At 73.9% G+C, this 57671-nt stretch carries 33 protein-coding genes; 13 read left to right on the forward strand and 20 right to left on the reverse strand.

Annotation, left to right across the window (positions count from 1 at the left end; all coding sequences use genetic code 11):
• Window positions 1-25: 25 nt before the first annotated feature.
• From AC4IJH_RS29520 to AC4IJH_RS29555, 8 genes are all read right to left on the reverse strand, one after another.
• The gene (locus AC4IJH_RS29520) at window positions 26-1348 is read right to left on the reverse strand and encodes an MFS transporter (protein ID WP_490854959.1); all 1323 of its coding nucleotides are present in this window, start codon (window positions 1346-1348) and stop codon (window positions 26-28) included.
• On the reverse strand, window positions 1349-13837 hold the full coding sequence (locus AC4IJH_RS29525; RefSeq protein WP_490854960.1) for an amino acid adenylation domain-containing protein: 12489 nt from the start codon (window positions 13835-13837) through the stop codon (window positions 1349-1351).
• A 77-nt stretch (window positions 13838-13914) separates the two neighbouring features.
• Complete coding sequence (locus AC4IJH_RS29530; protein ID WP_490854961.1) at window positions 13915-23553, reverse strand: amino acid adenylation domain-containing protein; 9639 nt, start codon at window positions 23551-23553, stop codon at window positions 13915-13917.
• A 184-nt stretch (window positions 23554-23737) separates the two neighbouring features.
• Entirely contained in the window at window positions 23738-25102 is a 1365-nt protein-coding gene (locus tag AC4IJH_RS29535; RefSeq protein WP_490854962.1) for a serine hydrolase domain-containing protein, read from the reverse strand.
• A 142-nt stretch (window positions 25103-25244) separates the two neighbouring features.
• Window positions 25245-25925 (reverse strand): response regulator, encoded by a 681-nt coding sequence (locus AC4IJH_RS29540; protein ID WP_490854963.1) that lies wholly within the window; start codon window positions 25923-25925, stop codon window positions 25245-25247.
• A complete protein-coding gene (locus AC4IJH_RS29545; protein ID WP_490854964.1) occupies window positions 25895-27187 on the reverse strand; it encodes a sensor histidine kinase in 1293 nt (430 codons plus the stop codon). The genes AC4IJH_RS29540 and AC4IJH_RS29545 overlap by 31 nt, the downstream gene beginning before the upstream one ends.
• Window positions 27188-27432: 245 nt before the next feature.
• The gene (locus tag AC4IJH_RS29550; protein ID WP_490854965.1) at window positions 27433-30075 is read right to left on the reverse strand and encodes an ABC transporter permease; all 2643 of its coding nucleotides are present in this window, start codon (window positions 30073-30075) and stop codon (window positions 27433-27435) included.
• Between the two features lie 3 nt (window positions 30076-30078).
• A complete protein-coding gene (locus AC4IJH_RS29555) occupies window positions 30079-30852 on the reverse strand; it encodes an ABC transporter ATP-binding protein (RefSeq protein ID WP_490854991.1) in 774 nt (257 codons plus the stop codon).
• Window positions 30853-31198: 346 nt separating this feature from the next.
• Here AC4IJH_RS29555 and AC4IJH_RS29560 point away from each other — a divergent pair, with 346 nt between their 5' ends.
• The 4 genes from AC4IJH_RS29560 (at window position 31199) to AC4IJH_RS29575 (ending at window position 34524) form a co-directional block, all read left to right on the forward strand.
• Entirely contained in the window at window positions 31199-32203 is a 1005-nt protein-coding gene (locus AC4IJH_RS29560; RefSeq protein WP_490854966.1) for an SAM-dependent methyltransferase, read from the forward strand.
• Window positions 32200-33231 (forward strand): histidinol-phosphate transaminase, encoded by a 1032-nt coding sequence (locus AC4IJH_RS29565; RefSeq protein ID WP_490854967.1) that lies wholly within the window; start codon window positions 32200-32202, stop codon window positions 33229-33231. Before AC4IJH_RS29560 ends, AC4IJH_RS29565 begins: the two co-directional genes overlap by 4 nt.
• Window positions 33232-33320: 89 nt before the next feature.
• Window positions 33321-33530, forward strand: a complete 210-nt coding sequence (locus AC4IJH_RS29570; protein ID WP_490854968.1) for an MbtH family protein — start codon at window positions 33321-33323, stop codon at window positions 33528-33530.
• Between the two features lie 52 nt (window positions 33531-33582).
• Window positions 33583-34524, forward strand: a complete 942-nt coding sequence (locus AC4IJH_RS29575) for a TauD/TfdA family dioxygenase (RefSeq protein ID WP_490854969.1) — start codon at window positions 33583-33585, stop codon at window positions 34522-34524.
• A gap of 113 nt (window positions 34525-34637) precedes the next feature.
• On the opposite strand, the gene AC4IJH_RS29580 is transcribed toward AC4IJH_RS29575, so the two are convergent.
• From AC4IJH_RS29580 to AC4IJH_RS29605, 6 genes are all read right to left on the reverse strand, one after another.
• The gene (locus tag AC4IJH_RS29580; protein ID WP_490854970.1) at window positions 34638-35615 is read right to left on the reverse strand and encodes an ArsR/SmtB family transcription factor; all 978 of its coding nucleotides are present in this window, start codon (window positions 35613-35615) and stop codon (window positions 34638-34640) included.
• Between the two features lie 374 nt (window positions 35616-35989).
• Entirely contained in the window at window positions 35990-37300 is a 1311-nt protein-coding gene (gene cseC / locus AC4IJH_RS29585) for a two-component system sensor histidine kinase CseC (RefSeq protein ID WP_490854971.1), read from the reverse strand.
• Window positions 37301-37308: 8 nt separating this feature from the next.
• Window positions 37309-38022, reverse strand: coding sequence for a two-component system response regulator CseB (cseB, locus tag AC4IJH_RS29590; RefSeq protein WP_490854972.1), 714 nt, complete (start codon window positions 38020-38022; stop codon window positions 37309-37311).
• A gap of 9 nt (window positions 38023-38031) precedes the next feature.
• Window positions 38032-38664 carry a hypothetical protein gene (locus AC4IJH_RS29595; RefSeq protein ID WP_490854992.1) on the reverse strand — a complete coding sequence of 211 codons (633 nt, stop codon included), beginning with the start codon at window positions 38662-38664 and terminating at the stop codon, window positions 38032-38034.
• A gap of 134 nt (window positions 38665-38798) precedes the next feature.
• The gene (locus tag AC4IJH_RS29600) at window positions 38799-39350 is read right to left on the reverse strand and encodes a SigE family RNA polymerase sigma factor (RefSeq protein ID WP_136743912.1); all 552 of its coding nucleotides are present in this window, start codon (window positions 39348-39350) and stop codon (window positions 38799-38801) included.
• Window positions 39351-39636: 286 nt separating this feature from the next.
• Window positions 39637-40608 carry an HhH-GPD family protein gene (locus AC4IJH_RS29605; protein WP_490854973.1) on the reverse strand — a complete coding sequence of 324 codons (972 nt, stop codon included), beginning with the start codon at window positions 40606-40608 and terminating at the stop codon, window positions 39637-39639.
• Window positions 40609-40831: 223 nt separating this feature from the next.
• On the opposite strand from AC4IJH_RS29605, the gene AC4IJH_RS29610 reads away from it, so the two are divergent.
• Window positions 40832-41311: a pyridoxamine 5'-phosphate oxidase gene (locus AC4IJH_RS29610; RefSeq protein WP_490854974.1), complete on the forward strand. Its 480-nt coding sequence runs from the start codon at window positions 40832-40834 to the stop codon at window positions 41309-41311.
• 86 nt (window positions 41312-41397) lie between these two features.
• Here the strand turns inward: AC4IJH_RS29610 and AC4IJH_RS29615 are convergent, their stop codons facing one another.
• Window positions 41398-42060: a phosphatase PAP2 family protein gene (locus tag AC4IJH_RS29615; RefSeq protein ID WP_490854975.1), complete on the reverse strand. Its 663-nt coding sequence runs from the start codon at window positions 42058-42060 to the stop codon at window positions 41398-41400.
• A 217-nt stretch (window positions 42061-42277) separates the two neighbouring features.
• Between AC4IJH_RS29615 and AC4IJH_RS29620 the strand changes: the two genes are divergently transcribed.
• Window positions 42278-43111: a hypothetical protein gene (locus AC4IJH_RS29620; protein ID WP_490854976.1), complete on the forward strand. Its 834-nt coding sequence runs from the start codon at window positions 42278-42280 to the stop codon at window positions 43109-43111.
• A 46-nt stretch (window positions 43112-43157) separates the two neighbouring features.
• Here the strand turns inward: AC4IJH_RS29620 and disA are convergent, their stop codons facing one another.
• Both disA and radA read right to left on the reverse strand, forming a co-directional pair.
• Complete coding sequence (gene disA / locus AC4IJH_RS29625; RefSeq protein ID WP_490854977.1) at window positions 43158-44282, reverse strand: DNA integrity scanning diadenylate cyclase DisA; 1125 nt, start codon at window positions 44280-44282, stop codon at window positions 43158-43160.
• Window positions 44283-44416: 134 nt separating this feature from the next.
• On the reverse strand, window positions 44417-45874 hold the full coding sequence (radA, locus tag AC4IJH_RS29630; RefSeq protein ID WP_490854978.1) for a DNA repair protein RadA: 1458 nt from the start codon (window positions 45872-45874) through the stop codon (window positions 44417-44419).
• A gap of 223 nt (window positions 45875-46097) precedes the next feature.
• Between radA and AC4IJH_RS29635 the strand changes: the two genes are divergently transcribed.
• A complete protein-coding gene (locus AC4IJH_RS29635; RefSeq protein WP_490854979.1) occupies window positions 46098-48026 on the forward strand; it encodes a sigma-70 family RNA polymerase sigma factor in 1929 nt (642 codons plus the stop codon).
• A gap of 179 nt (window positions 48027-48205) precedes the next feature.
• On the opposite strand, the gene AC4IJH_RS29640 is transcribed toward AC4IJH_RS29635, so the two are convergent.
• A complete protein-coding gene (locus AC4IJH_RS29640; protein ID WP_490854980.1) occupies window positions 48206-49033 on the reverse strand; it encodes a DUF3109 family protein in 828 nt (275 codons plus the stop codon).
• 103 nt (window positions 49034-49136) lie between these two features.
• On the opposite strand from AC4IJH_RS29640, the gene AC4IJH_RS29645 reads away from it, so the two are divergent.
• From AC4IJH_RS29645 to ilvD, 3 genes are all read left to right on the forward strand, one after another.
• Window positions 49137-50069: a Ppx/GppA family phosphatase gene (locus tag AC4IJH_RS29645; RefSeq protein WP_490854981.1), complete on the forward strand. Its 933-nt coding sequence runs from the start codon at window positions 49137-49139 to the stop codon at window positions 50067-50069.
• Window positions 50070-50268: 199 nt separating this feature from the next.
• A complete protein-coding gene (locus AC4IJH_RS29650; RefSeq protein ID WP_490854982.1) occupies window positions 50269-51093 on the forward strand; it encodes a sugar phosphate isomerase/epimerase family protein in 825 nt (274 codons plus the stop codon).
• A gap of 128 nt (window positions 51094-51221) precedes the next feature.
• A complete protein-coding gene (gene ilvD, locus AC4IJH_RS29655) occupies window positions 51222-53072 on the forward strand; it encodes a dihydroxy-acid dehydratase (RefSeq protein ID WP_490854983.1) in 1851 nt (616 codons plus the stop codon).
• A 19-nt stretch (window positions 53073-53091) separates the two neighbouring features.
• On the opposite strand, the gene AC4IJH_RS29660 is transcribed toward ilvD, so the two are convergent.
• Window positions 53092-55470 carry a protein kinase domain-containing protein gene (locus AC4IJH_RS29660; RefSeq protein ID WP_490854984.1) on the reverse strand — a complete coding sequence of 793 codons (2379 nt, stop codon included), beginning with the start codon at window positions 55468-55470 and terminating at the stop codon, window positions 53092-53094.
• A 149-nt stretch (window positions 55471-55619) separates the two neighbouring features.
• Between AC4IJH_RS29660 and AC4IJH_RS29665 the strand changes: the two genes are divergently transcribed.
• Together AC4IJH_RS29665 and AC4IJH_RS29670 are read left to right on the forward strand one after the other, a co-directional pair.
• Window positions 55620-55922: a peptidase gene (locus tag AC4IJH_RS29665; RefSeq protein WP_490854985.1), complete on the forward strand. Its 303-nt coding sequence runs from the start codon at window positions 55620-55622 to the stop codon at window positions 55920-55922.
• 109 nt (window positions 55923-56031) lie between these two features.
• Window positions 56032-56550, forward strand: a complete 519-nt coding sequence (locus AC4IJH_RS29670) for a hypothetical protein (protein WP_490854986.1) — start codon at window positions 56032-56034, stop codon at window positions 56548-56550.
• A gap of 10 nt (window positions 56551-56560) precedes the next feature.
• On the opposite strand, the gene AC4IJH_RS29675 is transcribed toward AC4IJH_RS29670, so the two are convergent.
• Window positions 56561-56779: a hypothetical protein gene (locus tag AC4IJH_RS29675; RefSeq protein ID WP_490854987.1), complete on the reverse strand. Its 219-nt coding sequence runs from the start codon at window positions 56777-56779 to the stop codon at window positions 56561-56563.
• An 18-nt stretch (window positions 56780-56797) separates the two neighbouring features.
• On the opposite strand from AC4IJH_RS29675, the gene AC4IJH_RS29680 reads away from it, so the two are divergent.
• Window positions 56798-57577, forward strand: a complete 780-nt coding sequence (locus tag AC4IJH_RS29680) for a class I SAM-dependent methyltransferase (protein WP_490854988.1) — start codon at window positions 56798-56800, stop codon at window positions 57575-57577.
• The last annotated feature ends 94 nt before the right edge of the window (window positions 57578-57671 follow it).

The following is a 57671-nucleotide window of genomic DNA, read 5'->3' on the forward strand; positions in this document are numbered from 1 at the left end:
GCCCGCGGGGGGCCACGGACCGGGCTCACTCCTCGCCCCGCCGGGCCGGCGGGCCGTCCGCGACGGCCGGCGGCGGGAAGGTGCGCAGCGTCGGGCTGAGCGTCACCGCCACCGTCAGCAGCGCGATGCCCACCACGCAGACCAGGACGGCCCGCTGGGTGTCGGCGAACTCCGTCAGCAGACCGCCCGCCATCGGGCCGAGCGCGGCCGAGACGCCGCCGGCCAGGCCGACGGCCCCGCTCAGCCGGCCGCGCAGCCGGTCGGGGGTGTCCAGCAACTGGTAGGTGCCGATGGCGGTGTTGGCGGTCGGCGCGAGGAAGGCCACCCCGGCCAGCACCGCGCCCATCGCCAGGGCGTTCCCGGCGGCCACGAAGGTCAGCGGGGTCAGCACCGCCATCGCCCAGAACGGCAGCAGCACCGAGCCGCGCGCCCCGAAGCGCCGGTACAGGGCCGGGGCGAGCAGCGCCCCGATCAGCGCCCCGGCGCCGTACATGGCCGCCATCAGGCCGACCTGGGCGTCCGGTACGCCATGGGCCTTGGCCACCACGATGATCACCAGGTACAGCACCTGGAAGAGGAAGTTGAGGGCCACCGCGCACAGCGCGGTCACCCGGATCAGCCGGTGGTTCCACACATAGCGCAGCCCCTCCAGCATCTCGTTCCTGAAGCCGCCCGCGGCCGGCGCCGCGCTCTGCGCACCGTCCTTCGCGGCCCGCTCGCGCTCGGTGCGGGGCAGCTTCAGGAACAGCAGCAGGAAGAACGAGGCGACGTGGCTGAGCGCCTCGGCGAGGAAGGGCAGCACCCGCTTGACGCCGAACAGGGCGCCGCCCAGGGCGTTGCCGGCCAGATTGCCGACCGCGCTGCGGGCGTGGTTGAGCGAGAGCGCCGTGGACAGCTGCTCGGCCGGCACCACGTGCGGCAGCGACGCCTCCTCCGCCGGGTCGAACAACGCGTTGCACACGCCGAGCACGGCGGAGACGGCGACCATGTGCCAGATCGCCACCGACTCCGTCCAGATGAGGGCGATCAGCACCGCCAGGGCCAGGACGCGGGCGACCTCGCACGCCAGCATGACCGCCTTGCGGTTCCAGCGGTCCACCAGCGTGCCCGCGGGCAGCCCCGCCACCAGCTGCGCCGCGGCGTTGGCGCCGACCACCAGGCCCGCCGCCGCGGGGGAACCGGTGACGGCGATCACCAGCAGCGGCAGCGCGATCAGGGTGGCGTTGCCGCCGGCGTCGGTCATCGACCGGCTCAGCCACAGCAGGTGGTAATTGCGGTTGCGTATCAGGGGTTTGGGGGCGGGGCCCGCCCCGGCCGGAGCCGGGGCGGGTGCAGTGGTGGGCGACATTCAGCGGCTCTCCCGCTTCGGGTGGGCGGCCAGCGTGCGCTCGCAGTGCCGGGCGATCTCGCGCAGGGTGTCCGCGAAGGACTCGGCGAGCTTGTCCACCGTCGCCGCGTCGAAGACGTTGGTGGAGTAGTACCAGGTGAAGCTCAGCTCCCCGTCGACCGCGCTGCCCACCACCTCCAGCAGGTGGGTGGCCAGCTCCGCCGGGCTCTGGTCCTCGCCGAGGCCGCCGTGCTGGGTGTGGATCACCCCGCCCGCCGGGCCGGTGTCCTGGCGCGCACTGTCGTACTGGCCCAGGTAGTTGAAGACGACCTCGGGCTCCTTGAAGCCTGCCAGGGCGGCGCCCGGCGACCCCTCGGGGCTCAGGTGGCGCAGCGCGCCGTAACCCAGCCCGTTGTCCTGTACGCCGCGCAGACCGCGCCGTACCGACTTCATCAGCCGCGGCCAGTCCGGGCGCTGGCCGTCCGCCGCCGGGACGTCCAGGGCCACCGGGTGGACGCTGGTGAACCAGCCCACGGTGCGCGAGAGGTCGATCCCGTCGAAGATCTCCTCGCGGCCGTGGCTCTCCACGTCCACCAGCACCCGCTCCCGGCCGGTCCACTGCGCCAGCGTCTGCGCCAGCGCGCCCAGCAGCACATCGCCGATGCGGGTGCGGAAGACGGTGGGCGCGGAGCGCAGCAGGGCCGCGGTCCCCTCCGCGTCGACCGTGGTGGTGGCGGTGGCCGTGGTGTCGGCGGAGTTGGGGCCCACCCCGTCGGCCGGCAGCGGCGCCGCGCCACCGAGCACCTCCGCCCAGTGGCCGGCCTCGTGGTCCAGGCCGCCCTCGGCGGTGTGCCGGGACAACAGCTGCGACCACTCCTGGAAGGAGGTGGTGCGGGCGCCCAGGTCGACGGGCTCGCCCGCGGCCGCCTGCCGGTAGCCGCGCTCCAGGTCGTCCAGGAGGATGCGCCAGGACACCGAGTCGACGACCAGGTGGTGGACGGTGACGAACAGCCGGCTCCGGGTGCCCGGCGCGCCGGTGAACAAGATGGCCTTCAGCAGCGGGCCGCCGGCCAGGTCGAAGCCGCGCTGGGCCTGGACGGCGGCGCGTTCGACGGCCGCCGCGTGCTCCTGGGCCGGGAGCCGGGACAGGTCCTGGCGGTCCAGCGACAGCAGCGGCAGCGCGCTGCCGTCCGCCGCCCGGGCGCCGAGCTCGGCGACCTCCTGGTGCCAGCGCCCGTCCCGGTGGGTGAAGCGGGTGCGCAGCGCGTCGTGGTGCGCGGGCAGCGCCGCCAGCGCCGTGGCCAGCGCCTCCTCGTCCACGTCCGCGACCAGCTCCAGCAGCGTGGACTGGTTGAAGTGGTCAGGGTGGCGGCGGGTGGTGAAGAACCAGTGCTGGGACGGAGTCAGCGGCACCGGGCCGGCGACCGGGCCGCGCTCGCGCGCCCCCGCCTCCTCGTCGGTGACGAGTTCGGCGACCGTGGCCAGCTCGGCGATGGTCTGGTGCAGGAACAGGTCCTTGGCGACCACCTTGACGCCCGCCTCCCGGGCCCGGGACACCGCCTGGATGCTCAGGATGGAGTCGCCGCCGATCTCGAAGAAGCCCTCGGTGATACCGACCCGCTCCAGGCCGAGCACATCCGCCCACACCTTCGCCAGCGCCTTCTGTACGGGCGTGGTGGGCGCCACGTAGGACGCCGCGCCCTCGGCCTGCGGGTCGGGGGCGGGCAGCGCCTTGCGGTCCACCTTGCCGTTGGGGCTCAGCGGCAGCTCGTCCAGGACCACGAACGCCGAGGGGACCATGTAGCCGGGCAGCGCCTGGCTGAGGAAGGCCCGCAGGTCACCGGCGGTCGGCTCGGCGTCCTGGCCCTCGCCCGTGCGCGGCACCGCGTACCCGACCAGGCGCTTGTGGCCGCTGCCGCCCGCGGCGGGCGCGGCGGCGATGACCGCGGCCTCGGCGACGCCGGGGTGCGCCAGCAGCGCGGCCTCCACCTCGGCCAGCTCGATCCGGAAGCCACGGATCTTGACCTGGTTGTCGTCGCGGCCGACGAACTCCATCTGGCCGTCGGCCCGCCAGCGCACCACGTCGCCGGTCCGGTACAGCCGCTCGCCCGGCGCGCCGAACGGTGAGGCCACGAAGCGCTCCGCGGTCAGGTCGGGGCGGCCCGCGTAGCCGCGGCCCAGCCCGCATCCGCCGATGTAGAGCTCGCCGGGGCGGCCGGCGGGCACCGGGCGCAGCCAGCGGTCCAGGACGTACAGCCGTACGTTGGCCATCGGGCGGCCGATCGGCAGGCTCTGTGCACCGCCCCGGTCGGCGCCCTGGAAGAGCGTGGCGACCAGGGTGGTCTCGCTGGGCCCGTAGATGTTGAAGAAGTCGCCGTGCGCCGACCAGCGTTCGGCCAGCTCGACCGGGCAGGCGTCGCCCGCCGCGCCGACCGCGCGCAGGGTGGGCAGCGCCGCCGGGTCGAGGGCGGCCAGCAGCGCGGGCGGGGTCATCAGGACGGTGGCGCGCTGCTCGCGGATCTCCTCGGCGAGGTCGCTGCCGGCCGGGGCCCGGCCGAAGCAGATGGTGGCACCGGACAGCAGGGTGCAGAAGATGTCCGAGACGCCGCCGTCGAAGCTGAACGACAGGTGCTGCAAAAGCCGGTCGCCGGGGACCAGGCCGAACTTCGCTTGGAAGTCCGCGACCAGGTTGCACAGCGAACGGTGGGTGATCATCACGCCCTTGGGACGGCCGGTGGAGCCCGAGGTGTAGACGACGTACGCCAGGGACCGGGGCCGGACCGCGGTGTCCGGGGCGGTGCCCGGGTGGCGCGCGATGCGCTCCAGCTCGGCTGCCCGGTCCAGGCAGATCAGCTCGGCGCCGGTGGCCGGCAGCCGGTCCAGCACCGCCTCCTGGGTGAGCAGCACCGGCGCGCGGGTCTCCTCGAACATCGTCGCCAGCCGCTCGGCCGGGTAGTCCGGGTCCAGCGGTACGTAGGCGCCGCCCGCCTTGAGCGCGGCCAGGGCGCCGACGACGACGTCCGGGCCGCGCCGGGCACAGACGCCCACCAGGACGTCCGGGCCCACCCCGCGCTCGATCAGGTGGTGCGCCAACTGGTTGGCGCGGGCGTCGAGTTCGGCGTAGCTGACGATCTGCTCGCCGTTGACCAGGGCCGGGGCGTCGGGGGTGCGGCGGGCCCGGTCGGCGAACTGCTCGTGGGCGAGCAGCAGCCGCGGCAGCTCACGGGAGGTGTCGTTCCACCCGTCCATCAGCTGGGTACGCTCGGCGGCCGGGAGGTGGCCGATGGCGGTCAGCGGGCGCGCCGGCGCGGCGGCGAGCTCGGTGAGCAGGGCCCGCAGGTGGGCCGTCATCCGCTGGGCGGTGCCTGCGTCGAACAGGTCGGTGTTGTACTGCAGTCCGCCGACGAGGGCGCCGTCCACCTCCTCGAACTGCACCGTGACATCGAAGTTCGCGGTGGCCGAGGGCAGCGCGAACTCCTCGATGCGCAGCCCGGACAGGGCCGGCGGCGCGGCCGGGGTGTTCTGCAGCACGACCATCGCCTGGAACAGCGGGGAGCGGCTGGGATCCCGCTCGGGGGCCAGCTCCTCCACCAGCCGCTCGAAGGGCACGTCCTGGTGGGCGAAGCCGTCCACCACCGTGCCGCGCACCTGGCGCAGCAGCTCGGCGAAGCTCACCCGCTCGTCGATCTTCGAGCGCACCACCAGGGTGTTGACGAAGAAGCCGACCAGCGGCTCCAGTTCGGTGCGGTCGCGGCCCGAGGTGACGGTGCCCACCGCGATGTCGTCCTGGTCGCTGTAGCGGGCGAACAGCAGCTGGCAGGCGGCGATCAGCGCCATGAACAGCGTGGCGTCCTGGCCCTTGGCCAGCTCCTTGAGGCGCGCGGTGACCTCGGCGGGGACGCGGAAGTCACAGATCGCGCCGTTGCGGGTGGCCACCGCCGGGCGGCGCCGGTCGGTGGGCAGCTCCAGCGGCGCCACCCCGTCCAGCTGACGGCGCCAGTAGGCCATCTGCGCCTCGCCCGCCGGGCCGGACAGCCGCTCGCGCTGCCAGAGCGCGAAGTCGGCGTACTGAATGGCCAGTTCGGGCAGGCCGGCGGGCTCGCCGTGCAGCCGCGCCCGGTACATCGCCGACAGGTCGGCGCCGATGACCGAGGACGACCAGCCGTCGGTGACGATGTGGTGCAGGCACAGCGACAGGACGTGGTCCTCTTCGGCCAGCCGCACCAGGCGGGCCCGCAGCAGCGGTCCGGTGCGCAGGTCGAAGGGGGTGCCGGTCTCCTCGGCCAGCAGCCGGGAGAGTTCGGCGTCGCGCACCGCGGCGTGCTCGGGGCCGCTCAGATCGGTCAGCGGCAGCGGCACCGGGCCCGCCGGGTGGACGATCTGCACGCCCCGGCCGTCGACGGTGTCGAAGGTGGTGCGCAGCGACTCGTGCCGGGCCACCAGGTCCGCGAGGGCGGCCTGGAGGGCGGCCACGTCCAGCGGGCCGCGCATCCGCAGCCCGGTCGGCGAGAGGTACTCGGTGCCGCCCGGCTCGTACGCGTCCATGAACCACAGGCGCTGCTGGGCGAAGGACAGCGGCAGCGCCGAGCCGTCCCGCGCCAGTGCGGGGATGCGGTCCGCGGCGCCGGGCGCGCCCGCGCCGGGCAGCGCCGCGGCCAGCCCGGCCACGGTCGGGGTGGTGAACATCGCGCGCGGCGACAGCTCCACGCCGAAGGCGGTCCGCATCCGGGAGGTGATCTGGATGCTGAGGATCGAATCGCCGCCCAGCTCGAAGAAGTTGTCGAGCACGCCGACCCGTTCCACATCCAGGGCGCGCGCCCAGATCCCGGCGATCTCGGCCTCGGTGTCGTTGCGCGGCGCGACGTACTCCGTGCCCAGCTCGGGGCCGCCCTCGGGCACCGGCAGCGCCTTGCGGTCCACCTTGCCGCTGGGGGTGTACGGCAGGGCCTTGAGCGTGGCGAAGCGGGCCGGGACCATGTAGTCCGGCAGCTCGGCCAGGAGGGCGGCGCGCAGCTCGGCACCGGTGGGGGCCACCGTGCCGGCGGCGGGGACCACATGGCCGACCAGGAAGGCGCGGCCGCTCTGGCGGTGCGCGGTCACGGCCGCCTCGCGCACGGCGGGCAGCGCCGCCAGCGCGGCCTCCACCTCGCCGAGCTCCACCCGGAAGCCGCGGATCTTGATCTGGTCGTCGGCGCGGCCCAGGAACTCCAGGGTGCCGTCCGCCCGGTAGCGGGCCCGGTCACCGGTGCGGTACAGCCGGGCGCCGGGCGTGAACGGGTCGGCCACGAAGCGCTCCGCGGTCAGGCCGGGCCGCCCCCAGTAGCCGCGGCTCACGCCGTCGCCGCCGATGAACAGCTCGCCGCCGACGCCCACCGGAACCGGGTTGAGGTCGGCGTCCAGGACGTACACCCGGGTGTTGGGCAGCGGGTGGCCCACCGGTACGAACGCGCCGTCCCCCAGGGTCTGCCGGGAGGGCACGAGCAGCGTCGAGTCGATGGCGACCTCGGTGGCGCCGTAGGCGTTGACCACCAGGGTGTCCGGGTGCAGGTGGTCCAGCAGCCGCAGGCAGTCGTCCGAGCGCCAGCCCTCGGAGCCGACCGACAGCAGCTTGAGCGCGGGCAGCCGGGCGCCGCGCAGCGCGACCTCGGAGACCAGCGCGCCGGCCAGCGTCGGCACCAGCTCCAGGCCGGTGCCGCCGACCGACTCGATGAGCTCCAGCAGCCGCGGCGGGTCGGTGACCAGGTCGGCCGGGCAGATCGTCAAGGAGCCGCCGAAGGGCAGCGAGCGCAGCAGGTCCGCGAAGAACAGGTCGACGGAGAGGCTGGTGACCGAGACGAAGTTCAGCCGCAGTTCGGACAGGCGGTAGCGCTCCTCCCAGGCGGCCAGGATGTAGCAGAGCTGGCGGTGCTCGACCATGACGCCCTTGGGGCGGCCGGTGGAGCCGGAGGTGTAGATGACGTACGCCAGGTCGGCCGGGCCGGTGCCCGGCTCGGGGGCGGTGTCCGGCTGCCCCGCGACCGTCTCCCACTCGGTGTCCAGGCAGAGGGTCAGCGCGCCGGAGTCCCGCCAGGTCCCGGCGTGCCGGGACTGGGTCACCAGCACCGGGACCCGCGAGTCGGCGACCATGAACGCGAGCCGGTCGGCGGGGTACTCCGGGTCCAGCGGTACGTACGCGCCGCCCGCCTTGAGGATGCCCAGCACGCCCACGGCCATCTCCAGGCCCCGGTCGACGTTGAGGCCGACCAGAGTGCCCCGGGATACGCCCAACGACCGCAGGTGATGGGCGAGTTGGTTGGCGCGCCGCTCCAGCTCGGCGAAGGTCAGCTGCTCGGGCGCGCCGCCGTACGGGGCCGCCGCGCCGAAGCGCACGGCCACCGCGTCGGGGGTGCGCAGCGCCTGCTCGGAGATCAGCTCGTGCACCGGCCGGTCGGCCGGGCGCTCCAGCGCGGTGTCGTTCCACCGCTCCAGCTGGGCGTGTTCACCGGCGGTCAGCCACGGCAGCCGCGACAGCGGGCGGTGCGGGTCGGCGGCGACCTGCGTCAGCAGCTCCCGCAGGTGACCGGCCATCCGCTCGATGGTGGCGGCGTCGAAGAGCTGCGGGTCGTAGGCCAGCTCGAAGCGCAGGCGGTCGTCCCGGTGGGCGCTCAGGCTGAGCGGGAAGGTGTTGGTGTCCAGCGCCCGTACCCCGCGGATGTGCAGGCCGTGGACGTCGGCGCCGCCGTCCTGGAGCGGGTAGTTCTCGAAGACGACGATGCTGTCGAACAGGGCGCTGCCGGCCGGGATGCCGCTGTAGCCCTGGATGCGGTCCAGGCCGGCGAAGTCGAAGCTCTCGCCCGCCATCCGCTCGTGCTGCAGCTGCCCCAGCCACTCCAGCAGCGGCCGGTCTGGCTCGATGCGGGCCCGTACCGGAACGGTGTTGATGAAGAGCCCGACCATGGACTCCACGCCGGGCAGCTCGGCCGGCCGGCCCGAGACCGTGGCGCCGAAGACGACGTCCCGGGTTCCGCTGTAGCGGGCGAGCATCAGCGCCCACAGGCCCTGGACCAGGGTGCTCGGCGTCAGCCGGTGGCGCCTGGCCAGCTCGGTGAGCTCGTCGCTGAGGGCGGTGGGCAGGGCGAAGGCGAGCGGGACGGAGGACTGGGCGCGGTGCGCCTCGACGGGCTGCCGGTCGTAGGGCAGCGCGGTGGCCGCGTCGAAGCCGCCGAGCACCTCGCGCCAGTGGGCCTCGGCGGCGGCCGGGTCCTGCTCGGCGAGCCAGGCCACATAGTCGCGAAACGCCCAGGCCGGGGCGGCGGGGCGGGAGGTGCCCGCCATGGCCGCCGCGTACTCCTGGCCGACCTCGGAGAAGACCGCCGCGGTGCTCCAGCCGTCCAGCAGCAGATGGCTGGAGGTCCACACCAGCTGCACGGTGTCCTTGTCCAGCCGCGCGATCTCCAGGCGCAGCAGCGGGGCCGCGCCCAGGTCGATGCCGCGCGCCCGGTCCTTCGCCAACAGGCGTTCCAGGGCGGCCTGTTGTCCGTCGGCGGCCAGGCCGCGCCAGTCGTGCAGCCCGACGGGCACCCGCACCGCGCGGTGCACGACCTGCACCGGCTCGGCGAGCCCCTCCCACGCCACGCGGGTGCGCAGCGCGGGCGTACGGTCCACGACCCGCTGCCAGGCCGCGGCCAGCGCCGCCGGGTCACTGACGCCGGACAGCTCCATGGACAGCTGGTTGAAGTACGACTGCGAGTCGGGGTCCATGAGCCGGTGGAAGAGCATGCCGCGCTGCATCGGGGTCAGCGGGTAGACGTCCTCCACGTCGCGGCCGTCGCCCACGACCCGGTCCACCTCGTCCTGGTCCAGGCGGGCCAGCGGGAAGTCGCAGGGCGTGCAGCCGCCGGAGGCGGGCAGCAGGCAGTGCTCGACGAGCTCGCGCAGGGCCTGGACCAGCTCCTGCGCCAGGCGCCGCACGGTGTCCTCGGAGTGCACCTGGTGCGAGTAGAACCAGGTGAAGCCGAGCCGGCCGTCCTCGACCACGCCCACCACGTCCAGCAGGTGCGGGCGCAGTTCGGCGGCGCCGGGCGCGTCGGCCGGGCCGTCCAGCCGCGCCCGGAACAGCCCGCCGTCGGCGGAGCCGGCCTCGAACCGGCCGTGGTAGTTGAAGGAGATCTGCGGCAGCGCGGCGTCCAGCAGTTCGGCCGCCGGGGTGCCGGGGGCGCTCAGCCGGCGCAGCGCGTCGAAGCCCAGGCCGTTGCCGGGCACCGCGGCGCGCCGCTCCTTGGCCGCCTTGATGATCCCGGCCCACCCGGCGTCCCGCGGCGCCCCGACGGACACCGGGTACAGCGTGGTGAACCAGCCGACCGTACGGGAGAGGTCCACGCCCTCGACGATGTCCTCGCGGCCGTGGCCCTCCATGGCCACCGCCACCCGCTCCGCGCCCGTCCACCGGGTCAGGACCGTGCCCGCCGCGCTCAGCAGCAGGTCGGTGACGCGGGTGCGGTAGACGGCCGGGACCCGGCGCAGCAGCGCCTCGGTGGTCTCCGCGTCCAGCTCGGCGGCGACGCTGCGGACCGAGCCCGCGGTGTTGGGGCCGTGCGCGTCGACGGGGAGGGACGGGGCGGCGGCGTTACGGGCCACCTCGCCGCGCCAGTACTCCAGTTCACCGTCGAGCCCGCCCGCGCGCACGTGGTCGCTCAGCAGGTGGGCCCAGTGGGTGAAGGCGGTGCCGCGGGGGCCGAGGTCGACCGGGGCGCCGGCGAGGGCCTGGGCGTAACCGCGCTCCAGGTCTTCCAGGAGGATGCGCCAGGAGACGCCGTCCACCGCCATGTGGTGGGCGGTCAGGAACAGCGAGTCGGGGCGGCCCTGCCCCTCCTCGAAGAGCACCGCCGCGAACAGCGGCCCCTGCTCCAGGCTGAGCCCGGCGCGCACGCTCTTCGCCGCGGCCGTGCGCAGCGCGGCCCGCTCGCCGGCCGGGTGCCCGGAGAGGTCGTGGCGGTGGAAGAGTTCGGCGGGCTCGGCCGGGGCCACCTCCTGCACCCATGCCTCGCCCTGCCGGGAGAAGCGCAGCCGCAGCGCGTCGTGGTGGGCGACCAGCGCGGTGACGGCGCTGCGCAGCGCCTGCGGGTCGGCGTCCGGGGCGAGTTCGACGTGCACCGACATGGTGACGCGGTCCGGCTCGGCCCGGTAGGTGTCGTACAGCCAGCGCTGGACCGGGGTCAGCGGCGCGGGTCCGGCGACGGCGGCGACGGCGGCGCCGACCGTGGCATCGGCCGTGTCCTCGACGGTCACGGCCTGGGCGAGCCGGGCCACGGTCTGGTGCAGGAACACGTCCTTGGAGGTCAGCCGGAATCCGGCGCGGCGGGCGCGGCTGACGGTCTGGATGCTGAGGATCGAATCCCCGCCCAGATCGAAGAAGTTGTCGTGCACGCCGACCCGTTCGACGCCCAGCACCTCGGCCCAGATGCCGGCCAGCGTCTCCTCCACGGCCGTGCCCGGCGCGGTGTAGTCCGCGGCCTCCGTGGCGCTGTCGAGGCGGGGGAGGGCGTTGCGGTCGAGTTTGCCGTTGGGGGTCAGGGGGAGGGCGTCGAGGAGGAGGACGCCGGAGGGGACCATGTATTCGGGGACGGCGGTGGCGGTGTGGGCGCGCAGCGCCGCCGGGTCCACTACGGCGCCCTCCTCGGGCACGGCGTAGCCGACCAGGCGCTTGCGGCCGTCGGACTCTTCCTGGACGGTGACGGTGGCCTGGTCGACCGCGGGGTGGGAGAGCAGGGCGGATTCGATGTCGCCGAGTTCGATGCGGTAGCCGCGGATTTTGACTTGGTCGTCGGTGCGGCCGAGGAATTCCAGGCCGCCGTGGGTGCGCCAGCGGGCGAGGTCGCCGGTGCGGTACATGCGTTCGCCGGGGGCGCCGTAGGGGTCGGCGGTGAAGCGTTCGGCGGTCAGGGCGGGGCGGTTGACGTAGCCGCGGGCCAGTCCGGTGCCGGCGACGTAGAGTTCGCCGGCGACGCCGGTGGGGACGGGTCGTAGGGCTTCGTCGAGGACGTAGACGCGGTGGTTGTCGCGGGCCCAGCCGACGGAGACGGGTCCGTCGGCGATGGTGTCGCCGGGTTCGACGCGGAATTCCATGCAGCCGACGGTGGCTTCGGTGGGTCCGTATTCGTTGATGACGGTCACGTCGGGGTGTGCGGTGCGCCACTGCTCAAGGACTTCGCCGAGCAACTGCTCGCCACCGACGACCAGTTGGCCGGTGGGCAGCAGATCCTGACGGGTTGCCCCCAGCAGCGCCAGATGCGAGGGGGTCACCTTCAGCAGCGAGCACTGCTCACCGGTCGGCGCCTGGGGATCGTCCAGCCCGCTGATGCGGACCTGGCCGCCGCTGATGAGGGGGACGTACAGGGCGGTGACGGTGAGGTCGAAGGTGACCGGCGAGTGCAGCACGGCGGCGCCCGTGCCGCCGGGGTAGGCGTCGGCCGCCCATGCCACGTAGTCCACGAAGGAACGGTGTTCGATGACCACGCCCTTGGGGCGGCCGGTGGAGCCGGAGGTGTAGATCACGTACGCGGGGTGTGCGGGCGAGAGCGGGGCGACCCGCTCGGTGTCGGCCACCTGTCCGTCGGGCAGCTCGGCGCCCAGCCCCGTCGCGCCCGCCCCGTCGATCTGTACGAGGGCAGGGCCGTCGGCGGGCAGCTTCTGCCGTGCCGTGGCGTCCACCAGCACCAGGTCGGGGGCGGCGTCCTGGAGGACGTAGGCGATGCGCTCGGCGGGGTGCTCGGGGTCGACCGGTACGTAGGCGGCGCCTGCCTTGAGTACGCCGAGCAGGGAGACGACCAGGTCGACCGAGGGGGCGGCCGCCACCGCGACCAGGCTCTCCGGGCCCACGCCCCGGCCGATCAGCGCCCGCGCCACCCGGCTGGAGCGCGCCGCCAACTCGCCGTACGTCAGGGCCTCTTGGCCGTGAGAAAGGGCAGTGGCGTCCGGGCTCTGTGCCGCTCGCGCCTCGAAGAGCTCGACGACCGACCCGGCCGTCACCTCACGCGAGGCGCCGGTGCCCTCGGTCAGCCGTTCCTGGCGCTCGTCCGCCGACATCCACGCCAGCTCCCGGACCGTACGCGCGGACCGCGCGGCCACGCTCGCGAGCAGCCCCCGCAGATGCGCGGCGAGCCGGGTCACCGTGGCGGCGTCGAAGAGGTCGGTGGCGTACTCGACGGCGCCGCGCAACTCGCCGCCCTGGTCCTGGAATTCAATGGTCAGGTCGAAGTTGGCGGAGGTGCGCGGGGCGGTGTACTCGGCCACCTGGAGGCCGGGCAGCTCAGGCAGGCGCTGCGGACCGCTCTGCAGCAGGACCATGGTCTGGAACAGGGGGGTGCGGCTGGGGTCGCGGTCCGGGCGCAGCTCCTCCACCAGCCGGTCGAAGGGCACCTCGTCGTTGGCGTACGCCTCCAGGACGGTGTCCTTGACCTCGGCCAGGAAGTCCGTGAAGGAGGAACCGGCGTCCACGGTGGACCGCAGCACCACCGTGTTCACGAAGAAGCCGACCATACGGTCGAGTTCGGGGCGGTTACGGCCCGCCGTGACCGCGCCCACCGCGATGTCCGACTGCCCCGAGTAGCGCGCGAGCAGCACCTGGCAGGCGGCGACCAGCACGGTGTAGAGGGTGGTCCCCTGGGAACGGGCCAGCTCCCGCAGCCCGGTGGCCACCTCGGCGGGCAGCGCGAACTCGTGCACGGCGCCCGCGCCGGAGCGCAGCGGCGGGCGCGGCCGGTCCGTGGGCAGGTCGAGCGGGGTGAGACCGGCCAGCTTCTGCCGCCAGTAGCCCAGGTGCTCCTCCAGCCACTGCGCGGAGATCCGCTCGCTCTGCCAGGAGGCGAAGTCCGCGTACTGGAGGGAGAGTTCGGCCAGTCGCTCGTCGGTGCCCCGGTGGCGGGCCGCGTACAGGGTGCCCAGCTCGTCCAGCAGCACCTCGGTGGACCAGCCGTCGGTGACGATGTGGTGGGCGCAGAGCACCAGGACGTGCTCCTGCTTGCCCAGCCGTATCAGGGCGGCGCGGAACAGCGGGCCGGTCCGCAGGTCGAAGGGCAGATTGACCTCCTCGCGGACCAGGCGCGCCAGTTCCCGCTCGCGCCCCGGGCCGTCCGTGGTGCCCCCGGCGGTGGCGTCCAGGACCGGCACCGGCACCTCGGCGGCCGGGCGGACGACCTGGACGGGCGCGCCGTCGACCGCCTCGAAGGTGGTGCGCAGCGACTCGTGGCGGGCCACCAGGTCGCCCACCGCGCCGGTCAGCGCCGCGGTGTCCAGGGCGCCGGTGAGCCGCAGGCCCGCGACCGAGTTGTACTCGGTGCTGCCCGGCGCGAACTCGTCCACCAGCCACAGCCTGCGCTGGGCCGAGGACACCGGCAGCGGTGCCCCGCCGCGCGGGACGGCCGGGATCTCCTGCCGCTGCCCGGCCCCGCCGGCGAGCCGGCGGCGCAGGAGTTCCTGGAGGTGGGCGGGGAGGGCGGACACGCGGTCGGTGCGCTGGTTCGGGGCGTTCACGTCGGGCTCTCCGTTGTGCTGTGAGGAAGGTGCGAAGGTCTGCGGGCTGAAGCGGGATGGGGGGCGGGGGACAGGGGTCAGCCGGCCATCCCGTCCCCTTCCGCCTCCGCGAGCGCGGCCTGCTCCAGTTCGGCGAGGATCTTCTCCTCGACGATCTCGGAGAGCTGGGCCACGGTCGGCGCGACCATGACGTCGCGCGGGGAGAGGTCGAGGCCGAAGGCGACCTTCATCCGGAGCACCGTCTGGATGCTGAGCAGGGAGTCGCCGCCCAGGTCGAAGAAGTTGTCGTGCACGCCGACCCGTTCGACGCCCAGGATGTCCGCCCACAGCGTGGCCACGGCCTCTTCGGTCGGCGTGCCCGGCGCGGTGTAGTCGGTGGTGTCGGCGGTGCTGTCGAGGCGGGGGAGGGCGTTGCGGTCGAGTTTGCCGTTGGGGGTCAGGGGGAGGGCGTCGAGGAGGAGGACGCCGGAGGGGACCATGTATTCGGGGACGGCGGTGGCGGTGTGGGCGCGCAGCGCCGCCGGGTCCACTACGGCGCCCTCCTCGGGCACGGCGTAGCCGACCAGGCGCTTGCGGCCGTCGGACTCTTCCTGGACGGTGACGGTGGCCTGGTCGACCGCGGGGTGGGAGAGCAGGGCGGATTCGATGTCGCCGAGTTCGATGCGGTAGCCGCGGATTTTGACTTGGTCGTCGGTGCGGCCGAGGAATTCCAGGCCGCCGTGGGTGCGCCAGCGGGCGAGGTCGCCGGTGCGGTACATGCGTTCGCCGGGGGCGCCGTAGGGGTCGGCGGTGAAGCGTTCGGCGGTCAGGGCGGGGCGGTTGACGTAGCCGCGGGCCAGTCCGGTGCCGGCGACGTAGAGTTCGCCGGCGACGCCGGTGGGGACGGGTCGTAGGGCTTCGTCGAGGACGTAGACGCGGTGGTTGTCGCGGGCCCAGCCGACGGAGACGGGTCCGTCGGCGATGGTGTCGCCGGGTTCGACGCGGAATTCCATGCAGCCGACGGTGGCTTCGGTGGGTCCGTATTCGTTGATGACGGTCACGTCGGGGTGTGCGGTGCGCCACTGCTCAAGGACTTCGCCGAGCAACTGCTCGCCACCGACGACCAGTTGGCCGGTGGGCAGCAGATCCTGACGGGTTGCCCCCAGCAGCGCCAGATGCGAGGGGGTCACCTTCAGCAGCGAGCACTGCTCACCGGTCGGCGCCTGGGGATCGTCCAGCCCGCTGATGCGGACCTGGCCGCCGCTGATGAGGGGGACGTACAGGGCGGTGACGGTGAGGTCGAAGGTGACCGGCGAGTGCAGCACGGCGGCGCCCGTGCCGCCGGGGTAGGCGTCGGCCGCCCATGCCACGTAGTCCACGAAGGAACGGTGTTCGATGACCACGCCCTTGGGGCGGCCGGTGGAGCCGGAGGTGTAGATCACGTACGCGGGGTGTGCGGGCGAGAGCGGGGCGACCCGCTCGGTGTCGGCCACCTGTCCGTCGGGCAGCTCGGCGCCCAGCCCCGTCGCGCCCGCCCCGTCGATCTGTACGAGGGCAGGGCCGTCGGCGGGCAGCTTCTGCCGTGCCGTGGCGTCCACCAGCACCAGGTCGGGGGCGGCGTCCTGGAGGACGTAGGCGATGCGCTCGGCGGGGTGCTCGGGGTCGACCGGTACGTAGGCGGCGCCTGCCTTGAGTACGCCGAGCAGGGAGACGACCAGGTCGACCGAGGGGGCGGCCGCCACCGCGACCAGGCTCTCCGGGCCCACGCCCCGGCCGATCAGCGCCCGCGCCACCCGGCTGGAGCGCGCCGCCAACTCGCCGTACGTCAGGGCCTCTTGGCCGTGAGAAAGGGCAGTGGCGTCCGGGCTCTGTGCCGCTCGCGCCTCGAAGAGCTCGACGACCGACCCGGCCGTCACCTCACGCGAGGCACCCGTGCCCTCGGTCAGCCGTTCCTGCCGCTCGTCCGCCGACACCCACGCCAGCTCCCGGACCGGCGCCTGGGGGGTTGTCACCACGCTCTGCAGCAGGGTCCGCAGCTGGCCCGAGAGTCGCTCCACCGTCTCGTGGCGCAGCAGCTCGGGGTCGTAGGCGAAGCTGAACGTCAGCCGGTCACCGGGGTAGACGGTGATGGCCAGCGGGTAGTTGGTGGTCTCCACGTCGGCGTGCAGATCGCGCATCCGCAGCCCGTGCCGGGCGCCGACGCTGTCGTCGATCGGGTAGTTCTCGAAGACGATGACGCTGTCGAAGGCCCGGCTGCCGTTGGGCACCTCGCTGAGGGACTGGACCCGGGCGAGCGGGAGGTGCTCGTACTGCCGCGACTGGGCCTGTCGCGCCTGCAGCTGGGTCAGCCAGTCCAGGAGGTGGGCCGAGTCCTCGATGTGGGCGCGCACCGGCAGGGTGTTGATGAAGATGCCGTGGATGGCCTCCGAGCCCGGCAGGTCGGCCGGGCGGCCGGAGGTGGTGGCGCCGAAGCAGATGTCGCGCTCGCCGCTGGAGCGGGACAGCAGCAGCGCCCAGGCGCCCTGCACGAGGGTGTTGACCGTGAGCCGGTGCTCGCGGGCCAGCGCGGCCAGGCCGGCGCTGAGCTCCGCGGGCAGCTGGAGCCCCAGCCGGGCCGAGGAGCGGGCCTGGTGCGCCGCGGTGGCCTGCCGGTCGTACGGGAGCGGGGTGGGCGAGGAGAACCCGGCCAGGGCCTGGGACCAGAACCGCTCGGCGGCCTCGGTGTCCTGCCCGGCGAGCCAGGCGACATGGTCGCGGAACGCCGGGCGGTAGGGCAGCGCGGAGCCGTCGCCGCCCGCGGCGAGCGCGCCGTAGCAGGTGAACACGTCGCCCAGGACCTGGAAGGCGCTCCAGCCGTCCAGCAGCAGGTGGTGGAAGGTCCACAGCACCTGCACGGCGTCGCCCGGCAGTTGGGCCAGGGTGATACGCATCAGCGGAGCGCGGTAGATGTCGAGCCCCTCGGCGCGGTCCTGACGGAACAGCTGTGCCAGCGCCGCCTCGCGCCCGCCGTCCTGCGCGCCCGTGCCGCGCCAGTCGAGGTGGGTGACCGGCAGCCGCACCGCGCGGTGCACGGCCTGCAGCGGCTCGGCCAGCCCCTCGCGCACCACCGCGGTGCGCAGGACGGGGGTGCGGTCCACGACCTGCTGCCAGGCGCGGCCCAGCAGGTGCGGGTCGGCGACGCCGTCCAGCACGAACGAGATCTGCTCCAGGTAGAGCGCTTCGTCCGGCTCGGCCATGCTGTGGAAGAGCATGCCGGACTGCATGGGCGTGAGCGGGTAGAGGTCCTCGATGGTGCGGCCGTCGCCCACCAGCCGGTCCACGGCGCCCTGGTCGAGGCGGGCCAGCGGGAAGTCGCTGGGCGTGGCGCCGCCGGCGGCCGGGTCGGCGCAGTGCCCGATCAGGTCGCGCAGCGCCTCCACGGTGTCCCGCGCCAGTGCCTCGATCGTGCCGCGCTCATGGACGTTGGCGGAGTAGTACCAGGTCAGCTCCAGGCGGCCGTGCTCGACGCGGCCGACCGCGTCCAGCAGGTGCGCCCGCGGCCCCTCGCCGCTCTCGGTGAGCTGGACGCCCGCGCCGCCCGGCCGGAACAGGGAGCCGTCGGCGGTGTCGGTGTCGAACCGGCCCAGGTAGTTGAAGCTCAGCTCGGCGGGGCTCGCCGCGCCCTGCCCGGCCCGCCGCCCACCGCGCAGATAGCGCAGCGCACCGTGGCCCAGCCCACGGCCCGGTACGGCGCGCAGCTGCTCCTTGACGGACTTGACCACCGCCGCCCAGCCGGCGTCCGCCGGGACGGTCAGCGCGACCGGGTAGAGGCTGGTGAACCAGCCGACGGTACGGGTGAGGTCGACGCCGTCGAAGAGGTCCTCGCGGCCGTGGCCCTCCAGGTCGATGACGGTGCGCTCCCGGCCCGTCCAGCGGGCGAGCGCCCGGCCGTAGGCGCTGAGCAGGATGTCGTCGACGCGGGTGCGGTAGACCGGCGGCACGTGCTGGAGCAGCGCCTGGGTCTCCTGCTCCGACAGGTGTACGGAGACGGTCCGGGTGGACGCGACGGTGTTGGGCCCGGCGCCGTCGGTGGGCACCGCGCCGTCCTGGGCGGCGGCCGCCTCGACCGCGTCCCAGTGCGGCGCCTCGGCGTCGAAGCCGCCGTTCGCGGTGTGCTCGTGCAGGCGGTGCGCCCAGGCGCGGAACGGCGTGGTGCGCGGGCCGAGGTCCACGGCCCGGCCCGAAGCCGCCTGCCGGTAGGCGGTGTTGAGGTCCTCCAGCAGGATGCGCCAGGACACCCCGTCCACGATCAGGTGGTGGGCGGTGAGCACCAGCTGGGCGCCGCGGTCCGGGCCCCGCTCGAAGAGGGCGGCGGCGAAGGTCTCGCCGTCCTCGATGCGGTGCCGCGCCGCCGGGCCGTGCGGCCAGTCGCGCACGGCGGCCTCCTGGTCCGCCTCGGTGTGCCCCGAGAGGTCGACGGTGTGCAGCGGATGGGCCCCGGCGCCGGCGCCGAGGAACTCCTGGCTCCAACTGCCGTTTGCCGCGGGCCGGTAGCGGGCCCGCAGCGCCTGGTGCCGGTCGGGCAGTGCGGCCACGGCGGCGGCCAGCGCCGCCCGGTCGCAGTCCGGGTCGAGGTCGAGGACGACGTACTGGTCGAAGTGGTCCCGGGACTGCGGGTGGGTGGCGAAGAACCAGTGCTGGATGGGGGTGAGCGGGGCCTCGCCGGTGGCCGGCAGCGCCGTGCCGCCCGCCGCCGCGCCGCCGGTCCCGTCCCCGTCCGTAGCGGCCACCGCGGCCAGCGACGCCACGGTCTGGCGCAGGAACACGTCCTTGGAGGTCAGCCGCAGACCCGCCCGGCGGGACCGGGAGACGACCTGCATGCTCAGGATCGAATCGCCGCCCAGGTCGAAGAAGTTGTCCTGGGCCCCGACCTTGTCGATGCCCAGCACCTCGCTCCAGACGCGGGCCAGCGCCTCCTCGACGGGGCCGCGCGGGGCGACATAGCCCTCGCCCGGACCCGCGGCCGACTCCGCGGGGGCCGGCAGCGCCCGGCGGTCCAGCTTGCCCGCCAGGGTGAGAGGGAGCCGGTCCATGGCGACGAAGGCGGTGGGCACCATGTGGTCGGGCAGCGTACGGCCCAGGAAGGCACGCAGCTCGCCGGAGGAGGGCACCTCGCGGCCCGCCCTGGCCACCACATAGCCCACCAGCTGCTGGGGGCCGTTCTCGCGCCGGAACGCGGTGACCGCGGCCTCGGCCAGGCCGGGGTGGGCCAGCAGCGCGGCCCGTACCTCGCCGGGCTCCACGCGAAAGCCCCGGACCTTGACCTGGTCGTCCATCCGCCCCAGGAACTCCAGCTCCCCGGAGGGCAGCAGCCGCGCCCGGTCGCCGGTGCGGTACAGCCGCTCGGCCGGGTCGAAGGGCGCGGTCACGAAGCGCTCGGCGGTCAGCTCCGGCTGGTTGAGATAGCCCAGGGCCAGCCCGTCACCGGCGATGCACAGCTCGCCGGGGATCCCCGGCGCCACCGGCGCCAGCCGCTCGTCGAGCAGGTGGATGCGGGTGTGGGCCAGCGGCCTGCCGATCGGGACGGAGGGGCGCCGGGTGTCCCGCTCGGTCATCGGGTGGGTCGCGGCGAAGACCATGCTCTCCACGGGGCCGTAGCCGTTGACCAGCCGCAGGCCGGGGAACTCCGCGAGGGCGCGGCCGACATGGGCGGCGGAGGCGGCCTCACCGCCGGTGATCACCTGACGCAGCGAGGCGAGGACGGAGGGGTACTCGTCCACGATCACGTTGAAGAGGCTGGCCGAGAGCCACAGCGTGGTGACGCCGTGCGCGGCGACCAGCTCGGCGACGACCTCGGGGTCGGGGGTGGAGCCGGGGTGCAGCACACAGGTGCCGCCGTGCAGCAGGGCGCCCCACAGCTCCAGCGAGAAGGCGTCCCAGGACATGGGGGCGGCCTGCAGCCAGGTGTGGTCGGGCCCGTAGTCCACGAAGTCCTGTCCGAAGAAGACGCGGACGGCGGCGCGGTGCGGGGAGACGACGCCCTTGGGGCGGCCGGTGGAGCCGGAGGTGAACATCACGCACGCCACGTCGCCGGGCCCGGAGGTGACCGGCAGATCGGTGGCCTCCAGCGCGTCCAAGCGGGCCCGCTGCGCGTCCGGCACCACCACCGGGACGGCCCCGGCCCCGGCCAGGCGGCCGCTCAGCGAGCCGTCGGTGACCAGCGCCACCGGGGCGGCGTCGGCGACGAGTTCGGCCAGCCGCTGGTCCGGGAACGCCGGGTCCAGCAGCACGTACCCCGCCCCGGTCTTCAGTGCCGCAAGCAGCGCGGTGATCAGCTCAGGGCCGCGCTCCAGGAAGATCCCCAGCAGGGTGCCGCGGCCGGCGCCCAGGGAGACCAGGTGCCGGGCGAGCCGGTTGGCATCCGCGTTCAACTGCCCGTACGACACCCGCCGTTCGCCGAATACGAGCGCGGTGGCCTCGGGCGTACGGGCCGCCTGCGCCTGGAACAGCTCGTGCAGCGTACGGTCGGCCGGGTACGGCACCGGGTCGGCCCCGGCGGGCCGGGTGAGCCGGGCCGCCTCGGCCGCGCCGAGCAGCGGCAGCTCGCCCAGCGGACGGTCGGGCCCCTCGGCGATGCCCGCCAGCAGGGCGCCCAGGTGCGCGCCCAGGCGTTCGACGGTGGCGGCGTCGAACAGCTCGGTGCTGTACTCCAGGACGCAGGTCAGCGCCCCGCCCTTCGGGGAGAACTCCACGAACAGGTCGAACCGCGAGAAGTGGCGCGGCAGTTCGTACTCGGACATCCGCAGGCCGCCCGCCCGCGGCAGCTCGGCGAGCCCCTGCTGGAGCGCGACGACGACCTGGACCAGCGGGTTGCGGCTGAGGTCGCGCTCGGGCGCCACGGCCTCCACGACGCGGTCGAAGGGCACCTCCTCGGCCGCGAAGGCGTCCAGCACCGTGGCCTTCACCTCGTCCAGGAAGTCGGGGAAGGCGCGGTGGGGGTCGGCCTGGGCGCGCAGCACCAGGGTGTTGACGAAGAAGCCGATCAGCCGCTCCAGTTCGGGGCGGCCGCGGCCGGCCGAGGCGGTGCCGACGGCGACGTCGGACTGTCCGCTGTAGCGGGCGAGGAGCACCTGCACCGCCGCGGTCAGCGTCATGAAGAGCGTGGCGCCACGCCGGCGGCCCAGCTCGCGCAGCGCCTCGACGACGGGGGCGGGAATCTCGAAGCGGTGTGCCGCGCCCGCGGTGGAGCGCACCGCGGAGCGGGGGCGGTCGGTGGGCAGCTCCAGCGGCGTCAGATCGTCCAACTGCCGCTTCCAGTAGGCGAGCTGGCCGTCGAAGTCCGCCCCGGAAAGCCGCTCGCGCTGCCAGTGGGAGAAGTCGGCGTACCGCGTGGGCAGGGCCGGCAGGGTGGCCGCGCCGACGGCCCCGCCGTCACATCCGGCCGCGTACAGCTCGGCGAACTCCTCGGCCAGCACCCGCATCGACCAGCCGTCGGTGACCATGTGGTGCAGGTTCAGGACGAGCAGGTGCTCCTGACGCGCCCGCTCGATCAGCAGGACCCGCAGCGGCGGGCCCTGGCGCAGGTCGAAGGGGAGCCCGGCGTCCTCGCGCAGCAGCCGCGCCACCTCGGTGTCCCGTTCCCCCTCGGCGGTCTCGGCCAGGGACACGGAGCGCAGCGGGAGTTCCACCGTGTCGTGGACGGTCTGGACACCCACCCCGTCGACCGCGTCGAAGGTGGTGCGCAGCGACGCGTGGCGCGCCACGAGCGCGGTGAGCGCGGCGCGCAGCGCGGCGGGGTCGAGCGGGCCGGTCAGCCGCAGCGCCAGGGGGGTGTTGTACTCCACGGCGCCGTTCTCGAACTCGTAGAGGAACCACAGGCGTTGCTGGGCGTACGAGAGCGGAAGGGCGGTGGTGCGGGGCGCGGCCGGGATGGGTGCCACGGCCCGCGCGCCGTCCGCGGTGTCCGCGGCGGGGCCGGTCAGGGACGCGGCGAGAGCGGCGACGGTGGGGGTGTCGAACAGGGCGCGCGGCGGCACCGGGACGCCCAGCGCGGCCCGGAGCCGGGAGTGCACCCGGAAGGCGGCGATCGAGTCACCGCCCAGGTCGAAGAAGTCGTCCTCGGCGCCGACCCGTTCCACGCCCAGCACCTCGGCCCAGATGTCCGCGACGGCCCTCTCGGCGGGGGTGCGCGGGGCCACGTGTTCCGCGCTAGCCAGCGCGTTCCAGTCGGGGGCGGGCAGGGCCTGCCTGTCGAGCTTGCCCGCGGGGGTCAGCGGGAGCCGGTCCAGGGGGACGAAGGCCGCGGGCACCATGTGCGCGGGCAGCGCACGGCCCAGGAAGTCCCGCAGCTCGGCGGCGTGCGGCGCGCCGTGACCCGGCGCGGCCACCACGTACGCCACCAGCTGCCGGGGGCCGAAGCCGCGCCGAGGCGCGGTGACGGCGGCGCCGCCGACCGCGGGGTGGGCCAGCAGCGCGGCCCGTACCTCGCCGGGCTCCACGCGAAAGCCCCGGATCTTGACCTGGTCGTCGATCCGGCCCAGGAACTCCAGCGCGCCCGAGGGCAGTTCGCGGACCTGGTCACCGGTGCGGTACAGCCGCTCGGACGGGTCGAGGGGGTCGGCGACGAACCGCTCGGCGGTCAGCTCGGGCCGGTTGAGGTAGCCCAGGGCCAGCCCTGCGCCGCCCAGCCACAGTTCGCCGGGCTCGCCCGGCGCCACCGGCGCCAGCCGCTCGTCCAGCACCCGCAGCCGGGTGTGGGCCAGCGCGCGGCCGATGGGCACCGTCGTTGTGCCGCTGGGGTCCAGGTCGGCCTCGGTGACCCGGTGGCAGGTGGCGAAGATCATGCTCTCCACCGGTCCGTACGCGTGGACCAGGTGCAGGCCCGGCCGGGTGCGCAGGGCGGTGGCCAGGTGGGCGGGCGAGACGGCCTCGCCGCCGGTCAGCACCTCGCGGACGGCCGCGACGAGCGCCGGGTACTCGTCGACGACGACGTTGAACAGGCTCGTCGACAAAAAGAGCGTGGTGATGCCGTGCTCGGCCACCAGCTCCGCGATGGTCTGCGGGTCGGGGGCGGAGCCGGGGTGCAGCACACAGGTGCCGCCGTGCAGCAGGGCGCCCCACAGCTCGAAGGAGAAGGCGTCCCAGGACATGGGCGCCGCCTGGAGCCACACCTGGTCCGGCCCATAGGCGAGGAAGTCCTGGTCGCAGTAGACGCGGACGGCGGCGCGGTGCGGGGAGACGACGCCCTTGGGGCGGCCGGTGGAGCCGGAGGTGAACATCACGCACGCCACGTCCGAGGGCCCGGCCGTGGCGGGCAGGTCGCGGCCGTCCAGGGTTTCCAGGTGCGCCCGCTGCGCGTCCAGCGCGATCACCGGGACGCCGGTGGCGGCCAGCCGCCCCCGGAGGCCGGTGTCGCTCACCACGAACGGAGCCGAGGCGTCGGTCACCATCTCCGCCAGCCGCCGGTCCGGGAACGCCGGGTCCAACAGCACATATCCCGCACCGGACTTGAGCACTGCCAGCAGCGCGGTGATCAGCTCGGGGCCGCGCTCCAGGCAGACCGCGACCAGCACGCCGGGCCGGGCGCCCCGGTCGGCGAGGTGGCGGGCCAGGCGGTTGGCGTCGGCGTTCAGCTCCGCGTACGAGACCCGCCGCTGACCGAGGACGAGGGCCGTGGCGCCCGGAGACAGCGCCGCACGCTCCTGGAAGATCTCGTGCAGGCAGGCCGTCAGTCTCGGGGTTGCGGTACCGGGTTGCATGTTCGTTCTCCAGGTTCGGTGCGGAGCCACATCGCCCGGTGGCGACGGGGAGTGGCCCCAGGTCAACGTGCGCATGCCGCGCCACGGGCTCGGCCGGTGGGGCCCGTGGAACGCGGTGGTCTGGTGCGGGGCGGGCTCGGGGCGGGCGGCGCTGCCCGTCTCTCCGGTGGCGCCGCCCGCGCGACTAACGGCGCTGTGCGCGGCGCCCGGTGACCTGGATCTGGTCGACGGCGCCGGTGCCGGGGTGCCGCAGGAAGCGGCCGAGGTAGACCATGCCGCTGCCGGACAGCTCGCGCAGGGTGAAGGCCAGCCCCTCGTGGACGGTGATCCGGGCGAACGGCTCGCCGTCCAGGTCCAGGGTGAGCTCGCCGCTGCTGTCCCGCGCGACCAGGTAGGAGGTCTCGCCGTTGACGTAGTGGCCCAGGCACTCGTCGGGCGCGGCGATGGGCCGCAGCGGCTCGCGGAAGGTGGAGTAGGAGTAGTCGGCGACGTCCAGGCCGCCCGCGCGCAGCTCGGCGACCAGCGCCTCCCACATCGCCATGCCGGTGTTGGCGTTGGTGGTCAGCGCGAGGACGGTGCCGCCGGCGGGGTCGATGCGCAGATGGCAGGAGGTGCCGTCGGCGGTGCCGTCGTGGCCGGCCCACTGGGTGCCGTCGGCCGCCCGGTACAGGGACAGGCCCAGGCCCCACCCGTCGGCCAGGCCGAAGGGCTCGGCCCCGGCCACCGCCCGGCGCATCGGCGCCAGTGCCGCGGGCTCGATCAGGCCCGGCACCCCCTGGGCGTCGTCGGTGTGCAGCAGGCCGAACTCCAGCAGGTCCTCGGCGCTCAGGGCGAGCGCCCCGCAGGGCGCCTCCACGTCCGGGAGGGTCTGCCGTACGGGCAGCGCCCGGCCCTGGTCGGGCTGTGCCGCGTGCCCGGGCGCGTACGAACGGGCCGAGCGGCCGGCGATATAGGCGGGTTCGATGCCCAGCGGGCGCAGCAGTACGGTCTCCAGCGCCTCCTGCCACTCCATGCGGGCGGCCCGCTCGGCGAGCAGGCCGACAAGGGTGTAGCCGACGTTGGAGTAGGAGAAGGACGACGAGGCAGCGGAACCAGCGGCACTGGCGGCCGGGCCGAGCGTGCCGATGGGCACCATGCGGGCGCAGTCGGCGAGATAGCCGCGCCGCCCGGCGCCGCCCGCCGCCAGCTCCTCGGAGTCCCGCCCCGGCGGCAGTCCGCTGCCGTGGCACAGCAGCTGGCGCAGGGTCTGCTGCGAGCCGAACGTGGCGCCCGGGGCGCGCAGCTCGGTGAGGACGTCGGCCAGCGGCTCGTCCAGGTCGAGGTCACCGTCGTCGACCAGCACCATGGCCAGCGCGGCGGTGAACGCCTTGGTGATGGACCCCACGGGGAACTTGGTGCCGGCGGACACCGCGACGCCCTGCCCGAAGCGCTCCTCGCCGAACGCCCAGGACAGCCGCTCGCCCTGGTGGCGGATCGCGAACTGCCCGCCCGGCACACCGTATTGGCGCGCGAGGGCGGACAGGCGCCCGGGCAGGTGTTCCACGTTCATAAAGTCCCCCAGCAGGCTCGGTCGGGCGAGCACACCTTCGCCCCGGCCGGGTCCGGCGCGCCACCTTTGTAAGCTGACGCGAAATGAATCAGCTCACGGGGGCCGCGCGGCCCGGGGGCCGTGGGCTCGGGGGACCGGGGGACTACTCGTCGCGCAGATAGGCCAGCACGGCCAGCACCCGGCGGTTGCCCGCCTCGGGGGAGAGGTCGAGCTTGGCGAAGATGTTGCCGATGTGCTTGGCCACGGCGCCCTCGCTGATCCGCAGCTCGTCGCAGACCATCGCGTTCGAATAGCCCTGTGCCATCAGCGCGAGGACCTCGTGTTCTCGGGCGGTCAGCAGCTCGGACCGCTGCCGGTGCCCGCGCTCGGTGAGCAAGTGCTCGACTACTTGGGGATCTATCACCATGTCTCCTGCTGCGACACGCTCGACAGCTCGGGCGAACTCACCTACCTCGCCGATCCGGTCCTTGAGCAGATAGCCCAGGCCGGCCCGGCTCTGGTGGTGCGCTGTGCGTTGGGGGGTGAACAGGTCGGTGGCATAGGCGTTGGCCACGTACTGGGAGAGCACCAGGACCGCCAGCGTCGGGTCGGCCTTGCGCAGCTGCATCGTGGCGCGCAGCCCGTCGTCCCCGTCCCCCGGCGGCATCCTCACGTCGGTGATGACGATGTCCGGCGCGCACTCCTCGACGGCGGTGATCAGCGTGTCCGCGTCGCCCACGGCACGGACCACCTCGTGGCCGAACTTGGTCAGCAGCTCGACGATTCCGCCGCGGACGAGGGCGGAGTCTTCGGCTAGGACGATGCGCAGGGGACGTGCTGGCACGGGATCTCCAGGCTGAGGGCGGTGGGACCGCCGGGCGGGCTAGAAAGTCTCAGTCTTCCATCCACCACCGCGACCCGGTCGGCCAAGCCTTCCAGGCCGCCGCCGCGGGAGAGTTCGGCACCGCCGTCGCCGTCGTCGGTGACGGTGACGGTCAACTGGCCCGCCGCCAGGCGTCCGTGGACGGCGGCGGCACTGGCGTTGGCGTGCTTGACCACGTTGGTCAGCGCCTCGCTGGCGAAGAAGTACGCGGTCGCCTCGATCTGGGAGGGCAGCCGGCCCGGCAGGTCCACGTCCACCGTCACCGGCACCTGGCTGCGCACCGCGACCTCGGAGACGGCCGCGGCCACCCCGCGGTCGGTCAGCACCCGCGGGTGGATGCCGCGGATCAGGTCGCGCAGTTCGTCCAGGGCGCCCTTGGCGTCGCGCCGGGCGCGGGCCACCAGCGCCACGCCCTCGTCCAGGGACGGGTCAACTCCCTTGCCGCAGCGGGACAGTTCCAGCTCGGCCAGGCCCAGCGTCATCACCAGCGCGACCAGGTGCTGCTGGGCCCCGTCGTGCAGATCCCGCTCGATGCGGCGGCGTTCGGCCTCGAAGGCATCCGCCATCCGCGCCCGGGAGCGGGTCAGTTCGACGACCTGGTCGCCCTCCCCCTCGCGCGGGCTGAGCATCAGCCGGGCGAAGCGGGCCTGGGCCACGGCCGCCGCCGAGAGGGCGTAGGCCGCCGGGAGCAGCCCGAGCAGGCCCAGCGCGGTGAGCACCAGCGCCTCGGTCTGGCCCGAGGAGAACAGGACGTAGACCGGGGCGAGGAGACAGACGGCCAGCGCGCCGGCCATGCCGATGAGCGCGACGTCCACCAGGGATATCAGCACGGTGAAGACCACCGCGTAACTGAACTCGCGCCAGGTCGCGGGCTCCCGCAGCCGGGTGGTCAGCCACGGCCAGGCGCCGGGCTGCTCGACGGGCTGGTGCGGGCTGGCCGGGCGCCGGTGCTCCGGCCCCTCCAGCAGCCGCAGCCGGCGGCGCTCCAGCGCGGCCAGCGGAATGCCCAGCAGCACCGATCCGGCCAGCACGGCCAGCCCGATCCCGGCGACGGACAGCAGGACCCCGCCGGCCACCAGGGTCCCGAGGACCACGAGGACGGCCAGGCCGAGCACGGCCGAGGACAGGACGTAGGCGGCCGAGCGCCACGGCAGCGGGGAGGCGAGAAAGCGCAGGGGGCTGCGCCCCAGGTCCCGCCAGGAAGGGGAGTAACTGCTGGTCACCGCCCCCACACTAGGCGGCCCGGCAGCCGGCGCCGGCGCCGCGGGCAGCGGTGCGGCCGGTACGGGGAGCGGTGCGGCCGGTACGGGCAGCGGTGCGGCGGCGGCCGGCGGGGCGCCGGCGGCGGGTAACGCGGCGGGCAGGGGCCGGGCCCGGGGCGGCTGCGCGGGGGATGCAGTGCCCGGGCCCGGCCGGTCTTGCGGGGTGCCCGGCCGGTGTGCGGCCGGGCGGGTGGTGCGGGTGGCCATCAGACACCCGCGGGCATGGCCGGTTCGGCCGGTCCGGAGCCCGGGGCGGCGGCCTTGACCGGCCGTCCGCTGCCCGTGGCGCGCAGCTGGTGCAGGGTGGGCGCCACGGTGGCGAGCAGCGCGACCACCAGGCATCCGGCGAGCACCGAGCCCATCTCCAGCCAGGGCACCGGGAACTGCGCGCCCTCACCGGACGCGCTCAGCGCCTTGGCCATGCCGAGCATCGTGACGCCGTCGGCCACCACGCCCAGCACTCCGCCCACGACCACCACGGTCAGGGTCTCCCAGACGACGGTGCGCAGGATCTGGCCGCGGGTCGCGCCGATCTTCCGCATCAGGGCGATGCCCTCGGCCCGTTCCCCGGCCGCCATCACCAGGGTGTTGGCGATGGCGATCCCGGTGTAGAGCATCGCCATGCCCAGCAGCACCAGGACCAGGATCTGCCCCTCCTGCTGCGCGGCGGCGGCGCGCCGGTCCAGCCAGTCCTCGCGGGTGTGCGGGGCCGCGCCGTACTTCTCGGCCGTCTTTCCCACCGCCGCGGTCACCGCCGCGGCGTCGGCCCCGGGGTCCAGCGACAGATACACCGCGGAACTCATCGTTGCGGGGGCGTACTTGGCCAGGAGGTCCTGCGGCATCACGACCGCGGGCAGGCCCGCCGTGGAGGAGAGCTGGGCGACGACCTTGACCTTGATCCGGGTGGCGTCGGCGAGGTAGACCTCGACCTCCTTGCCGACCTTCCAGCCGAGCTGGCCGGCCACCAGGCGGGACACCGCAACGGAGTGGCCGCGCAGGTCCTTCAGGGAGCCCTTGGCGGCGTCCAGCTTGAAGGCGTCGGAGAGCCGGCCGGGGTCCACCGAGCCGATCCCGCTGGCCATCACGTAACTGGAGCCCACCAGCCAGCCGCTGGTCTCGGTGACCGGGGAGAGGGAGCGCACACCGGGGACGGCGGACAGCTCCCGCACCGCGGCCGTGGGCAGCCCGCCGGGCCCGGCCGCCACCACGGCGTCCGCGGCCAGGTGGGCCCGGTCGTCGGCGATCGTGGTGGCCGAACTGGCGTTGGTGATCCCGATGATGGAGCCGGCCACGGCGACCGTCACCATGATGGGCGCGGCGGCCGACGCGGTGCGGCGCACCGCGGAGCGGGCGTTCTCCCCGGCGACCATGCCGGTGACGGAGGTGAGCGCGGACAGCGGGAGCGTGGCCAGCCGCACCAGCGGCGGCACCAGCAGCGGCGCGAACGCCACCATCGCCACGACCAGGATCTCGGTCAGCACCAGGGAGATCACCACCGCGCCGTCGCTGCCCGCCTGCGGCAGCATCACCAGCAGCAGCAGCGCCACGGCCAGGAAGAGGGAGCCGACGATCCAGCGGCCGGTCGTCATCACCCGCGTCTCCAGCGCGGCGTCCCGCATCGTCTCCGCGGGGCGGACCTTGGCGGCCCGCCGGGAGGCGGCGAAGACGCCCAGCAGCGCCACGGCCAGGCCCACCACGAAGCTGATCACCAGGATCGGGGCGGAGACCGGCACGGTGAAGTCGGCGGGGGCCATGCCGAAGTGCGTCAGCACCGAGCCGAGCAGCCGGCCGCCGAAGACGCCCAGGACGCAGCCGGCCGCGGAGGCGACCGCGCCCAGCGCCGCGGACTCGGCCATGATCATGCGCCGTACCTGCTGCGGAGTGGCGCCCACCGTACGCAACAGGGCCAGCTCACGGCGGCGTTGGGCGATCGCGAAGGCGAAGGTGCCCGAGACCACGAAGACCGAGACGAAACCGGCGATCACCGCCATGACGGCGAGCAGCGTGGCCACATCGCCCAGCGCGGCGGCCCGCGAGGCGGCGGTCAGGTCCCCGCCCTTGGCCGCGCCGGTGCCGACCTTCAGACCGGTGCCCGGCAGGGCGGCCTTCACCTGCTCGGCGAGGGCGGCGGCGGAGACGCCGGGCCCGGCCATCACGGCGACGGCGTCGGCCCGCCGGGGGTCGGGGGACAGGCGCTCGGCACTCGCGTCGGAGAAGAAGACCGTGGCCTCGCCGGGCACCCCCTCGCCCTGCGGGGGCGCGGCGATGCCCGAGACCCGCATCGGGCGGCGGCCGTCGGGGGTCACCACCGCGACCTTGCCGCCCACCTGGGCACCGGCCCGCTCGGCGACGGCGGCCGAGAGCACGACCTCGTCGTCGGCGGCCGGGGCCTTGCCCCGGGTGAGCGTGAAGGGCGTGAGCTGTGCGCTGGACCAGCCGTGGGCCACCGGCCGGCCGGGAGCGCCGCCGTCCTGGTCCGCGGCGCGGCCGTCGGCGACGACCTGCGCGGGCAGCGAGCGGTCGACGACGACGCGGGCCGCGCCCGCGACACCGCGCAGCGCGTCGGCCGTCTTCGCGGCGTCGTCGATGCGGTGCGGGTCACTGGCGGTCTGGCGCTGGTCGTACGCGCCGTCGCCGACGCCGAAGTCCACCTTGAACGACTGGGGGGCGCGCACCACGACGGCCGCCGCGTCATAGCGCCCGGGCCGATCGCCGCGGCCGGTGTCACGGGTGGCGTCCAGGACCTGCCCGGTGCTGGCGATCAGCGCGACGCCGAGCGCCAGCGCGACGAAGGTGCCGGTGAACAGCGACCACCGCGCGCGCAGCGTCTGCAGAGCAATGGAAAGCATGGATCAACCGCCCAGCCGGCTCATGTACTCGGTGACCGCGGCGACCGTCGGCGCCGGCAGTTCGGCCCGTACCGCGCCGTCGGAGAGGAAGAGCACCCGGTCCGCCCAGGACGCGGCGACCGGGTCGTGGGTGACCATCACCACGGTCTGGCCCGACTGGTCCACGACGTTGCGCAGCAGCCCCAGCACCTCGCGTCCGGTGTTGGTGTCCAGCGCGCCGGTCGGCTCGTCGGCGAAGAGCACATCGGGGCGGCTGATGAGCGCCCGGGCGATGGCCACCCGCTGCTGCTGACCGCCGGACATCTCCGAGGGGCGGTGGTTGCCCCGGTCGCCCAGCCCCACCTGCTGGAGGGCCGCGTCCACTTCGGCGCGCGAGGGCCGCCGGCCCGCCAGCCGCATCGGCAGCGCCACGTTCTTGCGCGCGGTCAGCGACGGCATGAGGTTGAAGGACTGGAAGACGAACCCGATGCGCTCGCGGCGCAGCTTGGTCAGATCGGCCTCGGACAGCGCGCTGATGTCCGTGCCGCCGATGAACACCCGCCCGGACGTGGGGCGGTCGAGGCCGGCGGCGCACTGCAGGAGGGTGCTCTTGCCCGAGCCCGAGGGGCCCATCACGGCGGTGAACGAGCCGCGGGCGAAGGAGCAGTCGACGCCGCGCAGGGCCGGCACCTGGCTGTCGCCGCGCCCGTAGAGCTTGGCGACACCGCTGAGCGTGACGGCCTGCTCGACGCCGGTCGCGGCCCCGAATCCGGTGCCGTAACCGGCCCCGGCTCCCATGACGGACACGTTTCCTCCCGATACCGACTGCGGTGTGCCCCGCGGGCCGTCCAGCACGGCTCCGCGGAGTGATCATTAGTCAACCTGGCGCGGCCGCGCCGCGCACGGGCGCTGTGTGCCGTCTTTGCGGTGGAGAAAACTCCACCTGCCGCTGAAATGGCGTGAGATCTCCGCCCGGGGCGGGTCATTTCGCGTCAGCTTACAAAGGTGGCGCCCGTGCGGCGCTCGGTACGACAGTGACCCCTGGCCGCGACGGCCGTCGGGGGAAGCACGCCTCGCGGCAGCGGCCGGCACGCCTCGTGAACTATTCGCGCACCTTCATCACAGGACGGGGGCCACGGCCAACGTGACCGAGGAAACAATCGAGTTCAAGAAGTCCGCGGAGCTCTTCAACTCCACCATCGCCACCTGGGCGGTCAGCGCCGCCTGGGACATCGGGATCTTCCAGGCCCTGGCCGAGGCCGACACCCTCGACATCCTGTCCTACGCGAAGGCCGAGGGCCTGCACGAGCAGTCGCTGCGCGCGGTGCTGCGGGCGCTGAGCTACGCCGAGGCCGTGGAGCTGACCGAGGGCGGCGAACAGGCCGTACGGGGCGGCAACTTCGCGGAGTTCGCCCGCAGCAAGGGCCTGTTCCAGTGGCTCACCAAGGGCTACGGCTCGCTCTTCCAGCGCCTGGGCGAGGTCAGCTTCGAGGCCAACCGCACCGGCGACTTCATCCAGCGCGACTCCGCGGCCATCAGCGTGGCCTGCCGTGACGTCAACGACGTGTTCATGGACGGGGCGTTCTTCGCCGCGCTGGACGAGCTGGACTACTCCGTCGCCGCCGACCTGGGCTGCGGCAGCGGCGAGCGGCTGGTGCAGCTGGCCCGCCGCGACCCGTCGGTCAAGTGCGTGGGCATCGACATCGCCGCGGGCGCCATCGAGGTCGGCTCCAAGGCCGTCGCCGAGGCGGGCCTGGGCCACCGCATCCAGCTCATCCAGGGCGACGCCCGCAAGCTGAGCAGCTACCCGGAGTTCAAGGACGTCGAGCTGATGACGTCCTACCTGATGGGCCACGACTTCTGGCCGCGGCAGAACTGCGTGGACCTGCTGCGCAGCATCCGCACCGAGCTGCCCCACCTGAAGTACTTCCTGCTCGCCGACACCCACCGCGACACCACCCACGAGGTCGGCGAACTCCCGCTGTTCACGCTGGGGTTCGAGACCGCGCACGCCGTGATGGGCCAGTACATACCCAGCCACGCCGAGTGGGAGTCGGTCTTCGAGGAGGCCGGCTGGAAGTGCACCGCGCAGCACGTCTACACCACGCCCGCCAGCACCGTCATCTTCCGCCTGGAGCCCGCCGCGTGAGCACGCCGGACACGGCTGCCGCGGCGGCCCGCACCCTGCACCAACTGGCCCTGAACGAGACGCCGTACCCGCCGCTGGCCCCGGTGCGCGAGGCCATGGCCCACTCGCTGGACACGGTCAACCGCTACCCCCAGTTCTACGCGGACGACCTCACGGCCCGGATCGCCCAGTGGCGCTCGGTGCCCGCCGAGTCGGTGCTCGTGGGCAGCGGATCGGTCGGGGTGGCCCTCCAGGCGCTCCAGGCCCACATCCGTGAGCCCGGCGACCAAGTCCTGTACGCCTGGCGGGCGTTCGACGCCTACCCGCTGATCGCGGACATGGCCGGTGCCGAGCGGGTGGAGGTGCCGCTGACCGCGGACGGGGAGCAGGACCTGCCGCGGATGGCGGCGGCGGTGACCGACCGCACCCGCGTGGTGATCCTGTGCAACCCGCACAACCCCACCGGCACCGTCTTCGGCCGTCAGGCCCTGGAGACCTTCCTGGACGCGCTGCCCGAGGGCGTCCTGGTGATGCTGGACGAGGCGTACACCGAGTTCGCCCGCGGGGCCGGCCTGCCCGACGGGATCGACCTGGTGCGCGAGGGCCGGCCCGTGCTGGTGCTGCGCACCTTCTCCAAGGCGTACGGGCTGGCCGGGCTGCGCGTCGGCTACGGCATCGCGGCCCCCGGGATCGCGGCCCGGGTGCGCACGAAGGCGGTGCCCTACAGCATCGGCGACCTGGCACTCGTCGCGGTCGGCGCGTCCATCGACGCCGAGGCGGAGCTGGATCTGCGGATCGCCGAGATCGCCGCCGAGCGCGTGCGCGTACAGACCGAGCTGCGCCGGATGGGCTGGCGCGTCCACGACAGCAGTGCCAACTTCGTCTGGCTCGACGAGCCGGAGCGGGCCGAGGAGTTCACCCGCTCCTGCGCCGAGCACGGGGTCCAGGCGCGCTGCTACCCCGGCGAGGGCGTACGGCTGACGATCGGCACCGCCGAGGCCAACGACGCGGTGCTCGCCGCGGTGGCCCGGCCGGTGCCCGTCGGCTGACGCGCCGCCCCGGCACCGACAACACCGACGAGCGCCCGAGCGCGCCCGAGCGCGCCCGAGACAAACCCGAGAGAAAGCAGAACCAGACCATGGCCAACCCGTTCGAGGATGCGGACGGCACCTACCTCGTCCTGGTCAACGACGAGGGCCAGCACTCCCTGTGGCCGGAGTTCATCGACGTCCCGCAGGGCTGGACGGCCGTGCACGGCAAGGACAGCCGTCAGGCGTGCCTGGACTACATCAACGCCAACTGGACCGATATGCGTCCGCGGAGCCTGGCCCGGCAGATGGCGTCCTAGACCCCGCCGCACCCCACCGTCACATCGTCTTTCGCTGGAGTGGAGAAAAAGAGTGCACAAGCTGGTGCTGACCGCCGAGGAGCGGGAGGGCATCGACCGTCTCGTCGATCAGGCGCTGACCACCTCCGGGGACTGGGACCCCATGGCGGACGTGGAGCGCGCCGCCGCCCTGGCCCCGTCCCTTCCGGTGCGGCTGCGGGAGTTCCTGGCCCGGGCCCGCGCCGAGGAGTCGGACGTGACGGTGGTCTCGAACCTGCCCATCGACCCGGACCTGGTCCCGACCCCCACCGGCTGGGACATCGCGGCCAAGGAGGGCGCGGGCCGGCGCGAGGAGCTCACGCTCCTGCTGTGCGGCACCGCGCTGGGCGACCCGTTCGGCTGGGCGACCCAGCAGGACGGCCGCATCGTGCACGACGTGTGCCCGGCGCCGGGCATGGAGCGCTCGCTCACCAGCGCCAGCAGCGCCAAGACGCTCTCGCTGCACACCGAGGACGTCTTCCACCCGTGCCGCGCCGACTATGTGTCACTGCTGTGCCTGCGCAACCCCGACGCGGTGGGGACCACGGTCACCCGTATCGCCTCCCTGGATCTCCCGGAGGAATTGCGGGCCGCGCTCGCCGAACCCGCGTTCCGCTTTTATCCGGACGACTCGCACACGGCCGACGGTGAGGCGGGCACGACAGGGCCGGCACTCTTCGGTCCGGAGCGTGCGCCGTACTTCCGTTTCGATGTGGACTTCATGTCGGGTGAGCACGAAAAAGCGGAACGAGCCATTACGGATACTCAGGAAATCCTCAGCCAAGCGGCCGGAGAGGTAGTCCTGAAACCGGGTGACGCGGTATTCGTCGACAATTACCAGGTGGTCCACGGACGCGCCGCATTCGCCGCCCGCTATGACGGCAAGGACCGCTGGCTCAAGCGCCTGAATCTCACCCGTGATATTCGCCGGCTCTATGCGAACAGCGGCTCGCGCGCACGCATCATCGCCGCCTGACACCCATGGTCGCCGCCGCACCGCGCACCGCCGCCGCCCGGCGTGCGCGGTGCGGCCGGCGACCCCTGAGGGCCGCCGGCCACACCCGGCACCACCGGCCGTCGCGGGCCGGGTCAGCGCATCCCGGTGATGAGCAGCCCGGGCATCGTGGCCCGGTCCATCGCCGTCTCCGCCTCCGCCCCCTTGGAGCGCAGCAGCGCCCGGCCCAGGGGAGTCAGCGCGTGCCGCGCGGTGTTGCGGTCGCGCCGGGTGGTGATCAGCCCCGCCCCGCGCAGCACCGCGGTGTGCTGGCTGGCACCGGGCGAGGAGATGCCCAGCCGCTGGGCCAGTTCACCCGTGGTGCAGCTGTCGACCAGGGCCTCCAGCGCACTGGCCCGGGTGCTGCCCACCAGCGCGGCCAGGGCCTGCCCGTCCTCCTCCTCGGCCTCCCACAGCGCCTCGGCCGAGGCCGCGTCGGGCGCCGCCGAGAACAGCAGCGTGGGCTGCCCCTGGGCCCCGGTCATGTCCAGCAGATAGCCCGGACGCTGGGGCAGGAAGAGGGACGGCACCAGCAGCAGCCCGCGGCCGTCCAGCCGTACGTCGATGTCCCGGTCGTGCGGCAGCTCCAGCACCGGCGTCTCCCAGCGCCCGCCGCCCTGGAGGTTGGACAGCAGGTGTTCCACCCCGCCCAGGGCCATCAGCCGCTCCAGCGCGGTCTGTTCACCGCGCAGATGGTCGCGGACCTTGTTCCAGTACGGAGCCACCGCGACCCGCCAGAACTCCAGCAGCGTGGCGGTCAGCTGCTCGGCGGTGACACCGAGCAGCGGCAGCGCGGCCTTGGCCTGCACGACCCGCCCCCGGAACAGCGGCAGCAGCCGGTCCGGGGAAGGGAAGAACTGCGGCAGCTGCTTGAGGACGTGCACCCGCTGGCCCAGCTTCTTCCAGGTCCTCAGCCGCCACTCGGCCAGTGCGGGGTGCCGCGGCCTGTCCAGCGACTTCAGTGCGTAGAACGTTTCGACGTGTGGCCCTAACCCGGTGCCGACCCGCAGGCGGAGAAGGTCGTCGATCGTGAAATGGATGCGCTGCGACGGGACACGACTTTCGTTGTTCATGGCACTCTGTCTCTGCGTTCCGGCGCCGGCTCCAGGAATCCGAGATCCGTCTGCTTCCATGAAGCGAGCGCGCAGGGGATGTTAACCGGGAGGTCTCCCTGCATGCGCATTGTGTGCGCGGGCATGCGTAAACGCCTGACCATGGAGCCCCCCGTTTTTGATCTTGACGCTCTTGCACATTAACGGAAATTCGGGGGTAGTGCTACCTCTACCTAATGAAAAAACGCGTCAAGCGGATTGGGGTGTGAAACGGGTCATTCAGCCGCACACGCCGGGTACGCGAACGGGTACGCAAAGGCGAATGCCCGGCCCGCCGGACGGGGCCACGGAGACCCGTCGGAAGCGCCCTGGTCCCGCAGCAGCGCTCCGGCCCGTCAGACCGGGCGCTCCGGCAGCTGGATCACGGGGAAGCTGCCGGTGTCGGTCGGGGCGTTCTCCGGCAGCCACAGCACCGAGACCGCGCCCGTGGAGCCATCGGTGAGCTCATCGGCGTTGCGGAAGGTCAGCCGGGCGCCCAGGACGCGCGCCTGGCCCGCCGCGATGGTCAGCCCCAGGCCGTGCCCGCGCCCCGCGCGGTCGCTGCTGCCGGTACGGAAGCGGCTCGGCCCCTCCCGCAGCAGCGCCTCGGGAAAGCCGGTGCCGTGGTCGCGCACCCGCACCACCCGGCCCTCGACGGTGACCTCGATGGGCGGCCTGCCGTGCCGGGCGGCGTTGGCGATGAGGTTGCCCAGGATGCGCTCCAGGCGCCGCGGGTCGGTGCTGACCTCGGCGTCCCGTACGACCTCGACCTTGATGTCCGGGTTGAGCGCGCGCACCCGGCGCACCACGAACTCGCCCAGCGCCACGTCCTGCAGCTCGGCGCGCTCGGCGTAGCCGTCCAGCCGCGCGACCTCCAGGACGTCCTCGACGAGGGTGCGCATCGCCTGCGCCCGGTCGCGTACCAGCTCCGAGGGGCGGCCGGGCGGCAGCAGTTCGGCGGCGGTCAGCAGCCCGGTGACCGGGGTGCGCAGCTCGTGGGCGATGTCGGCGGTGACCCGGCGCTCGGCCTCGATGCGCTTTTGCAGCGCGTCCGACATGGCGTCCACCGCCCAGGCCAGATCGTCGGTCTCGTCCTGTACGCGGCCGCCGACCTCGTCGCGGATACGGACCGAGGTGTCGCCGTCGGCCAGCTTGCCGGCCGCCGCCGCGGCCTTGCGCAGCCGCTTGGAGAGCCGGCCGCCGATCAGGACGCCCAGCGCGCAGCCGCCCACCACGACCGCGGCGGAGCCGACGATCAGCGCGTCGTCCAGGGCGTCCAGCACCTTGAAGCGGTCCGGGAAGCGGTCGTGGATGGACAGCACCCGGCCGTTGCTCAGGGGGGCTGCGGCCCACACCTCCGGCGCGGTCTGCCCGGTGTCCTGGAGGTAGGTGGCGCGCTGGTTCTTCTTCAGGACCTCGGCGCGCAGGTCCTTGGGCAGCGTCGGATCGTCGATCTTCGCGCCGAACTGGAGCCGGTTGGTGGACTCGTAGATCTTCTGCGTGAAGTTCAGCCGCTCGACCTGCACATCACGGCTGTTGTCGAGCATGGCGACGCGGGCGGCGTTGTGTACGACAAGGCTCAGCGCGATCGCCACCAGCGCTCCCACGAGCGCGATCGCCGCACTGAGTTTCCACCTCAGCCCCGTTCGCAGGGCGAGCCGCACCACCGCCGGTGTCAGCCTCTCAGCTTGTAACCGAAGCCACGGACCGTCTCGATACGGTCCTGGCCGATCTTGCCGCGCAGCCGCTGGACATGGACGTCCACGACCCGGGTGTCACCACCCCAGCCGTAGTCCCACACCCGCTCCAGAAGACGGTCGCGCGAGAGGACCGTACCCGGTGAGTTGGAGAACTCCAGCAGCAGCCGCATCTCGGTCGGGGTCAGCGCGACCGGCTCGCCGCCCTTGCGGACCTCCATGCCCTCGGTGTCCACCTCCAGGTCACCGAAGCGCAATATGGCCTCCGCCGGCTCCGCGGGCTTGTCCGCGCCGGAGCCGCCCGAGCCGTCCGGGCCGCTGGCGTGCCCGAAGCGGCGCAGCACCGCGCGGATGCGGGCCACCAGCACCGCGCCGTCGAAGGGCTTGGTGACGTAGTCGTCCGCACCGGCCTCCAGCCCCAGCACCACGTCGATGGAGTCGGCGCGCGCGGAGAGCATGATCACGGGGACGGTGGACTCGTCGCGGATGCGGCGGCACAGACTCACCCCGTCCAGGCCCGGCACCATCACGTCCAGCAGGGCGATATCGGGGCGGTCGGCACGGAAGGCCTCCAGCCCCGCCAGCCCGTCGGGCATGGCGGTGACCACGAAGCCGTCCCGCTCCAGGGCGAGCTGGGTGGCCTCGCGGATGACGTCGTCGTCCTCGACGAAGAGCACATGGGTGTCGGCCATGCGGTTGTCTCAACCCTCCGGTGCGGTCTCGGCGGGCTGCGGCCCGTCGACGGTGGTCTTGCTGTAGTCCGTGTGGTGGCGGGCGTACTCGATGAAACGGGTGTCCGCCCAGCGGTAGGTCATCACATCCTCGCCGGAAGGACAGCACACCTTGTCACCGGCGTCATAGGTCTGCTTGCTGATCTCCAGCTCGCCCTTGTTGACACCCGCGAACACCGACGGCTGTTCGTTGGTGAAGACATTCTCGTACCTCCCGCCGTGCTTGCGGTAGACGTACGCGCCGATGCCGACCGAGTCCGCGCAGGTCATGACGTTGACCACGACATCGGGGGCCTTCCCTCCGGTCAGCGACGCATACGTCACCTCGACCGGGTAGTCGTTGGCGGCACACGGCTTGGTGAGGGTCTTCTTCACATCGGCACCGGCCTTGGGGTCGCCCTTCACCAGCGCCACCGCGTCGACCTTCTCGTACGGGGGCGAGGCGGAGGCGGACGGCGAGGCCGGGGCGTGCACGGTGCCCTTGGACGCCTGAGCGGGGCCCGCGGAGCCCTCCGTACGCACGCCCTCGCCGCCCGGATTGCACCCGGCCAGCAAAAAGCCGACGGCGGCCACCCCCGCGGTGGCCGTGCCGGTCCTGATCAGGCCGCGGCGCTCGTCCTTCGCCGGCCCGTTCCTGGTCAAACCGCTCCTGCTCACAGTGCCTCTGACTCAGCCGATCCGCCGGTCCCGCCGCAGCGGCTCGCCCCGCCGGTCCCGCCTTCGATCCGTCCCGCAGGTCAGGCTGCGCACCGCTCCCGCTCCTGCTCGCCGCGCTCCAGCACGCGCGCGTCGATGTCGCGGTTCTCCAGCTCCTGGCGCAGCCGGGCCAGGGCCCGGTGCAGCGTGCTCTTGACCGTCCCGGTGGACATGCCCAGCGCCGCCGCGGTCTCCTCCGTGCTCATCTGCTCCCAGTGTCGCAGCACGACGACGCTGCGTTGCTTGGGAGCCAGAACTCCGAGAATGTCCATCAGCAGGGCGCGGTCGGCGCGCTGCTCGGTGCCGTCGTCCACGCTCGCGTCCGGGAGCTGCTCGGTGGGCACCTCCTCCAGCTTGCGCGCCCGCCACCACTCCGTCCGCGTGTTGATCATGACGCGGCGCAGGTAGGCGTCGGCCAGGGACTTGTCGGCTATGCCGTCCCAGCGCCCGTACGTGCGCACCAGCGCGGTCTGCAACAGGTCCTGCGCGTCGACCGGATCGGGCACCAGGCGCCGGGCACTTCGCAGCAGGGCCTCCTGCCGCGTGCGTACGTACTCCTCGAAGTCCAGTACCTTGCCGCCGCTGGTCGCCATTCCGACGCCTCCGATCCTCCGCTTGCGTTCCCCACGTTGCCGGTGCCGGTGGTCATCTCCAGCACGAGGAAGACGCTACGGAGGGGGTGTTGCGACGTAATGTGCGCTGGACCCACAGCGAGTGCACGGAAAACCGTCGGTTGTGTAACAGCCCGCCGGGGGTCATACCTCTGACGGACGGCGGGCCCGGGTCCGTCATCCTCCCGGGGGATGGCCGGCTGCCGTAAGACCTACGGGCGCGGGGCGTGCGGGCCGGCCGGGGCCGGTGCGGCGCGGGTGGGGTTCCTCAGGTCAGCGGGAGGCGGTACAGACCGCCCTGGAGGGGCTCGACCAGGCCGTCGGAGACCAGGCCGTCCAACGCCCTGGCACGCTGCACCGGCTCGTCCCACACCGCGTCCAGCACCACCTGCGGAACGGGCGCGACGGCCTCGCGCAGCACGGCCAGCAGCTTGCCGCGCACCTGGCGGTCCGTACCGGCGTACGTCTGGCCGCGCCGCGGCGGCCCGTCGTGCGCCGGGGAGCCGGCCAGCCGCCAGGCGCACTGCGCCGCGATCGGGCAGCGCCCGCACTCGGGGCTGCGGGCCGTGCACACCAGCGCGCCCAGCTCCATCGTGGCCGCGGCCCAGCGCGCCGCCGTCGCCTCGTCCTCGGGCAGCAGGGCGCGGGCGAGCTTGCGCTCGGCGGCGGTGGTGGCGTTGGGCGGGTACTGGCGGCCGGTGACGGCGCGCGCGAAGACCCGGCGGACGTTGGTGTCCAGGACCGCGTGGCGCTGCCCGTACGCGAAGGAGGCCACCGCGGCGGCGGTGTACTCGCCGACGCCGGGCAGGGCCAGCAGCTGGCCGTGCTCGCGCGGTACGTCGCCGCCGTGCCGCTCCTGTATGGCCGAGGCGGCGGCGTGCAGGCGCAGCGCGCGCCGCGGGTAGCCCAGGCGGCCCCAGGCGCGCACCGCCTCGCCCGGGGCCTCCGCGGCCAGGTCGGCGGGGCGCGGCCAGCGGGCCAGCCACTGTTCGTAGACCGGCAGCACGCGGCTGACCGGGGTCTGCTGCAGCATGAACTCGCTGACCATCACGCCCCAGGCTCCCGCCTCGGGACGGCGCCAGGGCAGGTCCCTGGCGTGCCCGTCGAACCAGGTGTTGACGGGGGCGTGCAGAGCGGTGCCGTCGTCGCAGGGGGCGGGGTCCGTGGTCGTCCCCCCGGCGGCGGTCTCGGTGGCGGTCCCGGCGATGGTCTCGGTGGTGGAGGCAGGCATCGAAGTCATGGCACCGCCGATCCTGGCACGACAGCGGGCGGCCGAGAAACGCATCCGGCCACCGGCGCCCCACGCCCACCCGCACGCACGATGCCCGCACGCCCCGACGGACGGCGGCTGCGGGCCCTCGGTGGCACCGCCGACGGGCTCCTGCCATCCCGTGCACGCCCGGGCGGGTCTCGCGGGCCGGGCCGCCGTGGGCCCGGGGCGGGAGGGCGGGGAGGATGCAGGGGTGACAGACAGCGGTGAGATGCGGTGCCCCGAGGCGATCGTGCGGGCTCTTGGGACGCACACGACGATGACGCTGGCGTACGTGGACGAAGACGGGCCGCAGGCCTGCGCGGTGCTGTATGCCCCCGCCGAAGACGCAGAGGGCGCGGCGCCGGGGCTGGTGTTCGTCACGGCGGCGACCACGCGGCACGGGCGGGCGCTGGGCGTTCCCGGTGCGCGGGCGGCCTTCACGGCGCAGCGGGACGGGCAGGAGTGGCGGGCCCTGACCGGGGTCCAGGGCCGGGGCAGCTGCCGGCGGCTGGAAGGGGCGGAGCGGGAGGCGGCCTGGCGCCTGTACACCGGCCGCTTCCCCTTCGCCGCCGCCGACGAGCGCCTGCGGGCCGCGGTGGAGCGCACCGATCTGTGGCAACTCACCCCCGACTGGCTGCGGTTGATCGACAACGGCAGGCGCTTCGGACACAAGGAGGAGTGGGGGGCCTGAGCGCTGTGCCAGGAGCGCGGCCGCGGTGGGGCGGCCGCGCCACCGCGGCGGAGGTCGTGTGCCCCGTGCGGGGCGCGGCAGTGCGCTCAGAAGCGGTGCGAGTCCGCGTAATCCTGCCGCTCGCCGGCGTGGGCCCCGCGCGACTGGGCGGGTACGGCCGGGCGCCCGGCCGCGACCAGGGGGCGCAGGCGGGTCGTGCCGAGGTGGGTGACCAGGGCGGTCAGGGGGCGTACCAGGAGCCAGGCGCACAGGGCCGCGACGACGGTGCCCAGGGCGAGGCCGACCGCGACGTCGTGCGGGTAGTGGGCGCCGACGAAGACCCGGGAGAAGCCCGTCAGCAGCGCCACCGGGACGGCCAGCCAGCCCGCGGCGGGCCAGGCGATGACGATGCCGACGGCCAGTGCCGCGGCGATCGTGGAGTGGTTGCTGGGGAAGGACCAGTCGCCGGGCGGCGGGCACGGCACGATCGAGGCGGCGGCGCCGACCACCGCCCGGCAGGGCCGCTCCTCGTCGATCATGCTCTTGACGACCTCGCTCACGACGTAGGCGACCGCCGTGCCGATCGGCACGATCACCGCCAGGGCGACGCGCTGGGCGTCCCCGCTCCGGGCCCGCCACCAGCCCAGGACCGCCACGGCCATCAGCAGCAGGATGCCGCCCTCCGTGCCGATCTCGGCCAGGAAGTGCACCCAGCCGGGGGTGCCGTGCGCGAAGTCGGTGATGTCGCGATAGAGATCGGTGCTGTTCATGAACACCGACCATACGGAGTGTGAACGGCGGCCCGCACCGGACCAACGTCGTCGGCCGCCCCTGACGAAAGTCAGGGGCGCGGACGGGCGGTGGCGCCGCTCAGCGGTCAATGACCGTGTGTAATCGATGGATTACCGGGCTGATGATGGGAAAAGTTACGCCTTCGTGCGGCGGGTGCTGGCCGGTGCGGCAGCTGATCTCTCGTAGAGTTTCCGCGTGGGATCTCTGCGCAATCCGATCGGGCCGCTTCCCTCCTCCATCTACTGGCGGCGGAGGGCCGTTGCGCTCGCCATCCTCGCGCTGCTCGTGCTGTTGGTGGTGTGGGCCGTCAACTTGGGCGGGGGCGACGGGAAGAACACCAACGACGCCAAGGGGCCGGACGGGCAGGGGCCCGCGACATCCATCACGCCCGGGCCCAACGCCACGGACTCCGGCATCAGTCAAAAGCCGGGCGGGCGCGACGAGTCGAGCGGCGGCTCCGGCTCCGGTACGGGGCCCGGCGGCGGCTCGGGCGGCAGCGGCGGCGCGGGTTCCGGCGGTGCGGGCTCGGGCGGCAGCGGCGGCGGTACGGGCGCCGGCGCGGGTTCCGGTGCGGGCGTGCCGATCGGGGAGGGGCCGGGCGGCAACGCCCTGCCGGCGGGCTCCCCGCTGCCGAACTGCGCAGCCGGCACGACCGAGTTGAAGCTGCGCAGCGTGAAGAACTCCTACGGGCCCGACGAGAAGCCGAAGTTCGAGCTCGTCCTGGACAACACCTCCGGCAGCGCCTGCAAGGTGGACCTGGGGCGTACGGCCGCGGTGCTCACGGTGACCGCCGAGGGCGGGGACCGCGTGTGGTCCTCGGGCGACTGCCCGTCACGTCCTGGTGCCGCGCTGGTGCAGATTCCCGGCAAGCAGTCCACGAAGCGGACGGTGGAGTGGGACCGCGTGCCCAGCGCTCCGCAGTGCGCCACGCCCGACACGGGGTCGGTGCAGCCCGGCACGTACCTTCTCGAGGCCAAGGTCCCCGGACTCACCACGGCCCGGGTCTCCTTCGTCCTCGCCAAGGACTGACCGAAAACCCCTCCCCTCCCGCTGCGGGGAGGGGAGGGGCGCGGCGTCAGACGTAGCGCTCCAGGATGGAGGACTCGGCCAGGCGGGAGAGGCCCTCGCGGACGGAGCGGGCCCGGGCTTCGCCCACGCCGTCGACGGTCTGGAGGTCGTCGACGCTGGCGGCGAGGAGCTTTTGGAGGCCGCCGAAGTGTTCCACGAGGCGGTCGATGACGGCGCCCGGCAGGCGGGGGACCTTCGCCAGGAGGCGGAAGCCGCGCGGGGAGACGGCGGAGTCGAGGGTCTCGGGGGAGCCGCTGTAGCCCAGGGCGCGCGCCACGATGGGGAGTTCGAGGAGCTCGGCGTGGGTGAGGGCGTCGAGTTCGGAGAGGGCCTCGGCCACCGTGCGGGAGCGCTTGGCGGTGGGCTCGGGGACGTAGTCGCGCACGACCAGTTCGCGCTCGGGCTCCACGCCGGCGATCAGCTCGTCGAGCTGGAGGGAGAGCAGGCGGCCGTCGGTGCCCAGCTCGACGACGTACTCGGCGATCTCGGTGGCGATGCGGCGGACCATCTCCAGGCGCTGGGCGACGGCGGTCACGTCGCGGACCGTCACCAAGTCCTCGATCTCCAGGGCGGAGAGGGTGCCGGCGACCTCGTCCAGGCGGAGCTTGTAGCGCTCCAGGGTGGCCAGCGCCTGGTTGGCGCGGGAGAGGATCGCGGCGGACTCCTCCAGGACGCGGCGCTCGCCGCCCACGTACAGCGCGATCAGCCGCATGGACTGGCTGACGGAGACGACCGGGAAGCCCGCCTGGATGGAGACGCGCTGCGCGGTGCGGTGGCGGGTGCCGGTCTCCTCGGTGGGGATGGAGGCGTCCGGGACCAGCTGGACGCCGGCCCGCAGGATCTTGGTGATGTCCTTGTCCAGGACCAGCGCGCCGTCGAGCTTGCACAGCTCGCGCAGCCGGGTCGCCGAGAACTCCACGTCCAGGACGAAGCCGCCGGTGCACATCGATTCGACGGTCTTGTCGAAGCCCAGGACGATCAGCCCGCCGGTATTTCCGCGCAGGATGCGCTCCAGGCCGTCGCGCAGAGCCGTGCCGGGTGCGACCGCGCTCAGGGAAGCGCGCATCAGACCTTCGGTGCCGGCGCTGCCTCCGGACCTGCCGGGAGACGCTGCCCGGTCGTTGGCTGCCACTGCACTCCTCCGTCGCAAGGTCTGTCGGTGCCGCAGCCCGCCCGGCGCTATGCCTTCGTTGCCTTGGTCACGTACGCGTTCTGCCTGGGTTTGCTCCCTGCTCTGCGTACGTACGGGCGAGACCAGGGCAAAGTCTACCGGCGCTCCTCCGGCTCCCGCGGGGCCTCCCGGCGCGCGGCCCCCCGCTCCCCGTGCTCCCCGTCCGCCTTGGCCGCCCTGCGGCTGCGGGGCAGCACCCGCAGCGCCTCTCCCACATCGGCCACCTCCAGCACCCGCATACCCGCCGGGATCTTGCCGGGGTCGCCGGGCACCAGGGCGTGCGTGAAGCCGAGGCGGGCGGCCTCGGCGAGGCGCCGCTGCACGCCCGTGACCCTTCTGACCTCGCCCGCAAGGCCCACCTCGCCGATCGCGACGAGGTTCTTGGGCAGCGGGGTGTCGCTGGCCGCGCTGGCCAGCGCGAGCGCCACGGCCAGGTCGGCGGCGGGCTCGGAGAGCTTCACTCCGCCGACCGTGGCGCTGTAGATGTCGCGCTTGCCCAGCGCGGAGATCCGGCCGCGCTGCTCCAGTACGGCGAGCATCATCGAGACCCGGGAGGTCTCCAGGCCGGAGGTCGTCCGGCGTGGCGAGGGGATCTGGGAGTCGACGGTGAGCGCCTGGACCTCGGCGACCAGGGGGCGGCGGCCCTCCAGGGTGACGGTCAGGCACGTACCGGGCACGGGCTCGTCGCGGCGGGTCAGGAAGAGCCCCGAGGGGTCCGCGAGGCCGGTGATGCCCTCGTCGTGCAGCTCGAAGCAGCCGACCTCGTCCGTGGCGCCGTAGCGGTTCTTCACGCCGCGTACGAGCCTCAGGCGGGCGTGCCGGTCGCCCTCGAAGCTGAGGACGACGTCGACGAGGTGCTCCAGCAGGCGGGGGCCCGCGATGTTGCCGTCCTTGGTGACATGGCCGACCAGGAGGGTGGACATGCCGCGCTCCTTGGAGGCGCGGATCAGGGCGCCGGCGACCTCGCGGACCTGGGCCATGCCGCCGGGCGCGCCGTCGATCTCGGGCGAGGCCACGGTCTGCACGGAGTCCAGGACCAGCAGGGAGGGCTTGACGGAGTCCAGGTGGCCCAGCACGGCGGAGAGGTCGGTCTCGGCGGCCAGATACAGGTGGTCGTCGATGGCGCCGATGCGGTCGGCGCGCAGCCGCACCTGGCTCGCGGACTCCTCGCCCGTGACGTACAGGGTGCGGTGGCTGTCGCTGGCGGCCTTGGCGGCGACGTCCAGCAGGAGGGTGGACTTGCCCACGCCGGGCTCGCCGGCCAGCAGCACCACGGCGCCGGGGACCAGCCCGCCGCCCAGCACCCGGTCCAGCTCGGCCACGCCGGTGGAGCGGGCGGTGGCCTGCCTGCCGTCCACCTGGCCGATGGGGAGCGCGGCGGTGGTGACCCGGCCGGGCGCGGTCGTGCGCACCGCGGGGGCGCCGCCGAACTCCTCGACCGTGCCCCACGCCTGGCACTCGGGGCAGCGGCCGAGCCACTTCGCGGTGGTCCAGCCGCACTCGGTGCAGCGGTAGGAGGGACGCTCCTTGGCCGACGTTTTACGGGTTGCCATGGGGTTCACCGTAGCCGTGGGGTCCGACAGCGGTGTGCGGGCGGGGGCGGGGCCCGGCCCCTGGGCGGTGCCGGGAGTTCACCCAGGGGCTGTCCGGGCTTCGCGGCACGGGCGCGGAAGGTGGGGTTCCTGTCCCCTTTTGAGGGAGAAGGTCACCCGTATGGGTTAAAAGTGTCCAGGTGGCGCGAGAGGCCCCTCATCATCCGCCTACCTTCGGCAAGTGATGAGCAGCAGGCCCGAACACCCCACGCAGACCACCGGCGCACACCCGGCGCGCGATGTCGCGCCGGGCCGGGACCGCGACCGGGTCCCCAAACGGGCCGAACGGCCCGAGCGCGCTGAGTGGTTCGAGCGGACCGAGCGCTTCGAGCGCTACGCCCCGCATCTGGACGGGCTGTTCACGTACTGCCTCTCCGTCCTGTGCGAGCACGACGCCGCCACCGCGGTCCTGGGCGAGGTCCTCGCCCTGGCCGAGCGCCACCACAGCAGGCGGCCCTCCGACCCGGCCCTGTACCGCCCCTGGCTGTACGCCCTGGCCCGCTGGGCCTGCCTGCGCCATCTGGCCGAGCGCCCGCCGCCGCCCGCCGGCCTGCCCAAGGAGGTCCCCGCCGCGCGGCGGCGCGAACTGGCCGCGCTGGCCTGGCCGGAGGCCGCCGGCACGACCCCCGAGCAGCGCGAGGCCCTGGAGCTGTCGGTACGCCACCGCTTGCCCTACCGGGAGGTCGCGGCCGTCCTGGGCCTGGAGCCGATCGCCACCCGCGCCCTGCTGTCGGCCGCGTCCTGCGAGGTCGAGCGGACCCGGGCGGCGCTGTCCGTCGTCGAGTTCGGCCGCTGCCCCGATGTCGCGCAGCTGGCCGGGGACACCCAGATGCTGCTGGGCGCCGCGCTGCGCAGGGAACTGGTGCGGCATGTCGACGAGTGCGCGGAGTGCCGCCGTACGGCCGAGCGCGCCACCGCCCGCGGGCCCTGGCCCGGCACCGCGCCCGTCACCCACGGCGCGCTGCCGCTGGTCCTGGCCCCGCAGGCGGAGGTGCGGGCCGCGATGGCGGCGGCACAGCACTCGCGGTCGGGGCGGGCCGAAGGGGTCGCGGGCGCCGCCGTGGGCGCGGCGGCGGCGCGCGAGCGGGGCAAGGGGTCTACGCGCCGGGCCGGGCGGATGGTGCGCGGCGGCTCCAACGGGGTCCCGCGCTACGACCGCAGCGGATTCCCCGTGGGCCCCAAGGACCGGGCGGCCCGCCGCCGCAGGCTGCGCAGCCGCGCGCTGACCACGACCGTGGTCGCCACCGTCATGGCCGCCCCGGTGCTCGCCCTGTGGGCGGCCTACCGCGGGGGTCCGCTGGCGGGCGAGGAGCAGGACTCCCCGTCGGTGACGGCCAATGAGACCGACGGCCAGGACCGCCTGGACGGCCGCCCGTACGAGAACGCCGGCAGCGCCAGGACCAGCCCCGACCCGCCGTCGGCCGCCCCGCGGGTCTCGGACGTCTCGGTGAAGGTGCTCGGCAGGAACGGCCTACCGCTGCCGGCCGGGGAGGCCGACCGCGCCCGTACGGGCCCCGGGCGGCTGGCCGTCACGGCCCGGCCCAGCGGCGCCACCACCCTCATCACGATCACCGCCTCCGGAGGCACCTCGGTGCGCTGGGCGGCCTCCGGAGGCGCGCCCTGGCTGCTGCTGAGCGCCACGGGAGGCGAGCTGCGGCCGGGGCAGTCCACGACGCTCACGGTCCACATCGACCGCGCCCGTGAGCCGTCCGGGCCCTGGGCCGGGCACATCCTCATCGAGCCGTCCGGCGCGGTCGTGGTCATCGAGGGGCGCGGGGCGGGGGCCCCCCCCCCCCCGGGCCCGGCTCCCTCGCGCCCGGACCCCGCGCCGTCGTGGCCCGGCCACACCCCTGCGCCCTCCGGCCCGCCGCCGAGCGGGAGCCCGGCTCCCGGCCCGACGCCCCCCGACCCGCCCCCCACGGGCGGGGACCCTGCTCCGGGGGAGCCCACTCCCGGCACTCCGGCCCCCGGCGATCCCACTCCGGGGGACCCGTCACCGGCGGGCTCGACGCCGGGCTCCACCGGCCCCACCTCCGCGGACCCCATTTCCACCGCCGGCTCGACGCCGACCGCGGGCGAGCCCGTACCGGCGTCCCCGAGCGGGCCCGCGTGACCGGGCGCGGCCGAGACCGTGACCGGCTGCGGCGACCGGCCGCGGCGACCGGCTGCGGCCCAAGGCCGTGACCGGCCGCGGCCCAAGTCGCCTACGCGTACGGATACGACAACGGGAGCGGCCGCCGGTCGATCGGCCCCGCTCCCGTAGCGCCCCAACGGCGTCGTGCCCCGCCCCGGCTACGCCTTCGGCGCCGGATCGGCCGGGTGCGGTGCCATGGGCAGGGTCGCCGCCAGCCGCTCCTCGCACAGCTCCACGAGGCGGGCGTAGCCCTTCTTGCCCATCAGCTCCTTGAGTTCGGGGCCGTAGGAGACGTACACCGGGTCGCCCGCGCCGTGCGCCGAGGTCGCCGAGGTGCACCACCAGTGCAGGTCGTGGCCGCCGGGCCCCCACCCGCGCCGGTCGTACTCCCCGATGGTGACCTGGAGGACCTTGGTGTCGTCCGGGCGCTCGATCCAGTCGTAGGTACGCCGCACCGGCAGCTGCCAGCACACGTCCGGCTTGGTCTCCAGCGGCTCGCGGCCCTCCTTGAGCGCGAGGATGTGCAGCGAGCAGCCGGCGCCGCCCGCGAAGCCGGGGCGGTTCTGGAAGATGCAGGAGCCGTTCCAGCGGCGGGTCTGGCGGTCGCCGTCCTCGTCCTCCTGGATCCAGCCCGATTCCGTACCGACATCGTGGAACTGCCAGATCTCCGGCGTGAGTCGGGACACGTGCTTGGCCACGCGCTTCTCGTCGTCGTCGTCGGAGAAGTGGGCGCCCAGCGTGCAGCAGCCGTCGTCCGCGCGGCCCGCCTGGATGCCCTGGCAGCCGCTGCCGAAGATGCACGTCCAGCGGGAGGTGAGCCAGGTCAGGTCGCAGCGGAAGACCTGTTCGTCGTCGGCCGGGTCGGGGAAGGTGACCCAGGCCCGGGCGAAGTCGAGGCCGACCTCGTCGGAGCGCACCGCGCGCACGCCCTGCTTTTCGGCCTTCTTGAGTGCTTTTTTCTGCTTCGCCTTTTTCGTCTTTGCCACGGTTCCAGCCTAAGGCCGCGCACCGCCCCCGGCGGGCCACGGCCGAACGCCGCCGCTCGGGGGGCCGCGACCGCTTCCGGCCAGGCACAGTAGGTTTTCGTCCATGAGACTCGGTGTCCTGGACGTGGGTTCCAATACGGTCCATCTGCTGGTGATGGACGCACACCCCGGCGCGCGTCCGCTGCCGGCCTACTCCCACAAGGCGGAACTGAGACTGGCCGAACTCATCGACGCCCGCGGCGCGATCGGCGACGCGGGCGTGGACAAACTGGTGGCCACCCTGCACGAGGCGATCCAGGTCGCCGAGGACAAGGGCGTCGAGGACGTGCTGCCGTTCGCCACCTCGGCGATCCGGGAGGCCTCCAACGGCGAGGACGTACTGCGGCGGATCGCGTTGGAGACCGGCGTCGAACTGCGGGTCCTCTCCGGCGAGGACGAGGCGCGGCTGACCTTCCTGGCCGCCCGCCGCTGGTTCGGCTGGTCGGCCGGACGGCTGCTGGTCCTGGACATCGGCGGCGGCTCGCTGGAGATCGCCTACGGGCTGGACGAGGAGCCGGACGCCGCGGTGTCGCTGCCGCTGGGCGCCGGGCGGCTGACCGGCAGCGCGCTGCCCGGGGACCCGCCGCAGCCCGAGGACGTGCGCGCGCTGCGCCGCCGGGTACGGGCCGAAATCGGCCGGGTGGTGAGCGAGTTCACCCGCTTCGGGAGCCCCGACCACGTCGTGGCCACCTCCAAGACCTTCAAGCAGCTGGCGCGGATCGCGGGCGCCGCACGGTCCACCGAGGGCCTGTACGTCCAGCGGGAGCTGAGCCGCAAGGCGCTGGAGGAGTGGGTGCCGCGGCTGTCCCGGATGAGCGCGGCGGACCGGGCCCAGCTGCCCGGCGTCTCCGAGGGGCGGGCGCCGCAGCTGCTGGCGGGGGCGCTGGTGGCGGAGGCGGCGATGGACCTGTTCGGGGTGGAGACGCTGGAGATCTGCCCGTGGGCGCTGCGCGAGGGCGTGATCCTGCGGCGGCTGGACCACCTGCCCGCCGCCTGAGCGCTGCGCTGGACGTGTGATCCGTCGGCCGCGGGCCGGCCGTGGCCGTTCGTGGCCGGGCCGGTCGCGCCCACGCGGCGGAGCCGCACATCGATACCACCCCGCGCCCCTCTCGGGGCGCGGCAGCGCACCGGGCCCGTCCCGGCCCGGTTCCGGACCACCTGCCCCCGCTCCCGCGCGGGCCCGTACGCTGTCCTTCGTGACAGAGCCAGTGGTGCGCATCCCGGATGCGAAGGTCGCGCTGTCCACGGCCTCGGTGTATCCGGAGTCGACGGCGACGGCCTTCGAGATCGCCGCGCGCCTGGGCTACGACGGGGTCGAGGTCATGGTGTGGACCGACCCCGTCAGCCAGGACATAGAAGCGCTGCGCCGTCTCTCCGACTACCACGGGGTCCCGGTCCTGGCCGTGCACGCGCCGTGTCTGCTGATCACGCAGCGGGTGTGGTCCACCGACCCGTGGGTCAAGCTGCAGCGCGCGCGCAACGCCGCCGAGAAGCTGGGTGCCTCGACCGTCGTGGTCCACCCGCCCTTCAGATGGCAGCGGGCCTACGCGCGCGAGTTCGTGCGCGGAGTGTGGCGCATGGCCAACGAGACGGACGTGAAGTTCGCCGTCGAGAACATGTACCCCTGGCGCTACCGGGACCGCGAGATGCTGGCGTACGCGCCGGACTGGGACCCCACCAAGGAGGACTACCGGCACTTCACGGTGGACCTCTCGCACACCGCCACCGCGCGCAGCGACGCGCTGCACATGGTGGACCGCATGGGCGACCGGCTGGCGCACATCCACCTCGCCGACGGCAACGGCTCCAACAAGGACGAGCACCTGGTGCCGGGCAGAGGCTCGCAGCCCTGCGCCGAGCTGCTGGAGCGGCTGGCCGCCACCGGCTTCGACGGGCACGTGGTCGTGGAGGTCAATACCCGCCGGGCGATGTCCGCCGCCGAACGCGAGGCCGACCTGGCCGAGGCGCTGGCGTTCACCAGGCTGCACCTGGCCTCGCCCACCTGGGTCCCGGGCCGCTGAGCGGGGCCGCAGCGGGCCCGCCGTGTCCGCACTCCGGTCGCGCGTCTCACATACCGGAGACCCTGTCCGGATCTTGGAGCCCCGGCGTACGCTCGGCAGCAGTCGTAACTGCCTAGGGAGTGAACCCGATGCCCGAGCTGAGGTCCCGCACCGTCACCCACGGCCGCAACATGGCCGGTGCCCGCGCTCTTATGCAGGCCTCGGGCGTAGCGCGGGAGGACTTCGGCAAGCCGATCATCGCGGTGGCCAACAGCTTCACGGAGTTCGTACCCGGTCACACCCACCTGGCGCCCGTCGGCCGGATCGTCAGCGAGGCGATCAAGGAAGCGGGCGGTATCGCGCGCGAGTTCAACACCATCGCGGTCGACGACGGCATCGCGATGGGCCACGGCGGGATGCTCTACTCCCTGCCCTCGCGCGACCTGATCGCCGACTCCGTCGAGTACATGGTCGAGGCGCACTGCGCGGACGCGCTGATCTGCATCTCCAACTGCGACAAGATCACGCCGGGCATGCTGATGGCCGCGATGCGCCTGAACATCCCCACCGTCTTCGTCTCCGGCGGCCCCATGGAGGCCGGCCGCGCGACCCTGGTGGACGGTACGGTCCGCAAGCTGGACCTGATCGACGCCATGGTCGACGCCTCGAACGAGAACGTCTCCGACGAGGACATCCTGCGCATCGAGGAGAACGCCTGCCCCACCTGCGGCTCCTGTTCGGGCATGTTCACCGCCAACTCCATGAACTGCCTGACCGAGGCGATCGGCCTCTCGCTGCCCGGCAACGGCTCCGTCCTCGCCACGCACACCGCCCGCCGGGCCCTGTACGAGAACGCCGCCCGTACGGTCGTGGAGATCACTCAGCGCTACTACGACCAGGACGACGCCTCCGTCCTGCCGCGCAACATCGGCACCCGCGCCGCCTTCGAGAACGCCATGGCCCTGGACATCGCCATGGGCGGCTCGACCAACACCATCCTGCACCTCCTGGCCGCCGCCCAAGAGGCCGGTCTGGACTACGACGTGCACGACATCGACGCGGTCTCGCGGCGGGTGCCCTGCCTGGCCAAGGTCGCGCCCAACGTCGCGCCCGGCGGCACGTACTACATGGAGGACGTGCACCGCGCCGGCGGCATCCCCGCCATCCTCGGCGAGCTCTACCGCGCGGGGCTGCTCAACGAGGACGTGCACACCGTCCACTCCCCGTCCATCAAGCAGTGGCTGGACACCTGGGACGTGCGCGGCGGTTCGGCCTCCGCCGAGGCCGTCGAGCTGTGGCACGCCGCCCCCGGCTGCAAGCGCTCGGCCACCGCCTTCTCCCAGTCCGAGCGCTGGGACACCCTGGACGTGGACGCGGCGGGCGGCTGCATCCGCGACGCCGCGCACGCCTACTCCAAGGACGGCGGACTGGCCGTCCTCAAGGGCAACCTGGCCGTGGACGGCTGCGTGGTGAAGACCGCGGGCGTGGACGAGTCCATCTGGACCTTCGAGGGGCCCGCGGTGGTCTGCGAGTCCCAGGACGAGGCCGTGGAGAAGATCCTGGGCAAGCAGGTGCGCGAAGGGGACGTGGTGGTCATCCGCTACGAGGGCCCGCGCGGCGGCCCCGGCATGCAGGAGATGCTCTACCCGACGTCCTTCCTCAAGGGCCGGGGCCTGGGCAAGGCCTGCGCGCTGGTCACCGACGGCCGCTTCTCCGGCGGCACTTCGGGCCTGTCCATCGGCCACGCCTCCCCCGAGGCGGCGGCCGGCGGCACCATCGCCCTCGTCGAGGACGGCGACCGCATCCGCATCGACATCCCCAGCCGCTCCATCGAACTCCTGGTGAGCGAGGAGGAGTTGGCGGCCCGCCGGGCGGCCCTGGACGGCACGTACGCCCCCAGGAACCGCGAACGCAAGGTCTCGGCGGCCCTGCGCGCCTACGCCGCCATGGCCACCAGCGCCGACAAGGGCGCAGTCCGCGACGTCAGCCGCTTGGGCTGACACCCGCCCCCGCCCGCGCTCACCAGCGGGCGGGGTCCTCCGCCTCCACGGCGAAGACCGTGCCATTGGGCGCCGCCGCGTGGACCCGGCCGCGGCCCGGATCCGCAAGCGGCGCAGGCAGCGATTCCAGATACCCCGTGCGCCCCGTGGCGATCCGCGGCACCGTCTGCCCCAGCAACGCCCCCCGCCGCGTATCCACCGCCAGCAACCGCCCGTCGGCAGCCGTGAAGTACAGCCGGTCCCCCTCCGTCGTCACCGGCGCCGACCCCCGGCTGACCGAGGTCTCCACCTGCCAGCGTCGCTCCCCGACCGCCTGGAGCGCCCCGCCGAAGCCCAGCACATAGGCCGTTTCGCCGCGCACCGAGATCTGCGCGCTCTCCATCGGCGCGGCGAGCGGAAGGCTGCGGCTGCGCCGGGTGCTGGGGTCGTAGCGGACCACCGCCGCGGTACGCGTGCTGAGCTGCCGGTCGGCGGCGGCGAGGTACGCCGCGCCCGAGGAGCCCGTACCCACCGGCATCAGCTGGCCGGGCAGTTGCTCGCTCCACCGCACCGTGCCGCTGCGCGGGTCGATGGCCGTGACCCGGGTGCTGGTGCCGTCCAGGGACAACTGGGCGGCGTAGGCGGTGTTGTGGTCGCTGATGCCGCCCTCGGCCCGCCCCTTCCCGCCGTCGGGGGCCTGCCCGCCCGGCGCGTACGACACGAAGCGCGGCTGCGGGTGCCCGGGGAACTTCCGGTGCCAGCGCGGCCGGTGCGTACGGCTGTCGAGCGCGGTGACCGTACCGTCGGCGGACACCAGCAGCACCCGGTCGCCCACCACGCGCACCCGCCCCCGGTACGCGGAGACGTCCTTGCTCCAGCGCGTGGCGCCCTTGCCCGCGGCCGACGGATCCAGCGCGTCCAGGCGTCTGCTGTCGGGGCTCAGGACGTACAGCAGCCCGCCGGACAGGACGGGCGCGCGGGGCGGCAGATCGGTCGTGCCCTCCGGACCCGCCGCGCGCCGCCAGTCCACCGCGCCGGTCCGCGCGTCCACCCGGGCGGCCAGCACCCCGCGCTGCACGCAGAACAGCGCCCCCTCGGCCTCCTGCGCGCCGTACGCGCAGAACGGCATCTCGGCGGGGTGCCCCGCGGGCCGCTTGAGCAGCGGCGTCTGCCAGGAGTGGAACGCGCCGTCGGCGGCGGCCGAGCGGGTCTGCAGCGCGGGGGTCTTCTCCTGCGCCAGGACCCGTACGCCCATGTACGTACCGGCGCCGGCCAGCACCGCCGCGAGGGCCGTCCAGGTCGCCCAGGCCGGCCACGTACGGCGGCGCCCGCGGGGCCGCCGGGCGGGGGCGTCGGCGGAGGGCTGCGACGCGGGGGGCGCGGGGGGCCCGGGGGCAGCCTCGGCGGGGGCGTCCGGGGCATTCCCGGCGGACCGCGGCGCGGGCCCGGCGGGAGCGGCCGCCCCGCCCCGCGGCGCGGACCGTACATGCGTGTCCTGGACCTGCCGCTCGGCCTCCCCGGCAGGCCGCTGCGCCGGAACCCGCGGGTCCGTCGCGAGGGCCGTCGCGCCCGCGGAAGAGGACTGCGGCGGCCCCGCGTCCGTACGCAGCAGCTCCATCAGCGCCGCCGGGGTGGGCCGCAGCTCGGGGTCCTTCGCCAGGCAGCCGCTGATCAGCCCCACCAGCTCCGGCGGCACCCCCGCCAGATCCGCCTCATCGTGCACCACTTGATAGGCGACCAGGTACGGGCTCTCGGAGTCGAAGGGGCCGCTGCCGGTCGCCGCGTGCACCAGCACCGAACCCAGCGCGAAGACATCCGCCGCTGGGCCCACTTCGCGCGGCCGCTGGAACTGCTCGGGTGCCATGAACGGCGGGGTGCCGATCAATTTCCCGGTCTCGGTGCGCATTTCACTGTCGCTGGGCCGGGAGATCCCGAAGTCGATCACCTTCGGGCCGTCCGCGGCGAGCAGGACATTCCCGGGTTTGAGATCGCGGTGCACCACTCCGGCCCGGTGGATGTCGTGCAGCGCCTCCGCCAGTCCCGCGGCCAGCCGCCGCACTTCCGCGGGAGGCAGCGGGCCATTCCGTTTCACATGTTCGGACAGGGTGGGGCCGGGAATGTAGAGGGTCGCCATCCACGGCCGTTCACCGCCGGTGTCCGCGTCCACCACCGGGGCCGTGAAGGCCCCGCTCACCCGCCGGGCGGCCGCCACTTCCTGTCGGAACCGCCCTCTGAACTCCGGGTCCTGGGCGAATTCCGCGTGCACGACCTTTACGGCCAGCCGCAGTCCGGACGCCGAGCGGGCCAAATGCACCACACCCATGCCGCCGGAACCGAGCTGAGCCTCCAGTCGGTATTTCCCCGCGTATTCCGGATGCTCCGCTTCCGGCCCGGCCCCGGAACTGCGCAGCGGCGGCATCTCCCCACCCCCGTGTAATTCGGCCGCAGTTGCGACGCACGGAGCCTAGTCGATGGTACGTACGAGAGCCGTGAGGCTTGCTAACCTGCGCGTGGCATCGGGCCATTGAACGTTTGACCGTCACCTGAGCGTCACCGGGGGAACGCTGTATGAGTACGCAGGAACAGGGACAGGGACAGGAATCGGTCCAGGCCGCCGTGGCCGCCGGCTACACGGTCGCGCCGGGCTACCGCGTGAACGTCCGCAACGGCGCGAGCACCACGGCGGACGTCGTCCGTCAGCTGCCGAGCGGCTCGCGGGTCTCCATCCACTGCCAGCGGCGCGGCCAGCGGGTCAGCGGCCCGTACGGCACCAGCGACATCTGGGACTGCATCGGCCCCGGAGAGTACGTCTCCGACACCTACGTCAAGACGGGCAGTGACGGCTACGTCGCTCCGCGCTGCTCCAGCTGACCTGCCGACGGCCTGCCGCTGATCTGCCGCCGGCCTGCCGACGGCCGCCCGCGCCGACCGGCCGCGCCGACCCGGCGGGCCGCGGCGCCGGCCGGGGATAATCGACGGCATGAGCGATGAGCGCAAGAGCCCCGAGGACAAGGGCGGCCCCGAGCCGGAGGAGATCCGTTTCTTCGGCACGACCTGGGTCGACCACGACGGCGGCTACGGCCTGCGCCGGGCCGGTGTCGCCGCCGGCTCGCTGGCCCTGGCCGCGGCCGGCGCCCTCGTGCTGCGCTTCGCCTTCCAGGGCCTGGCGATCGCCGAGGTCGGCTCCTTCGTCAACGTCCTGGTCGTCGCGGGCTTCGCCATCTGCAGCGCGCTGGCCTTCCGCCGCACCTGGGAAGGGTTCACCCGCCGCCCCGACCCCGCCGCCGACCGCCCCGGCGACCGGTCGGGACAGGGCCTGATGTTCATCGGTTTCATCGGCTCCCTGCTCGCCTACTTCTGCCGCAGCCTCATCGAGGCCCCCGGCGAGAAACTGCGCCGCACCGAATACGAGGCCGCCCGCACCCGCCACGAACGCCGCCGCAGCGCCCGCACCGGAAACCCCTCCGCCAAGAAGCCCAAGCCCAAGAAGCGCCACTGAGCCCCGGCTCCTAGTCCCCGTCCGCGACGCAGGCCGCCGCGACCGCCAGGCTGTCCTCGTAGATGTGGTGCCCCGGACGATCGCCGCCCGCCCCCGGCACGGTGTGCTCACCCAACTCCCGCCAGTGCGCGGCCACATCGCCCCGCGAGGCGCGCGGCCGCAACCACGGCACGACCGGGCTCCGATGCTGCTCGATCGTGCCCGGGGCGTCGATTACCCCGCACGTCATGGTGGGCACCATGGCCCCATGCCGACACCGCCCGACGACATCGACTTCGCCCGCTCCTTCGACTCGGTGGCCGCGCAGTACGCCGCGGCCCGCCCCGGCTATCCGCCCGCTCTTTTCGACGGCCTCGAAGAGGTGACCGGCCGCTCTCTGGCCGGCGCTGTCGTCCTGGACGTCGGTGCCGGTACCGGGATCGCCACCCGGCTGCTGAGCGGGCGCGGGGCCCGGGTCACCGCCGTCGAGCCGGGGGCCGCGATGGCTGCCGAACTGCGCAGGGCGCAGCCCGGCGTTCCCGTCGTCCACGCCCTCGGGGATGCCCTGCCCTTCCGTGACGACGCGGGCTTCGACCTCGTCACCTACGCCCAGGCCTGGCACTGGACGGACCCGGCCCGTTCGGTGCCCGAGGCGATGCGGGTGCTGCGGCCCGGCGGCGCGCTCGCCCTGTGGTGGAACGTTCCCGATCCGCAGCTGGCGTGGACCGTCGAGCAGGAGGCGCGGCTGGCGCGGAGCCTGCCCGGGTACCACGAGCACAACATCGCGCCCGGCGCGCCGGACCTGATCCGCGGCCTGGGCCTGGGGCTGGAGCCCGTCTTCCGCGTGCTGCGCTGGACCCGCCGCGTCCCGCTGGAGACCCATCTGGCGATGCTCGGCAGCCGCTCCTACTTCGCCGCGATCGGCCCGGCCGCCGCGCGCCCCGTACTGGAGCGGGAGCGCGCCGAGCTGCTGGAGCTCTTCCCGGACGGCGTCGTGGAGGAGGCGTACGCCCTGGATGCGACCGTCACCCTCCGCCCGGCCCGCTGACCGCCCCCGCCCCTCACCCGCCGCCCACCGACCGGCCGCCGCCCTCCACCACCCGCGACCCACCGGCCGACCGCCGCCCTTCGCCCCGCCCCTG

The sequence above is a fragment of the Streptomyces sp. UF-297 genome (genome assembly GCF_058245575.1).

What these genes read in the sequence shown, in the direction of transcription:
- AC4IJH_RS29520 (WP_490854959.1), bottom strand. Translation starts at nt 1,348, where the DNA reads ATGTCGCCCACCACTGCACCCGCCCCGGCTCCGGCCGGGGCGGGCCCC.
- AC4IJH_RS29530 (WP_490854961.1), bottom strand. Translation starts at nt 23,553, where the DNA reads ATGCAACCCGGTACCGCAACCCCGAGACTGACGGCCTGCCTGCACGAG.
- AC4IJH_RS29535 (WP_490854962.1), bottom strand. Translation starts at nt 25,102, where the DNA reads ATGAACGTGGAACACCTGCCCGGGCGCCTGTCCGCCCTCGCGCGCCAA.
- AC4IJH_RS29550 (WP_490854965.1), bottom strand. Translation starts at nt 30,075, where the DNA reads ATGCTTTCCATTGCTCTGCAGACGCTGCGCGCGCGGTGGTCGCTGTTC.
- AC4IJH_RS29555 (WP_490854991.1), bottom strand. Translation starts at nt 30,852, where the DNA reads ATGGGAGCCGGGGCCGGTTACGGCACCGGATTCGGGGCCGCGACCGGC.
- AC4IJH_RS29570 (WP_490854968.1), top strand. Translation starts at nt 33,321, where the DNA reads ATGGCCAACCCGTTCGAGGATGCGGACGGCACCTACCTCGTCCTGGTC.
- AC4IJH_RS29580 (WP_490854970.1), bottom strand. Translation starts at nt 35,615, where the DNA reads ATGAACAACGAAAGTCGTGTCCCGTCGCAGCGCATCCATTTCACGATC.
- cseB (WP_490854972.1), bottom strand. Translation starts at nt 38,022, where the DNA reads ATGGCCGACACCCATGTGCTCTTCGTCGAGGACGACGACGTCATCCGC.
- AC4IJH_RS29600 (WP_136743912.1), bottom strand. Translation starts at nt 39,350, where the DNA reads ATGGCGACCAGCGGCGGCAAGGTACTGGACTTCGAGGAGTACGTACGC.
- AC4IJH_RS29605 (WP_490854973.1), bottom strand. Translation starts at nt 40,608, where the DNA reads ATGACTTCGATGCCTGCCTCCACCACCGAGACCATCGCCGGGACCGCC.
- AC4IJH_RS29615 (WP_490854975.1), bottom strand. Translation starts at nt 42,060, where the DNA reads ATGAACAGCACCGATCTCTATCGCGACATCACCGACTTCGCGCACGGC.
- radA (WP_490854978.1), bottom strand. Translation starts at nt 45,874, where the DNA reads ATGGCAACCCGTAAAACGTCGGCCAAGGAGCGTCCCTCCTACCGCTGC.
- AC4IJH_RS29635 (WP_490854979.1), top strand. Translation starts at nt 46,098, where the DNA reads ATGAGCAGCAGGCCCGAACACCCCACGCAGACCACCGGCGCACACCCG.
- AC4IJH_RS29645 (WP_490854981.1), top strand. Translation starts at nt 49,137, where the DNA reads ATGAGACTCGGTGTCCTGGACGTGGGTTCCAATACGGTCCATCTGCTG.
- ilvD (WP_490854983.1), top strand. Translation starts at nt 51,222, where the DNA reads ATGCCCGAGCTGAGGTCCCGCACCGTCACCCACGGCCGCAACATGGCC.
- AC4IJH_RS29660 (WP_490854984.1), bottom strand. Translation starts at nt 55,470, where the DNA reads ATGCCGCCGCTGCGCAGTTCCGGGGCCGGGCCGGAAGCGGAGCATCCG.
- AC4IJH_RS29665 (WP_490854985.1), top strand. Translation starts at nt 55,620, where the DNA reads ATGAGTACGCAGGAACAGGGACAGGGACAGGAATCGGTCCAGGCCGCC.
- AC4IJH_RS29670 (WP_490854986.1), top strand. Translation starts at nt 56,032, where the DNA reads ATGAGCGATGAGCGCAAGAGCCCCGAGGACAAGGGCGGCCCCGAGCCG.
- AC4IJH_RS29675 (WP_490854987.1), bottom strand. Translation starts at nt 56,779, where the DNA reads ATGACGTGCGGGGTAATCGACGCCCCGGGCACGATCGAGCAGCATCGG.
- AC4IJH_RS29680 (WP_490854988.1), top strand. Translation starts at nt 56,798, where the DNA reads ATGCCGACACCGCCCGACGACATCGACTTCGCCCGCTCCTTCGACTCG.